Here is a 55867-nt window from a genome sequence, read left to right on the forward strand (position 1 = left end):
CGTTAAGTGCCGTCGCGCCAATGGTACTGCGTCAAAAGACGTGGGAGAGTAGGTCACCGCCAGACCTGGAAAGAAACGGATATCTCTCGAAAACGATAAAAAGCACCGCAAAAACCGCGATGCAAAATGGCGCGGGATAGAGCAGCCCGGTAGCTCGTCAGGCTCATAACCTGAAGGTCGCAGGTTCAAATCCTGCTCCCGCAACCAAATCTCCTACACTCTCCACAACCTCCTGTTCGCAGGAGGCGTTCTGCTGTCCGGACACCAGTCCGCATTCAGGCTCAAGGACAGAATCCCCGCAACGCGAAGCAATGCGCCGGGCCAATTCCGCCGCCGCCAGAAACCACGCGGTGATGCCAGCAGCCCTTGAGCCATCCCTCCGATCCTCCCAATATCCAGATCGCAAGGCGGAGGATGGGCATGGCGGAATGGGGAACACGTGGCGACGCACTTTATGATGGTGGGTTCCTGCCCATGTTTGTCGGGGGCAGATGGATACCGGCGCTTTCGGGCGCGGTGATCGAGGCACGCAATCCCGCGAATGGCAGGCTTCTTGCCACCGTGCCACGCGCCGACGGGGCCGATATCGATCAGGCGGTCGCCGCGGCCCGACGCGCTTTCGAAGGGCCGTGGTCGCGCTGGACCCCGTTCGAGCGCCAGGCTCTGCTGCTGCGCATTGCCGAGCGCTTCGAGGCCGAATGGGAAAGCCTGTGCCTGTCGGATACCCTGGACATGGGCATGCCGATCACCCGCACGCTGGCCAACAGCCGGCGCGTCCTGGGGATGCTGCGCTTTTATGCCGGACAGGCGGTCGCGCTGCACGGCGCCACAATTCCGAACTCGTTCCCCGGAGAGATCCTGTCCCAGACGGTAAAGGAACCGATCGGCGTGGTTGGCGCGATCATCCCTTGGAATGCCCCCATTGCGGGTTCGGTCTGGAAGATTGCACCCGCGCTTGCGACCGGCTGCACGGTGGTTCTGAAACCCTCGGAGGAAGCCTCGCTGACCGTGCTGATGATCGCCCGCCTGATGGCCGAGGCCGGATTGCCCGATGGCGTGCTGAACATCGTCACCGGAACCGGGGCCGAGGCGGGCGCGGCGCTGGCCGCCCATCCGGGTGTCGACAAGATCGTCTTCACCGGATCGACCGCGACCGGGCAGGCCATCGCCCGCGCGGCGACTGGAAATCTCAAGCATGTCTCGCTGGAACTGGGGGGCAAGTCGCCGGTCATCGTCTGCCGGGATGCCGATCTCGACAAGGCGGTTCCGGTCGCCGCCATGTCGGTCTTTGCCAATTCGGGCCAGATCTGCATCGCGGGGTCGCGGCTGTTCGTCGCGCGCGAGATTCATGACGAATTCCTGACCCGCCTGGCGGCATTTGCAGGGGCATTGAAGATCGGCGATGGGGTGCTCCCCGAAACCGAGCTGGGGCCGATCATCTCGAACCGCCAGGCCGAGCGTGTCGAGCATTTCCTGGGTGTGGGCCGGGACGAAGGCGCGCGGCTGGTGACCGGGGGCGCCCGCTTGCAGGGTGAAGGCTATCACGGCGGGAATTTCATTGCCCCGACCGTCTTTGGCGATGTTACCGACGAGATGACCATTGCGCGTCAGGAAATCTTTGGGCCTGTCATCTCGGCCCTGCCCTTCGATGACCTGGAAGAGGTCGTGCGGCGCGCAAATGATACCCCCTATGGCTTGGCCGCGGGGATCTTCACCAACCATCTTGGCACGGCGCATAAGCTGGCGCGGCGGATCAAGGCGGGGACGGTCTGGGTCAACATGTATCACGCCATCGACCCCGCCGTTCCCTTTGGTGGAGTCCGAATGTCAGGCTATGGCCGCGAGGGCGGGATCGAACACATGCAGGAATACCTGGACACCAAGGCGATCTGGATCAACACCGACTAGCGGTCGTGCCGCGGCCAGGTGGTGATCGGGCCGCGCCATTCCTCATAGGCGCGCGCCACCCGCATCACGCCCAGATCGTCGAAGCGGTGGCCGACGATCTGCAGTCCGATCGGGATCCCGGTCGAGGTCATACCACAATGGATCGAGGCAGCCGGTTGCTCGCCCATGTTCCAGGCCACCGTGAAGGCGATATGCTCGAAGGGTCGCGCCGGATCGTTGGTGGGCGAGGGCCAGTCGGCCGGATAGCTTTGCATCGGGTTGACCGGGGACAGGATGAAATCCAGCCCGTGCAGCGCCTCGTTTGCGGCACGGCGCATGGCAAAAGTCTGGTCGAATCCTTCAGCCACCGCGACCGGAGAGGCGCTGGCCCCGACCTCGGCCCATTCGCGGATATAGGGCAGGATCTTCTCGCGCGCCTCGGTGGGCAGCTTCAGCATCTGGCCCCAAAAGCGCGCGCGCCACGCGATGTCCAGCCCATCCAGCATCTCGCGCGTCAGCACGCCCGGAATCGGGATGATGATTGCGCCATTCGCCTCGAACTGCCGCGCGGCGGCGGCGATGGCGGCGGCGACCTCGGGATGGACCGGCAAGCCGCAGCCGGCATCGACCATCAGGCCGATCCTCATGCCTCGGACATCGGTGGGACCGGCATCCCAGTCGATCTCTTCGGGTTTGACAGCGGTGGCGTCGCGCCAGTCGGGGCGGGTCACGGTCCGCATCAGCAGCGCCGCATCATCCACCGTGGGGGTCATCGGCCCCACCACGCGCCCGGTGTAATAGGGATCGATCGGCACGCGACCCAGCGACGGCTTCAGCCCGAACAGGCCCGTCCACCCCGCCGGAAGCCGGATCGAGCCACCGATATCGGTTCCCAGGTGCAGCGGTCCGTAACCCGCCGCGCCAGCCGCAGATGATCCCGAGGACGAGCCGCCGGGGTTCTGGCTCAGATCCCACGGGTTCCGGCTGAGATGGTGGAACGAGGACAGGCCCGAGGTCAGCATCCCGTAATCGGGGCAGGTGGTCTTGGCGAACATGATCGCCCCATCCTCGCGAAGGCGCGCGGCCGATGGCGCGTCTTCGGCAGCCGGACTGTGCGGCGTCGCCGCGGTGCCCAGGGGCACATGATCCCCCTCCGTCGCGATCAGTTCCTTGACCGTGACGGGCATTCCGTCCAGCGGGCCCAGCGGCACCCCCTGCGCATAGCGCCTCTCTGACGCCCGCGCTTCGGAGAGCGACCGTTCGGGACGGAACAGCCACAGCGCCTGCACCCAAGGCTCGGACGCCTCGACCCTCGCGATCAATGCCTGCATATATTCCACCGGCGACAACTCGCGCGATCTGAACGCGTTCAGGATCTGGCGCGCGCCAAGGTCCAGGATCTGGGACATGTGGGTATTCTTCCTGCTGGTTTTTGCCCATGAACGGCCAGCGCCGGGCGAAATGGAAGTCGCCATGTTGTGCACACGCTGCTACGCTTTCCGTTGCACTGGGGCGCGCCATGGATCTGAACAGCATTGCGACTTTCAACGAACTTGTCCGGTCCGGCTCGATCCGGCAGGCGGCCGAGGGGTTGAACACGTCGCCCACCGCCGTCGTCCGTCAGCTCGACAAGCTGGAACATGCGTTCGGGACCGCACTGGTCGAACGCTCACCCAGGGGGATCCGGTTGACTGCGGCGGGCGAAGTTCTGGCCGAACGGGCGCGGTTGGTGGCGCGCGAGATGACTGCGGCGCGACGTCAGATCGACGATCTGCGCGGGCTCAAGCGCGGTTCGGTCTCGCTGCACCTGCCGGGGGTCGCGGCAAGTTCGATGCTGGCACCCGCGCTGGCCGAATTTTCGGCGCTGCATCCTCATATCCAGATCGAGATCACGGTGACTTCGGCCGCCGCGGCCTTCGAGGCGGCGGCGACGGGCGTATCAGAGATTGCGGTCGCGATGTTCATGCCACCCGATCCGCGGGTCGAGGTGCTGTTGCGACTTCCCATGCGGCATGAGCCGGTCATGGCTTCGACCCATCCGCTTGCCGCCTGCGAAATGGTCACGCTTGAGGATCTGCTTCACCATCCCTTGACCCTGCCGGACCGGGCCTTTGGCGTGCGCCGCGCCTTTGATGCCCGCGTGCGCGCGGCCGGGCTGGACGCGCCCGAGATCGCATTCACCACCTCATCGCTGGAACTTCAGAAGGAATTGGCCTGCCGTGGGGCGGCGGTGATGATCCTGCCCCGCCAGACCGTCGCGCGCGAAATTCTGGCCGGTCTGCTGGTCCTGAGGCCCTTTTGCGCCCGCGACCGGATCGAGACCAACCTGGAACTGTGCCGCCCGCTGGGCCATCACCAAAGCGCCGCGGCCCGCCAGCTTTCCGACTTCCTTGTCGATCACCTGCGCCGCCTGAAGCGGGACTGAAAGGCGTGCCCGCGCACGCTTCTTGACAGAATTGCGACTCTGTGTGAGCATTTGCCCATCGAATTGGCAAATGCCGATCCGCAGGGAGGAAGATCAGAATGAGCATGATGATGCGCGGCCTGCTGGGGGCATGCGCCCTTTCGGCCCTTGCCGTGCCCGCCACGGCCGAGACCCTGACCATCGCCACCGTGAACAACGGTGACATGATCCGCATGCAGAAGATGATCAAGCCCTTCACCGACGCGAATCCCGACATCCAGCTGGAATGGGTCACGCTGGAGGAGAACGTCCTGCGCCAGCGCGTGACGACCGACATCGCCACCAAGGGCGGGCAATATGACATCGTCACCGTCGGCAATTACGAAGTGCCGATCTGGGCCAAGCAGGGCTGGCTGATGCCCTTGGACGACATGGGCGCGGATTATGACGCCGATGACATTCTGCCGCCGATCCGCGACGGGCTGTCGCAGGACGGCAAGCTTTACGCGGCGCCTTTCTACGGCGAATCCGCGATGATCATGTATCGCAAGGACTTGTTCGAGAAAGCCGGTCTGACCATGCCAGAGCGTCCGACATGGGATTTCGTCTTCGACGCTGCGCGCAAGATCACCGACAAGCCGAACGAGGTCTATGGCATCTGCCTGCGCGGCAAGGCCGGCTGGGGCGAGAACATGGCCTTCATCACCTCGATGGCGGCCAGCTATGGCGCGCCGTGGTTCGACATGCAGTGGAAGCCGCAATTCGGGTCGGAGGCGTGGAAGAAGGCGCTGACCGACTACGTCACCATCATGACCGAGGCCGGACCGCCCGGCGCGTCCTCGAACGGCTTCAACGAAAACCTCGCGCTGTTCCAGACCGGCAAATGCGGCATGTGGATGGATGCGACGGTCGCCGCCAGTTTCGTGTCGAACCCCAAGGAATCGACGGTGGCCGACAAGGTCGGCTATGCGCTGGCACCCGAGGGTGAAAAGCCCGCGATGTGGCTTTGGGCCTGGACGCTGGCGATCCCTTCCTCGACCGATGCGCCTGATGCGGCCAAGAAGTTCGTCGCCTGGGCGACTTCCAAGGTCTATACCGAACAGGTTGCGGCAGCCGAAGGCTGGGCCAACGTGCCCCCCGGCACCCGGACCTCGCTTTACGAGAACCCGGAATACCAGAAGGCCGCGCCCTTCGCCAAACCGACGCTGGACAGCATCATGTCGGCCGATCTGAAGAACCCGACCACGGTCCAGGTTCCCTATATCGGCACGCAATGGGTCGGGATCCCCGAGTTCCAGGCGCTTGGCACCGCGGTCGGCCAGCAGTTCTCGGCAGCACTTGCCGGGCAGGCCAGTGTCGAGCAGGCGCTGCAAATGGCCCAGCAGATTTCCGAGCGTGAAATGGCGAAGGCAGGCTACCCGAAATAGCCTCCCCGGCTAGGCGGGGGCGGCGACGCCCCCGCATCCCATTCCCCCGCGACAGGGAGGCGCGGTCATGGCGACGAGACACCAGAAAACCCTTGCGCGCTTCATGGTTGCGCCTTCGGTCCTGCTGCTGCTGGGCTGGATGATCGTGCCACTGGCGATGACGCTGTGGTTCAGCTTTCAAAGCTACAACCTGCTCTCGCCCGGCATGGAGCAGTTCATCGGCTTCACCAACTACAAGTATTTCCTGTCCGACCCAGCCTTCTGGACGGCGATGGCGAATACGCTGATGATCGTGGGCGGCGTCCTTGCGATCACCGTGATCGGTGGCGTGGTGCTGGCCCTGCTGCTGGACCAGCCGATCATGGGGCAGGGGATCGTGCGGATCCTGATGATCGCTCCCTTCTTCATCATGCCGACCGTGTCCGCGCTGGTGTGGAAGAACATGTTCATGAATCCGGTGAACGGGCTTTTCGCGTGGATGGCCAAGGCCGTAGGCGCGCAGCCGATCGACTTTTTCGCGCAATACCCGCTGATGTCGATCATCCTGATCGTCGCCTGGCAATGGCTGCCCTTCGCGACGCTGATCCTGCTGACCGCGCTGCAATCTCTGGACAGCGAGCAGATGGAGGCGGCCGAGATGGACGGCGCCGGCGCATGGTCCAAGTTCACCCATCTGGTCCTGCCGCATCTGTCCCGCGCGATCACCGTGGTCATCCTGATCGAGACGATCTTCCTGCTTTCGGTCTTTGCCGAGATCCTGGTCACCACCAATGGCGGGCCGGGCTATGCCTCGACCAACCTCACCTATCTCGTCTATTCGCAGGCGCTTCTGCAATACGACGTGGGCGGTGCATCCGCCGGCGGCATCATCGCCGTCATTCTGGCCAATATCGTCGCGATCTTCCTGATGCGGATGATCGGAAAGACGCTGGAGTAGCGCCATGACCCGCCGAGTTTCCGAACGCCGCCGCTGGTCCTTCACCATCCTCGCGTGGCTGGTGGCGCTGGTGATCTTCTTCCCGATCCTGTGGACCATCCTGACCAGCTTCAAGTCGGAGGCCGACGCCATCGCCAGTCCACCGAAGTTCCTGTTCTTCGACTGGACGACCGAGAATTATGCCGAGGTTCAGGCGCGCTCGCCCTATTTCCGGCACTTCACCAATTCGGTCATCATCTCGATCGGATCGACGCTTCTGGGCCTGCTGATCGCGATTCCGGCGGCATGGTCCATGGCCTTCCAGCCCGGCAAGCGGACCAAGGATCTGCTGATGTGGATGCTGTCGACCAAGATGATGCCGGCGGCGGGCGTGCTGATCCCGATGTATCTGCTGTTCCGCTCCTCGGGGCTGCTCGACACGCGCTTCGGGATCACCTTCGTCCTGATGCTGATCAACCTGCCGATCATCATCTGGATGCTCTACACCTATTTCCGCGAGATCCCGTCCGAGATCCTTGAAGCCGCGCGCATGGACGGGGCCAGCCTGAAGAACGAGATCGTTCACGTCCTGACGCCGATGGCGGTGCCCGGCATCGCCTCGACCATGCTGCTGAACGTGATCCTGGCCTGGAACGAGGCCTTCTGGACGCTGAACCTGACGACCAGCAAGGCGGCGCCGCTGACGACTTTCATCGCCAGCTATTCCAGCCCCGAAGGGCTTTTCTACGCGAAACTTTCGGCGGCGAGCACGATGGCCATCGCCCCGATCCTGATCCTTGGCTGGTTCAGCCAGAAGCAACTCGTGCGCGGCTTGACCTTCGGCGCGGTGAAATAGGGGGAGAATGATGGGTAGCATCACCTTGAAGCAGGTCCGCAAGGTCTTTGGCGAGGTCGAGGTCATCCCCGGCGCCGATCTCGAAATCAACGACGGCGAATTCGTCGTCTTTGTCGGCCCCTCGGGTTGCGGCAAATCCACGCTTCTGCGGCTGATCGCGGGGCTGGAGGACGTGACCTCGGGGCAGGTCCTGATCGACGGGCAGGACATGACGCAGGCGGCGCCGGTCCGACGCAAGCTGGCGATGGTGTTTCAGTCCTATGCGCTTTACCCGCATATGTCGGTCCGGAAGAACATCGCATTTCCCCTGAAGATGGCGGGAATGGCCGCGGACGAACAGGCGCGGCGCGTCGCCCATGCCGCGGGCATCCTGAACCTGACCGACTACCTCGACCGCAAACCGGGGCAGCTGTCGGGCGGGCAGCGACAGCGCGTCGCCATCGGCCGTGCCATCGTGCGCGAACCGGTCGCCTTCCTGTTCGACGAGCCGCTGTCGAACCTTGACGCTGCCCTGCGGGTGAACATGCGGGTCGAAATCTCCGAACTGCACAAGAAGCTGGCGACGACGATGATCTATGTCACGCATGACCAGGTCGAGGCGATGACGATGGCCGACAAGATCGTCGTCCTGCGGGCGGGACGGGTCGAGCAGGTGGGCAGCCCGCTGGAACTTTACCGCAGCCCCGCCAACCGTTTCGTGGCCGGTTTCATCGGCAGCCCGAACATGAACTTCCTTGAGGGCGAGGTGGCGGCCCGGCATGGCGCCCATGCCATCGGCGTGCGTCCCGAGCATTTCCAGATGTCCACATCCGAGGGGCTGCTGCCCGGCACCGTCGGCGTGGCCGAGCATCTGGGCTCGGACACCTTCCTGCATGTCGATCTGGACAGTGGCGAGCATGTCGTCGCCCGCGCCGCCGGAGAGTTCCCGATCAGCCACGGCGACCGCATCTGGCTGACGCCGGTCGATGGACGGATCTATCGTTTCGATCAACAGGGGCTCGCGCTATGAGACTTTCTGGCAAGTCCGCCATCATTACCGGGGCCGCGCGCGGCATCGGACGCGCCTTTGCCAAGGCCTATATCCGCGAGGGCGCGACGGTCGCCATCGCCGACATCAACGAAGCCGCGGTGCGCCAGACCGCCGCCGAAATCGGCGCGCATCCCGTCGTCATGGACGTGACCCGGCAGGACAGCATCGATGCGGGCGTGGCCGAGGCGGTGCGGCTGATGGGTGGCATCGACATCCTGATCAACAATGCCGCGTTGTTCGATCTGGCCCCGATCACCGGCATCACGCGGCAAAGCTATGACACGCTGTTCGCGATCAATGTCGGCGGCACGCTGTTCGTGATGCAGGCGGTCGCGCGGCACATGATCGACACCGGTCGCCGCGGCAAGATCATCAACATGGCCTCACAGGCCGGAAGGCGGGGCGAGGCGCTGGTCGGGGTCTATTGCGCGACCAAGGCCGCCGTCATCAGCCTGACCCAGTCGGCCGGGCTGAACCTGATCCAGCATGGCATCAATGTGAACGCCATCGCGCCGGGTGTCGTCGATGGCGAGCACTGGGACGGGGTGGATGCGAAATTTGCAGAATACGAAGGCAAGCCGCGCGGCCAGAAAAAGGCCGAGGTTGGTGCCGCTGTGCCCTTCGGCCGCATGGGCACTGCCGCGGACCTGACCGGCATGGCGATTTTCCTGGCCACGCCCGAGGCCGATTACATCGTCGCACAGACCTACAACGTCGATGGCGGGAACTGGATGAGCTGACATGACCAGATTGAACCAAGCCAACCTGTCCCGCCTTCCCGTCGCCGCGCCCGGCTATGACCGTGGCGCGCTGTCGGGGGGCATCGTCCATTTCGGGCTGGGGAATTTCCACCGCGCGCATCAGGCTGTTTACCTGGACCGGTTGATGAACCTGGGCAAGGGCCATGACTTCGCCATCGTCGGCGCGGGCGTCATGCCCTCGGACGCGAAGATGCGCGAGGTGCTGGCCGCGCAGGATTGGCTTTACACGGTGGTCGAGCAATCCGCCGAGGCGTCCGAGGCGCGGGTGATCGGCGCGATGATCGACCATCTGCCCGCCGCCGATGCAGTCGCCATCGTCGCGAAGCTGGCAGACCCGGCAATCCGAATCGCCAGCCTGACCATCACCGAGGGCGGCTATTTCATCGACGCCACAACCGGTCATTTCGATCCTGCCCATCCCGCGATTGCCGATGATGGCAGGAACCCCGACACACCGAAGACGGTCTTCGGCATGTTGGTCGCGGGCCTCAAGGCGCGCCGCGATGCGGGCGTTCCGCCTTTTACCGTCATGTGCTGCGACAACATCCCCCATAACGGCGTTGTCACGCGCGAGGCGGTGGTCGAGACTGCGCGCCTGTCCGACCCCGCTCTGGCCGAATGGATTGCCGCGAACGTGGCCTTTCCGAACGGCATGGTCGACCGCATCACACCCGCGACCAGCGACCGCGAGCGCCGCATGATCCGCGAGGATTTCGGAGTCGAGGACGACAGTCCGGTCTTTGCCGAGGATTTCATCCAATGGGTGCTTGAGGACAACTTCCCCCAAGGCCGCCCCGCGCTGGAAGAGGTCGGCGTCGAGTTCGTCGAGGACGTGACCCCGTGGGAACTGATGAAGATCAGGATTCTGAACGGCGGGCATGCAGTCATCGCTTATCCCTCGGGGCTGATGGACATCCATTTCGTGCATGAAGGAATGGAAAACCCGCTGGTTCGCGCATTTCTTGACAAGATCGAGGCCGAGGAGATCATTCCTGTCGTGCCGCCGGTTCCGGGCTCCGACCTGCATGGCTATTACCAGAAAGTCGCCGAACGCTGCGCCAATCCCAAGATCGGCGACACCATCCGCCGGCTTTGCCTTGACGGGTCGAACCGACAGCCGAAATTCATCATCCCGACCATCAAGGACCGGCTGGCTCGGGGACTGACGGTCGAGGGGCTGGCACTGGAATCGGCGCTGTGGTGTCGTTACTGCGCGGCCACGACCGACAGCGGCGCGGTGATCCAGCCGAACGATCCGAACTGGGACCGCCTGACCGCTGCCGCCCGGGCAGCCCGGACTGATCCCGGAGCGTGGCTTGGCATGGCCGAGATATATGGCGCGACGGGGCTGGACCCTCAGTTTGCCGAACCGTTCGCGCGCTGGCTGGGGATGCTGTGGCGCGAGGGTACGGCAGCGACCCTGACTGCCTATCTCAGGGGATGACAGGTGGCGGGCGCGGTGATCTTCGACTGCGACGGCGTCTTGGTCGATTCCGAGCCGCTGGCCGTGATCGAACTGGTCTCGATGCTGGATGCAATCGGCGCGCCGGTCGATGCGGCGCGGATCTATGACGAATTCCTTGGCCGCTCGGTCCAGACCATCATCGACACGGTGTCGCGCGATCACGGCATCGATATCCGCCCGGCCTTGCCCGGATACGGTGACGCCCTTGCCCGACGCTTTCGGGCCGAGCTGCGCGCCGTGCCCGGTATGGCCGAGGTGATCGGCGGTATCGTCGGTCCGCGCGCCGTCGCCTCGTCCAGCGCGCCGGAACGGTTGGCTTTGTCGCTGGGGCTGACCGGGCTGGCGCCATTGTTCGGCGCGCATGTCTATTCCGCCGCGCAGGTGACGAACGGCAAGCCCGCACCCGACCTGTTCCTGCTGGCGGCGCGAGGCCTTGGGGTGCCGCCCGGTGACTGCGTCGTGGTCGAGGACAGCCCCGCGGGCATCCTTGCCGCGCAGGCGGCGGGAATGCGGGTCATCGGCTTTCTGGGCGGCAGCCATGCTGCCCCGGCGCGGCTGCGGGACCGGCTTGCCGAATTGCGGCCCGACGCGCTGATTGAACATGCGCGCGATTTGCCCAACACTCTGGCTCGACTGGGCTAGGGGGATTTCGTGCTGATTGCTGCCGTTGATGTGGGCTCGGCGCGGGCGCGCGCGGGATTGTTCACGACCGATGGGCGCCTGGTCGCACGGGCCAGCCGCGGTTTTGCGACGCTTTCGCCTGAATCCGGCCAGGCCGGGTTCGATTTTGCCGAGATCTGGCAGGCCGTCGCCGATGCCCTTGCCGAGGCGCGGCGGATGGCGGGCGCAAGCCCCGCGCAGGTGCAGGCGCTGGCCTTTGATGCGACCTGCTCGCTTGTGGTCGACGCGCCGGGATTCGCCCCTGACGTGATCGCCTGGCATGATCACCGCGCCGTGGCCGAGGCCGAGGAACTGGGCCGCCTGCCGCATGAGGTGGTGGTCCGGGCCGGTGGCTCGGTCTCGCCCGAGATGCAGACGCCGAAGCTGATGTGGCTGGCCCGCAGGCGTCCCGATGCCTGGCGGATGCTTCGCGGGGTGCGCGACCTTTGCGACCACCTTGCGTTTCGCGCGACCGGAACGCCCGCCCGGTCGCTGTGCGCGACGGCGGCGAAATGGCCCTATCTGCCCGATCGCGGCGGCTGGGCCGAGGATCTTTTGGCGGCGCTGGGGATCGCGGGCTTCCCGCATGACGATCCGGTCCTGCCGCCGGGCGCGGCCATCGGCCCCCTGTCCCGGCAGGGCGCGGCCGAACTGGGTCTGGACCGCGAATGCGTGGTCGCGGCCGGGTTGATCGACGCCTTTGCCGGTGCACTGGGTGCGGCCCCCGACATGCCCGCGTTGATCGCGGGAACATCGAACTGCGTGATGGCGGGCGGGGTCGCGGCGGCACCGGCGCTTTGGGGGCCCTATCCCGGCGCGATTATGCCCGCCGAGGCGGTCAGCGAGGGCGGCCAATCCGCGACCGGCGCGCTTTTGGAATCGATCCGGCGGCAATATTCCCAGCCAACGACGCATGACGAGATCGTGGCCCGCATTGCCGCCGCGCCAGAGCCGGGGCAGGGGATGCATGTCCTGCCTGATTTCAAGGGCAATCGGGCGCCCTTTGCCGATCCCCTGATGCGCGGCGTCGTCCACGGCTTGTCGCTGGAGCGCGGGGTCGCGGCGATGGATGCGCTTTACTGGCGTGCCGCGGTGGGGATCGCGCTGGGCACGCGGCAGGTCATCGGGCATATGCGCCTTTGCCCGCCACGCATCGCGATGGCTGGCGGGCAGGCGCGCGCGCCGCTTCTTCGCCAGCTCTACGCCGATGCGACCGGGGCCGAGATCCATTGGCAACCCGAGGATGCGGTCCTTCGCGGCACCGCCATTGCCGCCGCCGCCCCGCAGGCGGGCGGGCTTGCCGTCGCGCGGGCGCGCTTTGCCCGCGACGTCGAGATCACGCGCCCCGACCCGCAGGCCAGACTGCGCCGCGAACGGGACTGGAGCGTCTTTCTGCGGATGCAGGAACAGCGCGAGGAAATCACCAAACTTACCGCAGGGGATTGAGCATGTATCTGGGCATCGATCTGGGCACCTCCGGCGTCAAGGCGACGCTGATCGACGACAACCAGCAGGCCTTGGGGTCCGAGACTGCGGGCCTGACCGTCAGCCGACCGCATCCGAACTGGTCCGAGCAGGATCCCGCGGACTGGATCCTTGCGACCCGGCATGCGGTGGGCGCGCTTGCCCGGTCCCATGACCTGTCATCCGTTGGTGGCATCGGGCTTTCCGGGCAGATGCATGGCGCAGTGGCGCTGGATGCGGCGGGCGCGGTCCTGCGCCCCGCGATCCTGTGGAACGATACCCGCTCTCATGCCGAGGCGGCAGAGCTGGACGCGAAGCCCGAGATGCGCCGCCTGTCGGGCAATATCGTCTTTCCGGGCTTTACCGCACCCAAGCTGGTCTGGATGGCGCGGCACGAGCCCGATCTGTTTGCCCGCGTGGCCTGCGTCCTGCTGCCCAAGGATTATCTGCGGCTGTGGCTGACGGGCGAGCGGGTCAGCGAAATGTCGGACGCCTCGGGGACAAGCTGGCTGGATGTGGCCGGGCGCGACTGGTCCGGGGCGCTGCTGTCGGCCAGCGGCATGAGCCGGGCACAGATGCCCGCGCTGGTCGAGGGGTCCGAGGTCTCGGGGGTGCTTCGCCGCGAACTGGCCGCGGAATGGGGCATCACCGGGTCGGTCGTCGTCGCGGGCGGCGCCGGGGACAATGCCGCGACCGCCATCGGCGCGGGTACCGTGGCCAAGGGGCAGGGCTTTGTCAGCCTTGGCACGTCAGGCGTGGTCTTCGCCGCCTCGGACCACTTCCTGCCAGCACCGGAAACGGCGGTCCATGCCTTTTGCCACGCGCTTCCGGGACGCTGGCACCAGATGGGGGTGATCCTGTCGGCCTCGGCTGCGCTGGAATGGCTGGCCGGCGTTCTGGACACCAGCCCGGCCGAACTGACTTCGGATCTGGGACCGCTTCAGCCTCCGGGCAGCGCGATGTTCCTGCCCTATCTCTCGGGCGAGCGCACGCCGCACAATGACGCGCTGGCCAAGGGGCTGCTGGCGGGGCTGACGCCGCTAACCGACCGCGCCGCGCTGACCCGGGCCGTGCTGGAGGGCGTGACCTTTGCCCTTGCGGACAACCTGACCGCCCTGCGCGCAGCGGGGGCGGAACTGGACGGGCTTCTGGCGCTTGGCGGGGGTGCGCGGTCGGATTACTGGCTGCGGCTGATCGCCTCGGTCCTTGACCTGCCGGTGATGCTGCCGGTCGGGGGCGATTATGGCGCGGCCTTTGGCGCGGCGCGGCTGGGGATGATGGCCGCGACCGGGGCAGGCAGCGACGAGATCTGCGCCATGCCCGCGATTGCTGCCGAGATCCGGCCCGATCCCGCGCTGGTGCCCGCCTTTGCCGAAAGCCATGCCCGTTTCCGCGCGCTTTACCCCGCCAGCCGGGCCTAGCCCTCGCGCATCAGGCGTTCTGCGGTGGCGGCATCCGTGATCAATCCGCTGATCAGTCCGCCTCGCAACGCGCCCAGCAGGGCTGGCAGCTTTTCGGGGCCAAAAGCCGCGCCGATCACCAGGGTCGTGTCGCGCGGGGGGATCGGGGCCGAGGCAACGCGGTCATTGGTCAGGCCCTGGATCACCCTGCCGTCGCGGTCATAGGCCCAGCCGGTGATCTCGCCCACTGCGCCCGCGGCGATCATGCGGTCAAGGTCGGGGCGCGTCATGAAGCCGTCCAGCATCAGCGCGGCGCTGTCATTCATGGTCCCGATGCCGACGAAGGCCACGGCGGCCTGTGACGACATCTCGATCACGCGCTGGATGCCGGGTTGCCGCATCATGGCGTGACGCTCCTCCTCGGTCGGGACAAGCACGGACAGCGGCAGGGGAAAGCTGCGCGCCGTGACCAGTTCCGAAAGCGAGAAGAGCACGTTGTAATAGGCTGTCGACCCATCTGTCGCGATATTGCCGGTCAGCGACACGATGCGATGCTGCGGGCAGTCGATATGCGGAAGCCGCGCCACGCCGGCGCGCAGCGTCCGTCCGGTGCCGATGGCCAGCGTCAGGGGGTCTTCGCGCCGCAGCCAGCGTTCCATCGTGTCGGCAAGGTGATGGGCGACGCCGGCCTCGGGTGCATCGGCGGGTGCGATTTCGCAGAATTGCAGTCCCCAGCGGGCGCGCAATTCGCGTGCAAGCTCCATGCAGTCGGCAAAAGGGTGGTCGATGCGGATCTTCACCAGCCCTTCGGCCATGGCCTGCGCCACAAGCCGCTGTGCGGTCTGGCGCGAGACGCCCATGATCCCCGCGATCTCGTCCTGGGTCCGGCCCGCGACATGGGCAAGCCATGCGGCGCGTGCGGCCTGTTCCAGCTTGCGGCCCTGATCGGACATCCGCCCCCCAATGCGTTCATCTGGATCCGGTCTAGTCCGGCCCGGCCCACCCTGTCCAGCAGCGCCGATCTGGACCTATAGATGAACTGATTTTGGATCTATTGCGTCCCCGCCGCCAGGCGTAGTCTCGGCCCGTCAATGAAGCCCCCCTCCTATCGTCAGAGGCCCAAAATGAACGACCTCAGCCCGGTCATCGCCGCCGACAAGGCCCATGTCTGGCACCACCTCAGCCAGCACAAGCAATACGAAACCATCGACCCGCGCGTCTTTGTCGAAGGCAAGGGGATGCGGCTTTGGGACGCCACCGGGCGCGAGTTCCTGGACGGGGTCTCGGGCGGGGTCTGGACCGTGAACGTGGGGTATGGCCGCGAAAGCATCGCAAATGCCGTGCGCGACCAGCTGCTGAAGCTGAACTATTACGCGGGAGCCGCCGGGACCGTCCCGGGCGCGATCTTTGCCCAGCAGCTGATCGAGAAGATGCCGGGCATGAGCCGCGTCTATTATTCGAACTCCGGCTCGGAGGCGAACGAGAAGGTCTACAAGATGGTGCGCCAGATCGCGGCGCGCCATTACGGCGGGAAGAAATGGAAGATCCTGTATCGCGACCGCGACTATCACGGCACGACCATCGGCACGCTTGCGACCTCGGGGCAGGACCAGCGGGCGATGCAATACGGTCCCTATCCCGATGGGTTCGTGCGCGTCCCGCATTGCCTTGAATACCGCAAGCAATGGGATGTCGAGAATTACGGCGAGCGTGCAGCGGATGCCATCGAAGAGGTGATCCTGCGCGAAGGCCCCGACACCATCGGTGCCATCGTGCTGGAACCCGTGACCGCAGGCGGTGGCGTCATCACCCCGCCCGAGGGGTATTGGCAGCGCGTGCAGGAAATCTGCCGCAAATATGACATCCTGCTGCATATCGACGAGGTCGTCTGCGGCGTCGGCCGCACCGGCCTGTGGTTCGGCTATCAGCAATACGGGATCGAACCGGATTTCGTGACCATGGCCAAGGGCGTCGCCTCGGGCTATGCGGCGATTTCCTGCACGGTCACGACCGAGCGCGTCTTCGACATGTTCAAGGACGATGCCAGCGATCCGATGGGCTATTTCCGCGACATCTCGACCTTCGGCGGCTGCACCTCGGGTCCGGCGGCCGCGATCGAGAACATGCGCATCATCGAGGAAGAGGGCCTTCTCGACAATTGCACTCGCATGGGCGCGCGGCTGGTGGGCAACCTGAACGCGCTGATGGAGCGGCACCGGATCATCGGCGACGTGCGCGGCAAGGGGTTGTTCTGCGGCGCGGAACTGGTCGCCGACCGCGCGACCAAGGAACCCGCGGACGAAAAGAAGGTCCAGGCTGTCGTGGCAGATTGCATGGCGCAAGGCGTCATCATCGGGGCGACCAACCGCTCGGTTCCGGGCTTCAACAACACGCTGTGCCTGTCGCCCGCGCTGATCTCGACCGAAAGCGACATCGATGCGCTGACGGATGCGATCGACGGGGCGCTGACCCGGGTCTTTGGTTAAGGCAGGATGGCGGCCGACAGCCATGGCCGCCATGCAAATCCCGCCCGAGACATTCCTGATCGACCGCAAGTCGGTCTTGCCGCTGCAAGTTCAATTGCGGCGGCAGATCGTCCTGGCCGTCCATGAGCGCCGTCTTCAACCCGGCGAGCGGATGCCGTCAAGCCGCGCGCTTGCGACCCATCTGGGGGTCGGGCGGATCACCGTCACGCAAGCCTATGGTGATCTGGTTGCGACTGATTACCTGAGCGCGCGGGGCAGGTCGGGCTATTTCGTCTCGGACCGGGTCGAGGATCTGGCCGACGACCCGGACCCCGCGCCGCCTCTTGCGCGTTTCGACTGGGCCGCGCGGCTGGATGGCCGCAACCTTGCCGCGCGACGAAAGGACCGCCCGACCGACTGGCGCAGCTATCCCTTTCCCTTTCTTTACGGGCAGACCGACGACCGGCTGATCGATCTTGCCGCCTGGCGTGAATGCGCGGTGCGTGCGCTGGGCCGTCGCGATTTCGGCGCGCTGTCCCATGACCAGTATGACGGCGACGACCCGGAACTGGTCGATTTCATCATCCGCCACCTTCTGCCCCGGCGTGGCATCAAGGCCCGGCCCGAGGAAGTGCTGCTGACCATGGGGGCGCAGAATGCGCTGTGGCTGATCTGCGCGATCCTGCTTGGTCGCGGCGAGACGCTGGCGATGGAGGAACCGGGCTATCCCGGCCTGCACGAGATATTGGCAACGCTGCGCGCCAATCTTGTGCCGGTGCCGATCGATCAGGACGGCCTGCCGCCCGAGGCCGTGCCCGAGGGTGTCTCGGTCGTCTTTACCTCGCCCAGCCACCAGTGCCCGACCAACCGCACCATGCCCCGCGCCCGGCGCGAGGCGCTGCTGGGGATGGCGGCCGCGCGCGGCTTCGTGGTGATCGAGGACGACTACGAGTTCGAGATCTCGTTTTCCGGGGCGACCTCACCCGCGCTGAAGGCGATGGATCGCAGCGGCGCGGTCATCTATATCGGCTCTTTCTCGAAATCGGTCTTTCCGGGGCTGCGGCTGGGCTACATCGTCGCCGATCCGGCCTTTGTCGCCGAAGCGCGGGCGCTGCGGGGCATGATGCTGCGCCATCCGCCCGGCCATGTGCAGCGGACCATGGCCTATTTCCTGTCGCTGGGCCATTACGACCGGCAGTTGAAGCGAATGCGCGAAGCCTATGCCGAACGCCGGCAGGTCACGGCGGCCGCGCTTGACCGGCACGGTCTGGACAAGGGGACGCCGGGTGGGCGCGGTGGATCCAGTTTCTGGCTGCGAGTGCCGACGGGGCTGGACAGCGACGTGCTGGCACGCACGCTGAAGCCGCAGGGTGTGCTGATCGAGCCGGGGCGGCCCTTTTTTCGCGGGGGCGAAGCGGGGGCCGCGTTCTATCGTCTGGCCTATTCCTCGATCGCGGCGCAAGAGATCGACGAAGGCATCGCCCGCATCGCCCGCACCTGCCGTACGCTTGCCGCGGACTAGGCCAGTCGCGCGAAAGCCTGCAGCACGACCCGTTCGGACTGCCCGAGATAGTCGTCCAGCATCGCCGCGGCGCCTGCGGGATCTCCGCCTTCAAGCCGGACAAGAATATCGGCGTTGCGGTCTATATAGGGTTCATGCAGCAGTTCGGGACTGTCGAGCAGTCCAAAGGCAAGGCGCAGCTCGGCGCTGACCTGCGCGAAAAAGCCCATCAGCCGCGGGCTGTCGGTCAGCGCGACGATGGCGGCGTGAAATTCCATGTTCGCGCTGCCGATGCCGCGCCAGTCGCCCAGTTCGCGCAAGTTCTGCGCGCGTTCGACCGCCGCCCGCATCCGCGCCACTGCCGCGTGGCGGTGCCAGGCCTGGGCCAGCGCCGGAACCTCTATCAGGCGGCGGACACGATAGATGTCCAGAATCGAGGCCATCGACGGTTCTGCCACAAAGACGCCGCGATTGGGTTCATGGCGCAAAAGCCCCTCGCGCGTGAGCAGCCGGAACACCTCGCGCAGGGTATTGCGTGAAATGTCGAGATCGCCGGCAAGCCGGGCCTCGGACAGGCGCTGGCCGGGGATCAGCACGCCTCCGGTGACATGATCGCGGATCCGCGTCGCGATTTCTTCGGTCAGGCTGGGACTGGGTGCTGATGACATTGATGATCCGTCCAGAGTGCCGTGCATCATGTCCGAGGGGCGGGGCGCAGACAAGCGGAAGCGGGCCGGTCTCTGCCGCCTTAGGGGCAGTCTGTGCGATTCATGCCTACAAATTGCGCATATTGCCCGGCGCATCGGTAATAACTGTTCAACAATCTATACGATGATGTCAGATAATTATTGACGAAACCGCCTGTCAAATTCACAGTCCCGTCATCCAAAAATCAGAATCCCTCCAGCAGGAGCATTTAGATGAGCGCATCCGCTCCCACCGCCGCCAATGCCAGCCTTCGCGGCGGGTTCCTGGCGGCGATCTTCCTGATGGCCACTTCGGCCATCGGCCCCGGCTTCATCACCCAGACCGCGACCTTTACTCAGAAACTGGGCGCGGCCTTTGCCTTTGCCATCCTCGCTTCGATCGTCATCGACTTCGTGGTGCAGTTGAACATCTGGCGCATCACCGCGCTGACCCGCCGCAATGCGTCCGAGACGGCCAATGCCGCGATTCCCGGCGCGGGCTATCTGCTGGCCATCCTGATCCTGATCGGCGGCCTCGCCTTCAATATCGGCAACATCGCCGGGGCGGGTCTGGGCATGAACGCGATGTTCGGCCTTGATCCCAAGATCGGCGGCGCGATCTCGGCGCTGCTGGCCATCGGGGTCTTCCTGTCGAAACGCGCAGGGCTTCTGCTGGACCGGTCGCTGATCGGGCTGGGCATCCTGATGATCGTGATGACGCTTGTTGTCGCCATCACCTCGAACCCGCCGGTGGGCGATGCGTTGCGCCAGACGATCCTGCCCGACGTGATCGACTTCCCGACCATCACCACCATCGTCGGCGGCACCGTGGGCGGCTACATCACCTATTCCGGCGCGCATCGGTTGCTGGACAAGGGCCTTGTGGGCGAGGAAAACCTTGCCGCCGTCACCCGTGCTTCGCTGACCGGGATCTTCGTCACCGGGGTGATGCGCTTCGTCCTGTTCCTGGCGATCCTGGGCGTCGTCGCCTCGGGCGTGACGCTGGATCTGTCCAGCCAGGCCGCGAACCCGGCCGCGCAGGCCTTTGCCGCCGCGCTTGGCGACATGGGGATGCGGATCTTCGGCGTGGTCCTGTGGGCCGCGGCCATCACCTCGGTCATCGGGGCGGCCTATACCTCGGTCAGCTTCCTGAACGTGTTCTCGACCCTGACCGAGCGTAGCCGCAACATCGCGACGGTGATCTTCATCGCGATCTCGCTGGCGGTCTATATGGCGATCGGCACCGCGCCCGCAGCGATCCTGGTTTTTGTCGGCGGTTTCAACGGGCTGATCCTGCCCATCGGCCTGTCGATCTTTACCTATGTCGGCTTCGCCCGGCCCGACCTGATGGGCGGACATGTCTATAACCGGGCGCTGCTGACGCTTTCGGCGATCGTCTGTGCCCTGACCTGGTATATGGGTTTCAAGTCGATCGGCCCGATCTTCGCCTTCCTGGGCGCATGACGAATTGCGGCGGCGACCCTGCGGTCGCCGCCCCTTGGAATTTCGGAGGATAACATGACCCACAAGATCGACCTGAACAGCGACCTCGGCGAAGGCTATGGCGCCTGGAGCATGGGCGACGATGCGGCGATGCTGGGCATCGTCAGTTCGGCCAACGTGGCCTGCGGCTTTCACGCGGGCGATCCGCTGACGATCCTGGCCACGCTGCGCGATGCCGCCGCCAAGGGGGTCGCCGTGGGGGCGCATGTATCCTATCCCGACCGCGTGGGTTTTGGCCGTCGCCCGATGGATGTGACCTCGGCTGAACTGACCGCGGACGTGATCTATCAGATCGGCGCGCTTCAGGGGCTGGCGGCCTCGGTCGGGACGCGGGTCAGCTATGTCAAACCGCATGGCGCGCTTTACAACACCATCGCGAACGATGCCCGCCAGGCCGACGCGGTGATCGCCGGGATCAAGGCGATCGATCCGGCGCTGGTGCTGATGGGGCTGGCGGGTGCCCCGATCCTGGAACGCGCCCGCGCCGCGGGACTGACCACCGTGGCCGAGGCATTCGGTGATCGCGCCTATACCCCTCAGGGGCAACTCGTCTCGCGCCGCGAAGCGGGTGCGGTGCTGCATGACCCGGAGCTGGTGGCCGCACGCATGGTTCGGCTTGCGCGTGAGGGCGTGATCGAGGCCATCGATGGCTCGACCCTGACGCTTCACGCCGACAGCATCTGCGTCCACGGCGACAGCGCCGGCGCCGTCGACATGGCCCGCCGCATCCGCGAGGAGCTGGTCCGGGCCGGTGTCGCGATCGCGTCCTTCACGGAGGGTCTGTGATGCTGCGTCCCGATCTTGCCGCTGCCGCCGCCGCGCGTCTTGAGTGCCGCAAGGGGCTGGTCGCCCCGACCGCTGGCATGGCGCCCGGCTTTACCCAATGCAACATGATCTCGCTGCCGCGCGACTGGGCCTGGGATTTCCTGCTTTACGGGCAGCGGAACCCCAAACCCTGTCCCGTCCTTGACGTGACCGACCCCGGCAGCCATCGCACTGCGCTGGCCCCAAATGCGGACCTGCGCACCGATCTGCCGCTTTACCGGGTCTGGCGGGACGGCGTCCTGGCCGAGGAACTGGCCGACGCGACCGAGGTCTGGGCCGAGCATTCCGATCTGGTAACCTTCCTGATCGGCTGTTCCTTCACCTTCGAGACCCCGCTGATGCAGGCCGGGATCGAGGTGCGTCACGTCGCGCAGGGCTGCAACGTGCCGATGTACCTGACCAATCGCGACTGCCGCCCGGCGGGACGTCTGCACGGCAAGATGGTCGTTTCGATGCGTCCGGTGCCAGCCGACCGCGTGGCCGAGGCCGCGACGATCACCGGTCGCTTCCCCGCCGTACATGGCGCGCCCGTCCATATCGGCTCGCCCGAAACCCTGGGGATTGCCGATCTTGCGCGCCCCGATTTCGGCGATCCCGTCCAGATCCGAGACGGCGAGGTGCCGGTCTTCTGGGCCTGCGGCGTGACCCCTCAGGCCGCCGTCATGGCCTCGAAACCGCCCTTCGCCATCACCCATGCGCCGGGTCACATGTTCATCACCGACGTGCCGGATACGCAGTGGCAGATATGAGCATGAAATTCCTGCCCGTCGGACCGCGCACTTTCCTGGTCGAGCTGGCCGATCTGGACCAGACGCTGGCCCTGTTCGACGCGCTGCTGGCCGATCCCATCGACGGCGTGGCCGAAATCGTGCCCGCGGCCCGCACCCTGATGATCCGCACCGCGCCGAGCTTTGCCGCCGATGCGAAGCTTGCCGCGCAGGTTCTGGCGCGCCAGCCCGCGCCCGGCACGCGGCGCGAGGAAGGCCCGGTCGAGACGGTCGAGATTCCCGTGACCTATTCGGGCGAGGACCTGGACGATGTTGCCCGCCATATGGGCCTGACCGTCCCCGAGGTCATCGCCGCCCATCAGGCGACCACATGGCAAGTGGCTTTCTGCGGCTTTGCGCCCGGCTTCGCCTATATGACCTGCGACGATCCGCGTTTCGACCTGCCGCGCCGACCCGCGCCGCGCACCCGCATCCCGGCGGGCTCGGTCGCACTGGCGGGGCGGTTCTGCGGCATCTATCCGCAGGAAACCCCCGGTGGCTGGCAGCTGATCGGCACGACCAAGGTGCCGATGTGGGATCTGTCCCGCGACCCGCCCGCGCTGCTGCGTCCGGGCGTGCGCGCCCGCTTTGTCGAGGGTGCGGCTGATATCCACCCTTCGGCCGCGATTCCTGCACCAGTCACCGAACCCGCCCTGACGATCCTGTCCTCGGCCTTTCCGATCGTCTTTCAGGACGAGGGGCGGCCCGGGCAGGGCGGGCAAGGGGTTTCGGCCTCGGGCGCGCTGGACATGGGCGCGCTGCGGCGTGCGAACCGTGCTGTCGGCAACCCCTCGGGAACACCCGCTCTTGAGATCACGCTTGGCCCCGTTCGCTTGCGCGCCGACCAGCCGGTGACGCTGGCGCTGACCGGCGCGGCCACTGCCAGCGTCGCGGGGCTTGCACAACCCGCAGGCGTGGCCTTTGCCCTGGACTCCGGGGACGAGGTTACCATCCTGCCGCCCGAAGCCGGGATGCGCAGCTATCTGGCACTGCGCGGCGGTTTCGATGTCGCCCCGGTGCTGGGTTCGGCCGCGACCGATACGCTGGCCTTTGTCGGCCCCGACGCATTGAAACCGGGCGCAGCACTGGCCTGCGCGCAAAGTCCGGCCACCGCGGTGGCCGTGCCGCAGGACCAGCCTTCGCTGCCCAAGGCGGGCGATCTGGTCGAATTGCCGGTGACGCTTGGCCCCCGCGCGGATTGGTTCACGCCCGCGATGATCGCCCATTTCCTGACGCAGGAATGGATGGTCACCCCGCAAAGCTCGCGCGTTGGTATCCGGCTTGAGGGCGCACAGCCGATGACGCGCGAGGACGCGTTGGAGCTACCCTCGGAGGGCACCGAAACCGGCGCGATCCAGATACCCCATTCCGGTCAACCGGTCCTGTTCCTTGCCGACCACCCGCTGACCGGCGGCTATCCGGTGATCGCGACGTTGCTGCCGCAGGCGCTGGACCTTGCCGGCCAGATACCGCCCGGCGCGCGCATCCGCTTTACCGCCGCCCAAGATTTTGCCCTGATTACTCCTGCGAGGTCCGCATGACCCTTTTCGCCCCCGCCGATGCCGCCGAACAGCCGATCCGCCGCCTGCTGATCGCCAATCGCGGCGAAATCGCCGTCCGCATTATCCGCGCCTGCCGTGACGAAGGGATCGAGTCCATCGCCGTCTTCGCCGACAGCGACCGCGACGCGCTTTTTGTCCGCATGGCCGATCAGGCCCATGCGCTGGGGGGCGACCGGCCCGCCGACAGCTATCTGAACGCCGAAAAGATCATTGCCATTGCCCGCGAAGCTGGGGCGGACGCGGTCCATCCGGGCTACGGCTTCCTGTCCGAGCGCGCGGATTTCGCGCAGGCTGTTCAGGATGCCGGGTTGATCTGGGTCGGCCCCGATCCCCGTGTGATCGAGGCGCTTGGCGACAAGATCGAGGCGCGGCGCATCGCCGAGGCCGTGGGTGCGCCCCTTGTCGCGGGAACGCCCGGGCCCGTCGAGACCCCGGCCGATGCGTTGGCCTTTGCCAAGGCGCATGGCCTGCCCATCGCGATCAAGGCCGCTTTCGGCGGCGGCGGGCGCGGCCTGAAGGTCGCATGGCGGCTGGAAGAGGTCGAAGAACTTTTCGACAGCGCCACGCGCGAGGCGCTGACCGCCTTTGGCCGCGGCGAATGCTATGTCGAGCAATTCCTGGATCGCCCCCGCCATATCGAGGCGCAGGTGCTGGCCGACAAGCATGGCACCGTCAAGGTCATCGGCACCCGGGACTGCTCGCTTCAGCGCCGCAACCAGAAGCTGGTCGAGGAAGCCCCGGCTCCCTTCCTGTCCGACGAACAGCGCACCCGCATCCATGACGCTGCGCGCGCGATCTGCGCCCATGCCGGCTATTCCGGCGCGGGCACGGTCGAGTTCCTGTTGTCGGCGAACGGCACGATTTCCTTCCTTGAGGTCAATACGCGCCTGCAGGTCGAGCATCCCGTGACCGAGGAAACCACCGGCATCGATCTTGTGCGCGGCATGATTCGGGTCGCGCAAGGCGCCCGTCTGGCGGATGAAACGGTTCCAGCGCCCCGCGGCCATTCGATCGAGTTCCGCATCAATGCGGAAGATCCGGCCCGCGGGTTCCTGCCCACGCCGGGGCCGATTGAGGTCTTCGATGCGCCCTCGGGGCCGGGTGTCCGGGTCGACAGCGGCGTTGCCAGCGGCTCGGTCGTGCCGGGCAGCTTCGATTCCATGATGGCCAAGCTGATCGTGACCGGTGCGACCCGTGCCGAGGCGCTGGCCCGCGCGGCCCGCGCGCTGCGCGAGTTCCGTATCGAAGGCGTGGCCTCGGTCCTGCCATTCGACGCGCTGGTGCTGGAGCAGCCCGATTTCCGGGCCGAGGATGGCGAATTCCGCGTCCATACCCGCTGGATCGAGACCGACTTCGCCGAGACGCTGGCGGCCGCGATGGAACCTCATGCCCGGGTGACACCGGCCGCGCCCGCGAAGATGCTGCGCCTTGCGGTCGAGATCGACGGCAAGCGGCATGAACTGGGCCTGCCCGCGAACCTGCTTGCCGCACTGCCCACGGGCGGCGGATCCCTGGTCGATGACAGCACGCCCGAGGCCGACGACGCCACCGTCACCGCGCCCGTGGCTGGGACGCTGACCCTGTGGCAGGCCGAGGAAGGGGCCGAGGTCGAGGCCGGTCAGGTCATCGCGGTCATCGAAGCGATGAAGATGGAGACCCGGATCGAAGCTCATCGCGCGGGCAAGCTGTCGCGGCTGGTCGAGGCGGGTGCGACGCTGGGCTTTGGCGCGGCCGTCGCCAGGATCGCCTAGCCCGAGATAGCATAGGCCTCGCGCATGGCGCCATTCGTCGACGGGATCTGGCGCTTGCCGATCCAGCCGACATGGCGCGCCAGCGTGGCGCAGGCCTGCGTCACGTTGCCCCGGCGCAGGGCGGCAAGGATGGTCCGGTGATCGTGGTCCGTCTTTGCCTCCCAGTCCGAGCGCCAGGCGGCGAACAGGAAGCGGGCCGAGGCCGTGTGCAGGTCGTCAATCGAGGACAGCAGCCGCGGCATTTCGGACGGGGCCAGCAGCATCCGGTGAAAGCCGCGGTTCGCCGCCTCCCATTCGCGGACGCTGGCCGCATTGTCGACCCTGACGGCGGCATCCGTGGCGCGGTCAAGCAGCGTAGGCGTCAGGCGCGGGGCGGCGTGGCGCAGGGCAAGCGCCTCAAGCGCGGATCGCATCTCGGCGACTTCGCGCAGCTCGTCGATGGAAAAGGTGGTGACGCGCATTCCGCGCCGTGGTTCGCTGATCGCCAGCCCCTGCGCCTCAAGCCGCAGCAGGGCTTCGCGCACCGGGACATGGCTTGCGCCGAATTCTGCGGCAATATGATCCTGGCGCAGCTTCTCTCCGGGGGAAAGCTGGCCCTGGATGATCCGGTCGGCGAGGACGCGGGCGATGCGGGAGGTCAGGGTTTCGTCAGCCATGGATCATAGATAATTTCGATCGTCGGCGGCGTCGAGGGGGCGATTTGACATCCCGGCATCTGCGCGGGACAAGGCAACGCCTTGTTTCGGAATGCACGATGACCCTGACCGGACGACGAATCCTGACCTGCGCGCTCGCAGCGGCCGGTGGCGCGCTGTTCCTTGTGGCGGGATTGCCGCTGCCCCTGTTGCTGGGTCCGATGCTGGCCTGCCTGCTGGCCGCACTGTCGGGCGCGCCCCTTGCCGATACGGGGTGGCTGGGCACATTGATGCGCACGATCCTGGGGGTTGCGGTCGGGGCGTCGATCACGCCGGGGGTGCTGGCTGGCCTGCCGGACATTGCTGCCTCGCTGGCCTTCGTGCCGGTGTTCATCGGTGTCATCGCGCTGATCGGCTATCCGCTTCTGCGCCGGGCCTTCGGGTTCGACCACGCGACGGCATGGTATGGCGCGATGCCGGGTGGGTTGCAGGACATGCTGGTATTTGGCGAGGAGGCGGGCGGCGACATCCGCGCCCTGTCGCTGATCCACGCGACGCGGGTGCTGGTGATCGTCACCGTCGCGCCGCTGATCATGACGAGTTACTGGTCGGTCGACCTGTCGCAGCCCCCGGGCCAACCGCTTAGCTCGGTCGCCCCGCACGAGCTTGCGCTGATGGCGGCCTGCGGCGTGCTGGGCTGGAAGCTGGCCGAGCGGGCCAAATTGTTCGGGGCCTCGATCCTGGGGCCGATGATCCTGACTGCCGCCCTGTCGCTTTCGGGGTTCATCCAGCACCGCCCCCCGGCCGAGATGATCCAGGTCGCGCAATATTTCATCGGCATCGCCGTCGGGTCGAAATATGTCGGCATCACGCCGCGCGAATTGCGGCTGCATGTCACGGCAGGGCTGGTCTATTCGCTGGCGCTGGCGGCGATCAGCCTGGTCTTCATCGAGATCATCGTGCAGCTTCGACTGGCGCCGGGGCTGGGCGCCTTCCTGGCGTTCCTGCCGGGCGGGCAGGCCGAGATGATCGTGATCGCGATCATCGCAGGCGCCGACCTGGCCTATGTCGTCAGCCACCACCTGCTCAGGATCGTGCTGGTGATCTTGCTGGCGCCGGTCGTGGCACGGGTCTTTCGCCGCTAGATGTTCATCTGGCTGCCGATCTCGACCACGCGCCCGGCCGGGATGCGGAAATAGTCCGAGGCGGCGGCGGCATTGCGCGACAGCGTGATGAAGAGGTTCGCCTGCCAGCGCGGGATGCGGCTGCGGGTCGAGATGCGGATCCGGCGCCGGGACAGGATGAAGGAGGTCGCCATGATGTCGAATTTCCACCCCTGCCGGCGGCATTGCAGCAGCGCCTGCGGCACGTCGGGATCCTCGGTATAGCCATAGCGCAGCTCGATCCGGCGGAAGCGGTCGTTGAGCTCCTCGATCCGCACGCGCTGATCGGGCTGGATGCGGGGCACGTCGGCGGTGGCGATGGTCAGGATCACGTTCTGCTCATGCACCGACTTGAAGTGCTTCAGGCTGTGCAGAAGCGCGCCGGGCGTCAGGTCGGGGGTCGAGGTCAGGAAGACCGCCGTGCCGGGCACCGTGGCGATCGAGCTGGATTTCTCGATCTGCTCCAGCAGGGTTTCCAGCGGCAGCTCGGCCTCGCGGTCCTTGGCGGTCACTGCAGCGGTGCCACGCACCCAGCTGCCCATGATGACAAGAGATACGCCGGCGATTCCCAGCGGCACATAGCCGCCCTCGGCGATCTTCATGAGGTTCGCGCCCAGGAACACCAGGTCGAGCAGCAGGAAGGGCAGCATGATCGTGACCGACAGCCATAGCGGCAGTTTCCAATGCTTGTGCGCGACGATCATCGCCAGCGTCGCGGTGATGACCATCGTCCCGGTGACACTGATCCCATAGGCCGATGCAAGGCTGGAGGAAGAGCCAAAGATCAGCACCAGCGCCAACACCGAGATCATCAGCCATTGGTTGACGCCGGGCATGTAGATCTGGCCCTGGTGCTCGTCCGAGGTATGACGGATCTTCATGCGCGGCAGCAGTCGCAATTGCACCGCCTGCTGGGTCAGCGAATAGGCCCCGGTAATAACCGCCTGGCTGGCGATGATGGTGGCCAGCGTCGCCAGCAGCACCACGGGCAGCAGCGCCCAGTTCGGAAACATCAGGAAGAAGGGGTTGTCGATCGCGGCGGGGTTGGACAGCAGCAGCGCGCCCTGTCCGAAATAAGTCAGCAGCAAGGCGGGGAAGGCCACGAACAGCCACGCCATCTGGATCGGCTTGCGCCCGAAATGGCCCATATCGGCGTAAAGCGCCTCGGCCCCGGTCACGGCCAGGAAGACCGCGCCCAGCACGACCAGCCCAAGCTGGCCGTTGGTCGCGACGAAACGGACGGCATGGACCGGGTTCAGGGCCGCCAGCACCTCGGTATCCTGCACCAGCCAGTGACAGCCACCCGCCGCCATGACGAAGAACCAGATCAGCGTGACCGGGCCAAAAAAGCGCGCGACCGCGTCAGTGCCGCGGTTCTGAACCAGGAAAAGGCAGATGATGATGGCGATGGCCAGCGGTTCGATGAAGGGATCGACGCCGTCGGTCACAAGCTTCAGTCCTTCGATCGCAGACAGGACCGAAATCGCGGGCGTAATCGCGGCGTCGCCATAGAACAGCGAGGCCCCGATCATCCCGAGGATCAGGATCGCCATGTTCGGCCGCCCCATCGCGCGTTGCGCCAGCGCCAGCAATGACAGGGTCCCGCCCTCGCCCTCGTTGTCGGCGCGCATGAGGATCAGGACGTATTTGACCGTGACCACCAGCACCAGCGCCCAGACGATCAGCGACAGCACGCCCAGCACGTCTTCGCGGTTGACGCCCCCATGACTGGCGCCTGCGGCCAGCATCGCCTCGCGGAAGGCGTAAAGCGGCGAGGTCCCGATATCGCCATAGACCACCCCGATTGCCGCCAGCGACAGTGACAAAAGCCCGGCGCGCCGCGGCTCGGCATCGGAAATGTGAGTATCCAGAGTGGTCATTTCATGCTTCCTAGGTCGCGGCACGACTCGCCGCAGACCCGGGACATTGCCGCAGAGCAGCATAAAGGTTCGACCGCGATTTCACGCGGGTGTGTAAGTTTTTCATAAAGGCAATGGACAAGCATCGCGCCAACCCGCCAGAATCCCATTATGAACCAAATGGATACTTCCCAGCTGAAGAATGACCGCCGATGGATGACGGCGCCCAGCCTGAGCGGGCTTTTTGCGGCTGCGGCCATCCTGATCGTGGTCGCAATGATCGTCGGTTCCGCGCGCGACGTGCTGCCGGAATCGGTCGCTATCCTGTTGTTTTTGACCGCTGTTCTGATCTGCGCGGCGGGCTTCGGGTTCTGGGTCGGCATCGCCAGCGCCTTCGGTGCGCTGGCCGGGTTCAACTTCATGTTCGTCGAGCCGCATCTGACGTTGCGCATCGCGCAGCCGCAGGATGTCATCAAGCTTGCGGTCTTTCTGCTTGCGGCGGCCATTACCGGACTGATCTCGGGTCGCCTGCGTGAACAGGTGGACGCCGCCGAGGCGCGGGCCGCCGCGCTTGAGGCCTTGTCCCGCGTCTCGTCCGAACTCTCCGGCGCAACCACCGCCTCGGAGGTGACGCGGATCGCGGTCCGTCACCTGAACGATCTGGCGCAGGGGCCGGCGCTGGCGCTGGGGCCGGTCGATGGCCAGCTTCGCCTGCTGGCCGCCGCGCCCGAAGGCTATCTGCCCGACGCCAGCGAGCTTGAGGCCGCGGATGTCGCGCATCGCCGGGGTCGCCCCGAATTCGCCTCGGCCCAAGGGTGGAGCGGGTCGCGGCTGACCTTCTATCCGGTTGCCGGATCGGGCGGGCGCGGCGATGGTCTGGTTCTTGGACACAGGCGCATCCCGGCGGATCGGCGGGATCACGGCTGGCGCGACCTGGCGATCACCGTGATCGTGCGACAAAGCGCGCAGGCGTTGCAGCGTCTTGCCCTGACGCAGGAGGCCGAGGCCGAACGCCGCCGCGCCACCAGCGAAGAACTGCGCTCGGCGCTGCTTGCCTCGTTGTCCCATGACCTGCGCACGCCACTTGCGACGATCCTTGGCTCGGTCACGACGCTGCGCCAGCTTGGCGGCACCCTGTCGCCCGAGGCGCAGGACGACTTGCTGGCGGCGATCGAGGAAGAGGCCGAGCGTCTGGCCCGCTATGTCGAGAAGCTGCTGCAACTGACCCGGTTGCAGGCGGGGATGCAGATCCACACCACCTGGGTCGATGCAGGCGATGCCGCGCTGGCCGCGGTGAACCGGGCCAGACGGTCCTGGCCCAATGCGCGGATCGAGGCGGCGATCCCGGCACTGCCGATGATCCGGGCCGAAGCCGGGTTGCTGGAGCAGGCGATCTTCAACCTGATCGAGAACGCGGTGAAGTACGCGCCGGGTGTCATCCGCGTATCGGGTCGCGTGCAGCCTCCGCCGGCGGTTGGCGCTGAGGCGGACGGCGCTGAGGCGGATGGGGCCGCACCGGGCGGTTCGATCATCCTGTCGATTTCGGACCGCGGCCGCGGTTTGCCCGGACCCATCGGGGATTGGCTGTCCTCGGACAGCATGACGCGCGGCCCGCAGTTGATCGGGCTGGGCCTGCAGATCAGCAAGGGCATTGCGATGGCGCTCGGCGGCTCGATCTCGGCCAGCCATTCCCCGGTGGGTGGCGCGGTGCTGGACATCCGGCTGCCAGTTCCGCAGGACGGCGGATCGTGAACATGCGGCAGACCATCCTGATCGTCGATGACGAACCCCAGATCCAGCGCTTCCTGAGCCACGCGCTGACCGCTGCCGGCTATGACACCCGTCTGGCCACCAATGGCTCCGAGGCGCTGGCGAGCGTTTCCTCGCAGGAACCCGACCTGATGATCCTGGATCTCGGCCTGCCCGACATGAATGGCAAAGAGGTGATCGAGCGGCTGCGCCTGCGTTCGGACCTGCCGGTGATCGTTCTGTCCGCGCATGATCAGGAGATGGAAAAGATCATGGCGCTGGATCTGGGCGCAGATGATTTCATCGCCAAGCCCTTTGGCATTGGTGAGCTGCTGGCCCGGTTGCGGGTCAGCCTGCGCCCGCGCCGCGCCGCCCGGATCGAGGTCATCCGCCAGGACGGGCTGGTGATCGACCTGGACGCCCATCAGGTCAGCCGCGACGGCGAACAGCTTCGCCTGACCCCGAAAGAGTTCGATCTGCTGGCAGTGCTGGCCTCAAACGCGGGGCGGGTGATGACGCATCGCCGCCTGCTTCAGCAGGTCTGGGGCCCGGCGCATGTCGAGGACGTGCCCTATCTGCGTGTCTTCATCGGCCAGTTGCGCCAGAAGCTGGAAACGGACCCGGCACGGCCCGCGCTGATCCTGACCGAGCCCGGCGTCGGCTATCGCTGGGCACAACCCGAGGGAGGCAGGGCATGAGCATCGCGATCCTGTCCGCGACCGGCCATCGCCGGATGCCGTGGAAGAACGGCCGCGGCGTGACAACCGAGATTGCGGTCCACCCGCAGGGCGCTGGATTGGCCGATTTCGGCTGGCGCGTCAGCATGGCCGCCGTGGACGAGGATGGCGATTTCTCGATCTTTCCTGGCATCGATCGCAGCCTTGCGGTGCTGAGCGGGGACGGCATCGCGCTGAGTATCCATGATGAGCCGCCGCAGCTTCTGGGACCGGGCGGTGCGCCGCTGTCCTTTCCGGCGGATGTCCCGGTTTCGGCGCGGCTGCCGGGCCGTCCGATCACCGATCTGAACGTGATGACGCGGCGCGGCCATTTCTGGCACAGCCTCGCGCGGGTGGATCAGGCCGAGGATCTACCCGGCGCAGACTGGCGGCTGGTCCTCGCGACCGAGGCCACGCGCCTGCAGCTTGGCGCCGAGGCGCTGGCGCTGGGGCCGCTGGATGCGGTGTTGTGTCAGGGGCAGGACGCGCTGAGCCGGCTTTCCGCGACTGCGCCGGTCTGGCTGATCCGCATCGGCCAGATCTAGGACGCGCCGCGGTTTCCCAGGATCAGGTCGCGGCCGGCAAAGATGCCGCCGACGCATTCCATCTGGAAACGCTGCATGTCACGGGCGCGGATCCCGGCGATGACTTCGTCGGCTTCCTCGGGTTCGTCGCCCAGTTGCAGCAGCGCCTCGCGCCCCATGCTGAACGCACTTTCCAGCGTCTCGCGCAGCTGGAAATCGACCCCGGCATTGGCCAATTCCAGCGCATGTTCGCGGTCAAAGGCGCGCGCCATGATCGGGACCAAGGGGAATTCGTGCTTCACCAACTGGGTGATGCGGGTGACGGCGTTCTTGTCTCCGGCGACCGCGATGATCAGGCTGGCCTCGGCCGCGCCGGCGGCGTGAAGGACATCCAGCCTCGCGCCGTCGCCATACCAGATCTTGAAGCCGAATTCGTCGGCGTTGCGGATCGTCTCGGGATCCTTCTCGATGATCGAGATGGAATGGCCCCGCGCGATCAGCGGCTGGCTGATGATCTGGCCCATGCGGCCGAAACCGATCATCAGCACCCGCGCGCTGAGGCCGTCGGCCGCCTCGATCCCGTCCAGCGAAGGGATCTCGTCCGGGGTCATCCGGTCGTGCAGGATCATCATCAGCGGTGTCAGCGCCATCGACACGATGACGATAGCCGTCAGCACGGCGTTGTCCTGCGTCGAGATGATGCCGACCTGCATGGCGCTGGCATAAAGGACAAAGGCGAATTCGCCGCCCTGCGCCATCAGCACTGCGCGCTCCAGCGCCTCGCGGTGGTCGGCACGCCAAAGCCGGGCGACGCCATAGATGACCAGCATCTTCAGGATCATGTAGGCCGGGACGCAGATCGCGATCAGGGCCCAGTTCGAAACGATGGTCTGCAGGTCCAGCGCCATGCCGACGCCCAGGAAGAACAAGCCCAGCAGCAGCCCGCGAAAGGGTTCGATATCGGCTTCCAGCTGGTGGCGGAAGGTGCTTTCCGACAGCAGCACCCCCGCCAGGAACGCGCCCATCGCCATCGATAGTCCACCGGCCTGCATCAGCACGGCTGCCCCGAGCACGACCAGAAGCGCGGCGGCGGTCATCACTTCGCGCCCGCCGAACCGGGCGAGCAGGCCGAACATTGGGTTCAGCAGATAGCGTCCGGCCACGACCAGCGCCGCGATGCAGCCCAGTCCGATGGCGATGCTGACAAAGCGTTCGGCCAGCGTGACCTCGCCCCCGCCGGGGGCAAGGAAGGCGACAAGTGCCAGCAGCGGGACGATGGCCAGATCCTCAAGCAGCAGGATCGAGATGATGCGCCGCCCCTTGGGCAGCGACATCTGGTTCCGTTCGTCCAGCATCTGCATGACGATGGCAGTCGAGGTCAGCACGAAGCCCGCGCCCGACACGAAGCTTGAGGCGACCGGAAAGCCCAGAGCCAACCCGACGCAGGTCAGAAGGCCCACCGCCAGCAGCACCTGGGCCAGCCCAAGGCCGAAGATCTCGCCTCTCATCGCCCAAAGACGCGAGGGCTGCATCTCCAGCCCGATGATGAACAGGAACAGGACGACGCCCAGCTCCGCGACATGGATCACGGATTGCGGGTCGTGGAAGATGCCCAGCCCGAAGGGCCCGACGGCCAGCCCCGCCGCAAGATACCCCAGCACCGAGCCAAGGCCCAGCTTGCGAAACAGCGGGACCGCGATCACCGCCGCGGCAAGCAGGATGACCACGCTGTCAATGCTGGTTCCGGCCATATGGGCGGCCCCTGCCGCGGCTTCGGTCGCTGCCATCTGTGCCGTCCCTCTTTTTGTGTTGTTCGCGGCAGACTAGCGCAGGCAATGCGCCCCTGCATCCTGCGATTGTCGGAAATGCCGGCCCCGGGCGGGACCGGCGACGCGGTCAGCGCCAGCCAAGGGCCGGGGCGACATGTTCCAGGATCGAGCCGATGACATGGGCGTTGTATTCGACGCCCAGCTGGTTTGGCACGGTCAGCAACAGGGTGTCGGCCTCGGCAATGCCTTCGTCGCCACGCAATTCCTCGATCAGCCTGTCGGGCTCACCGGCATAGCCGCGGCCAAAGATCGCGCGCATGTTGTCAATCTGGCCGATCTGGTCGTCTTCCTTGCCGCCGCGCCCGAAATACATGCGGTCGCGGTCGTTCATGATCGGAAAGATCGACCGGCTGACCGAGACGCGGGGCGCGCGCTCATGCCCGATCTCGACCCAGGTCTCGCGATACAGCCGGATCTGCTCGGCCTGCTGGACGTGGAATGGCTTGCCGCTCTCATCCTCTTTCAGGGTCGAGCTTTGCAGGTTCATTCCCAGCGTCGCCGCCCATTTCGCGGTCGCGTTCGAAGCCGCGCCCCACCAGATCCGGTCGCGCAAGCCCGGCGAATGCGGCTCCAGCCGCAACAGGCCGGGTGGGTTCGGAAACATCGGGCGCGGGCTTGGCTTGGCGAAGCCGTGGCCCTGGATCACGTCCAGGAACACCTCGGCATGGCGGCGGGCCATGTCTGCATCGGTCTCACCCTCGGCCGGGGCATAGCCGAAATAGCGCCAGCCATCGATCACCTGCTCGGGCGAGCCGCGGCTGATCCCCAGTTGCAGCCGCCCTTGCGAGATCAGGTCGGCCGAACCGGCATCCTCGGCCATGTAAAGCGGGTTTTCATAGCGCATGTCGATGACGGCCGTGCCGATCTCGATCCGTTTCGTGCGCGCGCCGACGGCGGCCAGCAGCGGAAACGGGCTGCCAAGCTGGCGGGCAAAGTGGTGGACGCGGAAATAGGCGCCGTCCGCGCCAAGTTCCTCGGCCGCGACGGCAAGGTCGATGGATTGCAGCAGCACGTCCTGCGCGCTTTGGGTTTCCGAATGGCCATCGGGCGACCAATGGCCGAATGAGAGAAAGCCGATGTTTTTCATTCTATCCTCGGGGGGCTTGCGTGGCAGGGTCCTGCCACGGGGGATCCTTCAGCTCGGCCGCGACATGGTCGATGAAGCGGCGCAGCTTGGCGGGCATGGGGGCGACCGGCGGCCAGACCGCCACGATGGGCATTCGGCGCGTCGGAAAGCCGGTCAGGATACGTTCAAGCCGCCCATCCGCGACGGCCGAGGCGACGATGAAGCCGGGCAGCATGGCCAGCCCCAGCCCCTGAACCGCCATGTCGCGGATCGCCTCGCCATTGTTCAGCGAGATGCGCCCCTCGACCAGCGGCGCGACAAAGCGATCGCGGTCCTGGAACTGCCACAGCTGGCTGTTCGGCATGTGGCTGTAGCCGATCACCTGATGGTCGCGCAGATCCGCCAGACTTTCCGGGCGGCCGTGCGCGTCCAGATAGGCGGGACTGGCGCAGGCGACGCTTTCATCCTCGCACAGCTTGCGCTGCATCAGGGCCTTGTCGCGCAGCTTGCCCACGCGGATGCCGATGTCATAGCCTTCGCGGGCAAGGTCGCGGGTCCGGTCATCGTAATCAACCTTGATCTCAAGCTCGGGGTTCTGCGCGGCGAAACGCGCGATGATCGGCCCAAGATGCAGGATGCCAAAGCTCATCGGGGCCGAGATCGACAGGCTGCCGCGCAGGGGTGCGACGCCATCCATGTCCCAGGCGGTGCTTTCGGCGGCCGCGACCAGTTCGTTCAGGGCAGGGCGCAGACGCTCGGCCAGGTGCATCGCGGCCTCTGTCGGGGTGATACGCCCGGCATTGCGGCGAAACAGCGCGGCGCCCAGCGTCGCCTCAAGATCGGTAATCCGCTTGCTGACCACCGATTTCGACAGGTTCATGCGGGCGGCCGCCGCAGTCACGGTGCCAAGCTCCATGACGGTCAGGAAGGTTTCAAGGTCGTTCAGATCATAGCGCATGGCGGGAAGATAGCCGGTGGCCGCCGCCGCGCAAGCCCAAGACCGTTCGTCAGCGCAGAACGCAATGTTCGACACTGCCTCGGTGGCGGAAACGGCTGACCTGTCCGATATTGGCTGGCAGAGAAAAGGAGGCCCACCATGGAGCTCACCGGAATTCACCACCTGACGGCCATCACCGCCCAGGCCCGCGAGAACAAGCAGTTCTATACCGACGCGCTTGGCCTGCGTCTCGTCAAGAAGACGGTCAACCAGGATGACACCAGCGCCTATCACCTGTTCTATGCCGACGGGCTGGCACAGCCCGGCACCGACCTGACCTTCTTCGACTGGCCGGCTGCCCGCGAACGCCGCGGCACCCATTCGATCAGCCGCACGGGTCTTCGCATCGGCAAGGACAGCTTCGATTTCTGGGCGGGTCGGCTTGCCGATCGCGGTTTGACCGCGGGCAAGGTCATTGACCTTGACGGCCGCACCAGCCTTGATTTCGAAGACCCGGAAGGCCAGCGTTTCCGCCTGACCGAGGATGCACCCGGCGTCACCGCCGCGGCCTGGGAAAAAAGCCCGGTCGCCGCTCAGCACCAGATCCACGGGCTGGGACCGATCACCATTTCGGTTCCCGATCTTGCGCCGACCGAACTGGTGCTGACCCAGGTGCTGAACATGCGCAAGGTGCGCGAATATGCCAGCCCGGACGGGCAGGGCAGCGTGCATGTCTTTGAAATGGGCGCGGGCGGTCCCTCGGCGGAACTGCACGTCGCGGTCCAGCCTGACCTGCCCATCGCACGCCAAGGTGCCGGAGGGGTCCACCACGTCGCCTTCCGCGTGCCGAACAAGCCCGCTATCCACGACTGGGCGCAGCGCCTGAACGAACTGCGCATTTCCAGCTCGGGCGAGGTCGAGCGTTATTACTTCCGCTCGCTCTATTTCCGCGAGCCGGGCGGCAACCTGTTCGAGCTGGCTTCGGACGATCCGGGCTTTGCCGTAGATGAGCCGCTGGAAACGCTGGGCCAGTCCTTGTCGCTGCCGCCCTTCCTGGAGGGGCGCCGCGCCCAGATCGAAGCCGGACTGAAGCCGCTTGACTGATCTATCGGGGCCGCCGGTTCAACCGGCGGCCCCTTTCCGTTCGGCAGCAAGGTCGCGGGGATGGCCATGCAGCTGATCGATTTCCTGCGCCACCAGCTTTTGAAGGGTCCACAGGTTCCGGTCGCGAATCCCGAATTCCTGCAGATGCAGCACCGTGTTGAACAGGTATTCGGCGCAGGACCCGGCAGAGCCGCAGGCGCGTGCCAGGATATGCGCGACCTCGTGCAGCGGCAGCTTGCTCAGGATCCGCTCTCCGCTCGGCCCGGCCCAGAAGACCAACGCGCGCATCCGACCGCGCGCGGTGTGGACGGGGATCCAGCGCATCATGTCGATATTCTCGTGATAGCGGATCTCGCGCGTGACCATGCGCCGGATCTGCGCCAGCCGGTCGCCTTCGCGCACGCGATAGATCACGCCATCGCATCGCCCGCCGCGTTCCAGCGCCATCATCAGACCCAGCTGCTGGGGCGAGCCGCGCCAATGATGCATCTTGAGGCAGAACGACCGGTGCCAGCCATAGGCGCTGGCCCGGCAATGATCGACAGCGTCGAAATCGGGCTTCCAGATCAGCGAGCCATAGGCAAAGACCCAAAGCGGATCGCTGCCCAGATCCTCGTGATACTGGCGCGACAGCGCCTCGATCGCGCCTTCGTCCATCTGGCGCCAGCCCGGTTCGGGTCCAAGGTCGGGTTCGTCCCTGAGCGACAGGGCGACATGCTGGGCTGTCAGCGACATCGTCCGGGGGGCCGGCATGGGGGCGGGGGTCTTCATCGCTTGTCTTCCGTCTTCCTGACCTTCGCTTTCGGCATGTGTCGATCAGCTTCAGGGAACGCCATCCCGCCCGCGGCCGCAAGCCGGATGATGGCTTGGACCGCTCTGGCGGCGCCAGGTAAGCGGTTGAGGGCGCAGGCGACGCTTTGTGCGCCAGGTCGCTGACGCGCAAGGCAGGGGTAGTTCGGCCTTTCCACGAGGATCGTGACGATTGGGCCTTGTTTTTGCCATCGCTCCGCTGCTAGACCGCTCGGCGGAGACGTGGCCGAGTGGTCGAAGGCACACCCCTGCTAAGGGTGCAGACGGGGAACCGTCTCGAGGGTTCGAATCCCTTCGTCTCCGCCATTACCTCATGTAACTATCAGATTTTTCTAGATATTCCGAACAATGTTGTGTCGGGACCCACTTCCTTACCAACAACATTCTGGCGCTTGGCTGACCTCTCAGCACAGCTTTCGCTCATTAAGATTTTTTCTCATCCCACAGGATGAACAGTTCAGTCCTCCGTATGAGTGAGTTGGGCGGCAACTTCGGCGCCACTGTCTATTGGAGAAGACTATGACTACATCGCTCGAAGCCGAAAACCTGTTCCTCTCGGTGGTGCAGGTTGCGAAACGTTATGGCGTGTCCACTGACAGCATTTGGCGCTGGACGAAGCAGGGAAATTTCCCCGCTGCCGTCCGTGTGGGACCGAACTGCACCCGGTGGCGCTTGGCGGACCTGACTGAATACGATCAGCAGTTGCAGGCATGTTGTGTGATGAGCGCGTCGTGGGCCCTTGCGGCCTGATCGGTCGCGCCTGCTCCTCATAGATCTGGACCACTCAGCTGCAGCATCACGGCTGCCGGGTGGTCGGGGTCACATCGTCGTCCTGAAACCTATACCTCCACTTGTTGTGGCTTTCTTCCAAGAGTATATACAGACGAGCATACAAGGAGGCCGGGATGATCGAGACAAAGATCCGCAAGGTTGGCAACTCCGCCGTGATGACACTGACGACCGAGATGCTGACGCTGCTCGACGCCAAGGAAGGCGACACCCTCTATGTCGTCCGCACCGATGACGGTGGACTGAAGGTCATGGTCGAAGATCCGAACCTCAAGGCCGCACTGGCGGCCGCCGAGATCGTGATGGACGAGAACCGGGATCTGCTGCAGGCCCTCGCATGACCGACTGGATATGGGTGCCTCTAGGGGCGCTCACGGTGATCCATGACCGGCAGATCTCTCGACATGGCGGTGCTTCCGGCATGCGCGATCTGGCGCTGTTGGAGATGGGCTGCGCACGAGCGATGAACCTGGCAGCTTACGGATCACCGGACGTTTTCGACATCGCCGCCGCTTACGCGTTCGGGATAAGCAAGGCGCATGCCTTCGTCGATGGCAACAAGCGCACCGCGTTTGTCGCGAGCTTCACCTTCCTGCGGCTGAACGGGCTGAACCTGCGCCCGGAGTCGCGTGAGGGTGTTCGGATGATGGAGGACCTCGCCTCGGGCGCCGTTACCGAGACGAGCTTCGCCAGTTGGTTGCGTGCGTTGCTGGCGCAGCAGGAAGGCAAAGCAGGGAACGGCTGACCATTCCCTGCTCGACGCCTCATCCCGCATCCAAAAGCTCGCACAGCGCCTGCACGCGGGTCGGAGAGGGCTTCGGGTCACGTCCACCTGAGATCACCCTGATGAACTCGATCCAAGCCTTCTCGTTCGCGCTCAGCTGGTCCCACGGCCCCACCGGACCCATGGGGACAGTAAACAGGTCCTCACTCATTTTCCGAATATCCCCCTCAGAGTGGTGCGTGAGCGCGAGGTCAGCCGGGGATCAGAGTTCTGCGACGCGTCACGGATCTCGTCGAGCCAAGCGCGCTCGTTCTCAGTCGCGGGTGTGCCGAAGATCTCGGTGATCGCCTTCGCGGCGGTAGTGCCGACAGCCTGGTCGAGCGCCAGCCGCATCAGGTAAGCCGGATCAACCTCGAGCGCCTTCGCCAAGGACGGCACGCGATCCAGAGGGATCTTGTTCTTCCCGGTCTTGAGGAAGTTCATCATGTTCGGGTTGGCGAAGCCCGCTTCGCTGGCGATCTCTGCCTGCGTCTTGCGGTGGGAGAGGTCGCGGATGCGGTCAGCGACAAGTTTCGCTGCAGGGGTCAAAGCGTGCGGTGCGGTCATGATCGATCTCATCTGTTGTTGACTGAGACCGACCGTAGAGAGCGCTGCGCACAGCGTCGGGTGGGGACTTCACCGGGTGCGAAGTCTTAGAAAAAATGTGACTAGGTGATGGGGATGCAGCCAGTGCCCGAGATGTTGGGATGGCAGAACCCTCCGGGTCAATTGTCACAAAGCGGACGAAGCGGACGGTTGCAGGCGCAGCAACAAGGAAGGTTGTCCCTGCCAGACGATCGTTCAACCTAGCTGAGAGCTGTGATTCGCTGCGGTATACTCGGACGACCGGTTCATCGCCGTCAGCGACCAATCCGCATTGGGTATTGGAGCGGGTTTGGCGCGGCAGCCAAGACTGCCATAGTTCACGCCGCTGCCCGGCGTTGCGTCTCGACCGAGACGCCGCGCCAACATACCTTCCAGAACGACTTCACGCGTTCGCATCTGGGGCAGCGAACCCCTCGAGGGCGGCTACAGCGCCTGCAGCTAGCGGCTTGAAGGCAAACTGCGTCTCGCATTTGTCGTGTGCGCACACCGGCTTGCTAAGGCCGATCGGCCGCTGATATTTGGTGCGCCCACAGATGCATTCGAACTGCCCGCGGAACACCTTGAACTCGTTCCACCTGGTCTGTTCGTCCCCGATTGAACCGTCGCCATAAGGCGCATCCTGAAAATGGCTTCCGAAATTCTCGATATCGCCCTTGATGAGGCTATTGATGAAGCGATTGTTAACTCCCGGCACGTCGAAGGGCGTTAGCTTGAGTTTGTCAAGGAACGCACCAATCGCCGAAGCCAGTTCGGCGCGATCGTAGGAATAAGCCTTCTCGAGTTGCCGGATGCGGACATTGACGCCGAAGCCGCGCGCAATACCCAGCAGCCATTCTTCCTCGGCTTGGCGCATCTCGTTGGCAGCGGACTCTCCCTTGGCCCAGCGGTCGGCGATCATCTCATCGGTGACCTTGTGGTCGGCGAAGCGCGGCCCAAACGCCGGGTCCAGTCCGATGATGCGGGTAAACTGCCAGTCCTTTGGGGCTAGCTGGTCCTTCAGGTGATTGAAGAAACGCTCGTCATGGGTGACGAGGATGATCTGGCAGTCAGTAAACATCTTGGCGATCAACGCACCGATCGCGCGACGATGATCGGCATCGTAGGATGTGACGACATCGTCCAGTGCGATCACCGGTGCGGCACCGTTGAATTTCTTGATTGCCGCGAGGCGCAGCGCGAGCGCGACCGAATGGATCTGGGAGTCGCTAAGATATCCGCCCGGCGCGACGCTTGGACGGTTTTCCGCGAAATCGATCACCAGCTGCATACGCTGCTGGTTGGCGTCGTCCTGGCCGGGCAGTTCCAGCCGGATCGGTTTGGCGTTGGCGCCCTGGATCTCCTTATAGATGTCGTTCATCGGCGCCTGAAGCGTGTCGAGCAGCGACTGGACCTTTTCCCGAATCTTGCCCGAGACGAGCGTGGCTTGTGCGCCGAGCGCTTCGTGCAGCGCGGTTAGCTCTTCGACGGTGCGCGTTGCCAACGCCACCTCCTTCCGAAGCGTCAGCAGCCGGTCGATGCTGGCCTTGGCCTTGATCCAGGTATGCTGCCCCTGCTTCGCTTCGATGTCCGCGATGTCCTTGTCGAGACCTGCCAAACGGGCCTCCAGCTCGGCGACAATGGCGGCGGACTCAGGCGCAGCGGCGGCCGGCCATTCGGAAACGCCGGTCTGATAGAAGACGAGCGCGATCTTGAACCAGTCGCCATCATCGTCGGGCAGATGCTCGATCATCGCGGGGAGGCGCGCCACTAGCTGGTGATGCGCTTGGGTAGTGGCAGTTTCGGCGTCGTCCAGCGCAGTCTTTGCGTCGTTGTAGCTTTGAAGCTCCTCGAGATGGGTCTGCAGCAGATCGCGGATCGCGGGCACGCTTCCGGCAGCGGTGTCGCCGATCACTGTGGCGCATACCGGGCAAGCGTCAGGCGCGGTCGCGACGTCGGAAAACAGCTTCTCAGCTTCCTTCCACACCGATCGGAAAACGGTGCCGGACGCTTTGTCCCGCTCGTCGGCCTCAGTAGCCTGGGCATCAGCCTGATCGACCAGCGCCTTACCGAACGCCGCGATTGCGCCGGAAAATTCGACGTCACCACCATTCTCGGGGACGGTCTTCTGCCACAGGGCGACAATCGAACTGCGGATCTGTTTGAGGCCGGCGAGTCCGACCTGTTTTTCCTCCGTCTCGACACGATTGCTGACCTCGACATAGCCCTCGTCTTCAGCGACGAGTGTTTTGAGCGTCAACGTCGGATCGAGAGGCGCGATGACGCTTGCGTTGATAAAGGCGAGCACGGCCGCGTCCTCCCACGCCTGAACTGCCTGGCCAGTTTCAGACCGCAACAGTCTGTCAACGCGATCATGTTCGGTGGTGCTCTCTGCAGCGGCCCTCACATCACGGCGCAGGAGGCGGAGGTTCTTTTGCACTTCCACCAGTGGTGAAAGCTGGAGCCAGTCTGCTACCTCACTATAGCGATTCTCGGGGCTATGGGCTTCAACAAAGGTGCGCAGCGTATATCCGCGGATGATCGGTGGAACAACGAAACCGGCCTTCATTGCGGTCGCAGCCGCGTGAATTGGGCGCGAGTTGCCTACGGCGGCACGGCTGCCCTCGGCCGTCATTTTGCCAGTGATCGTCGTAAATCTAACCGCGGGCGCGATGCCGGCTGCCTGCGCGCCATGGTGCATGAGCGCTGGCGGTCCGGCTTGGTTGTTCTGGGTGCGCTGCCCGAGCCGTTCGAGCGTGCCATGTTCCGAGAAGAGGAATTCGAGCGCGTCGATGACGCTCGACTTACCCCAACCGTTCGGCGCGAAGATTGCCAAGCAGGGCTTCTTGCTGAAATCGAAGGTCTTGGGCTGAAGATAGGCGCGGAATCCTTCCAGCGTCAGCGAGTGGAAAAGCGTCGGATCAGCCATTGGGCTGCTCCTCAGCAGAAACCGCGCGCTTCGCCGCCAACGCGACGATTGCAGCCTTCGCATTGGTCACGGCATTGGCATGCGGCGTGGCGGTCAGCAGATGATCCGAGAGGATGCTGGCAAGATCGGCGTCCACGTCGACCGTCTCCCTAAGAGTCTTGGACACGACTGCCAAGAACGCGTTCGGCGTCTCCGCTGGTTCGACTTCTGGCAGAGCAAGCGCCGCGAGCATACCCGGCGCTTTCGTTGCGTCATTTTCCACTAGTCCCTCCCTCACCGACTTCTTTGCGCCAAATAGCGCAGTGACACACCAAATACTTTTTGCCGGTCCGCCGGTGATAGACCAAGCTCTCGTCTTTCGCCGCGTTGATCGCCTTCGCACCCGTCAAAGACTGCTAAGCGGGCGCAAATGCGGACGCTAAGGGAGGGACTTTCGAACGGCAACTATGGGCGGTGATTAATTCCGTGCGTGCGAACCACAGAGCTCAGCTGCACAGCGATCGAACGTCGGCGATGGACTCGAAGGCCGGGCGGAAATGCTGCATGGATTTCAGGACCAGCACGCGGCGCTCGGTCGGATCGATTCCTGCGACGCTCGACTTTTCACAAGGGATGGTTGATCACCATCGCGTCGCGCTCGGGGATCTCGATGTCCATCTTCAACGCGTGAACCAATCCACCAGCCTGCTCAGCGATGGCGTCTCCGATCCGCTTGCGCCCGGGTCCGCCCATCTCAGGGATCTTTGCGACGACGGCCGCCACCCGCACGCGCAAGCGCTTCAGGAGCCCCGGAGTGGCCCGTGGGAAGCCGAGCGCCACGATGAAGCGGGTCAGGTCGTCGGTGGTGATCTCATCGGCCATGCGGGCCGCTCCGACGTCGAACGACAGTTGGTGGGTCACCTGAAGGACTCGCCGCACTGGCACTTAACATCGGTTAACAAAATGCCCTAAAAATGTAACACGACCGTCCAGCTCGTGTTATGTTTTGGGCTGTTTTCGTCGGCTTAAGGGAACATTCGCGCCCAAAAACGTAACATCAGAGCCCCAAAATGTAACATCCGTGGACCGAAATGTTACGCCCAAACCCAGCAAACGCTGGGGCTTCTGGGACGACTTAACACGATCTTTACGTTTTCGAGCCACAAAATGCGTTTTCCACTACGAGAGACGGACCTCGGGATGGAGCCGAGCAAACGAAATTCGCAGATCCACAATCGAAACTCGGACCGACGCGGACGACGAAGGGGATGCCGAGGACGATTGAACCGAGGTTACCGACATTGTGTTGAGACCCGGACTTCAGCCGGATAGACACCGAAGTGGATGCCGCAGACGATTGGACCGAAGCAGCGAGGGCAGGTCCAAGCACCCGCAGAGGAGATCCTTTCATCCCGATCCGTCGCTCGTCTTCTTAGTAAGTATCCTCTAGTAATAGCTATATAGTATATACGAAAGACGGACTGGGATGAGCACCGTCCTCGGCTGTCAAGCGAAGCGCTCAGTTGCTCGTAGAGAGCTTTCCCGGTCTCCCGCTACCTCGCCACCAGAGAGCACCACGGACGCGCTCAGCGCGCGTCCTAGCGAGTCTCAGCTTCTGTCTGACCGCGCAGTGACTGAGACGCTGCACGCCCTGAGCAGCCCGTCTTCGGCCATCGCGCGGCATGGACCGCCGAAATAGGGAGTCCCAACAATTACGGCAGGGCGGAGGCTGTGGCAGGTCGGAAGGCGCAGGGCTTCGTAGAAAATCTACCAACGCCCTCCAGGTTTGGCTGATTTCGCATGGAAGCCGAGGAAGCTGTGTTGCTTTCTGGCAGATAGCATGTCCTTCGCATCGCTGCGATGCTTTGCTGAGGCTTGACTTGGCACAGGCTCCCGAGCAACAAGTCAATACTTGTTGAGGAGTTGAGTCGATGGATGAGCAGCAGGCGCTCATTGCCTTCACAGCCATGTCCCAGGAAACCCGGCTGCGTATCGTTCGGCTGCTGGTGCAGGCCGGGCCGGAGGGCATGGTAGCCGGAGCCATCGGCGAGGCCTTGGGCGCAACCACGTCGCGACTGTCGTTTCACCTCAGCCATCTCGAGCATGCCGGCTTGGTCCGGTCCACGAGAGACGGCCGTTTCATCATCTATACCGCGGTCTATTCATCGCTGGCCGAGCTGATCGCCTTTCTGATGAAGGACTGCTGCCAGAGCCATCCAGAGATCTGCGCGCCCGCTGGCACCGCTCTGAGCTGTGCCTGCGACCCCGACGCGATCGAAAGGACCTGAGCATGGACATCGTCATCTACCACACCCCGATTGCGGCACCTCGCGCAATGTGCTGGCGATGATCCGGAATGCGGGTGTCGAGCCGCATGTCGTCGAATACCTCAAATGTCCTCCGTCGCGCGCGATGCTGGAACAGCTCATCACCCGGATGGGGATTACGCCTCGCGAACTTTTGCGCGAGAAGGGCACACCCTACGCGGAGCTCGGCTTGGGCGATCCGTCCTTGTCCGATGCCGCGCTTGTCGATGCGATGATGGCGCATCCGATCCTGATCAACCGTCCTTGTCCGATGCCGCGCTTGTCGATGCGATGATGGCGCATCCGATCCTGATCAACCGTCCTATCGTCGTCAGCCCGAAAGGGGTGCGGCTCTGCCGTCCCTCGGAACTGGTGCTGGACCTGCTGCCGCCCCAACTGGCCGCCTTCAACAAGGAAGATGGCGAACAGGTCGTGGAGGCCCATGGCAATCGCGCTCACTCTGCCTGATCAAGGACACATTGCCATGACCGCCATCAGCCCGGCCAGCCGCCTATCCTTCCTCGACCGATACCTGACGCTCTGGATTTTCGCCGCCATGGCGCTTGGCATCCTGCTTGGCACGATCTTCACGGGCTTGCCGGACGCGCTCAACGCGATATCTGTCGGCTCAACCAACATCCCGATCGCGATCGGTCTGGTCCTGATGATGTATCCGCCGCTGGCCAAGGTCCGCTACGAGGAGCTGCATCAGGTCTTTGCCGACAAGCGGGTGCTGGTGCTGTCACTGGTCCAGAACTGGCTGATCGGGCCCGTTCTCATGTTCGCCTTGGCCGTGATCTTCCTGCGCGACCAGCCGGAATACATGACTGGCTTGATCCTGATCGGGCTAGCCCGCTGCATCGCCATGGTGCTGGTCTGGAACCAGCTTGCGCGGGGCGACAACCAGTATGTCGCGGGGTTGGTGGCGTTCAACTCGATCTTCCAGATCCTGTTCTTCTCAACCTATGCATGGCTGTTCCTGACCGTGCTGCCGCCACTGTTCGGGCTGGAAGGCAGCGTGATCGACGTGAGCTTCTGGACTGTTACCGAGGCGGTGCTGATCTATCTGGGCATTCCCTTTTCCGCCGGTTTCCTGACCAGGCGCCTGCTGATCTCGCGCAAGGGCGACGTGTGGTATAGCGAGGTGTTCCTGCCCCGGATCAGCCCGATCACCCTGCTGGCGCTGCTCTTTACCATCGTCGCCATGTTCAGTCTGAAAGGGGGCGATGTGCTGCGCCTGCCCCTGGATGCGGTCCGGATTGCCATTCCGCTGGTCTTGTATTTCGCCATCCAGTTCATGGTGAGCTTCGTCATGGGCCGGCTGATCGCCCGCGACTATCCCCGAACCACGGCCATCGCCTTCACCGCGGCGGGCAACAATTTCGAACTGGCGATCGCGGTGGCCATCGCCGCTTATGGCCTCGCCTCGCCGGTGGCATTCGCCGCCGTCATCGGCCCCTTGGTCGAGGTTCCGGTCCTGATCCTGCTGGTGAAGGTCGCCCTGCGCCTGGGCGACAGCTGGTTTCCGGAAGACGCCGCGTTGAAGGAGGCCCACGTATGATCCCCGACCTGCCGAACCTGTCACCCGGTGCTGACCGGATGCCGGAGCTACCAACCGTGCCCCGCTCCAACCATCCGCCGCGCATCCTGCTGCTTTACGGCTCGCTCAGGGAGCGCTCCTACAGCCGCTTCGCCACGCTGGAGGCGGAACGCCTGCTGCGCCATTTCGGCTGCGAGACGCGAGTCTTTCACGCCAATGGCCTGCCGCTGCCCGATGATACAGCAGCGGATCACCCAAAGGTGCAGGAGTTGCGCGATCTCTGCCTTTGGTCCGAAGGCCAAGTATGGACCAGCCCCGAGCGGCATGGCGCAATGACCGGCGTGATGAAGTCGCAGATCGACTGGATTCCGCTGGCCATGGGGGCGATCCGCCCAACGCAGGGTCGCACGTTGGCCGTGATGCAGGTCTCGGGCGGCTCACAATCGTTCAACGCCGTAAACCAGATGCGGGTGCTTGGTCGATGGATGCGCATGTTCACGATCCCCAACCAGTCTTCGGTCGCCAAGGCCTATGACGAGTTCGATGAGGCCGGGCGGATGCGCCCATCGAGCTACTACGACCGCATCGTCGATGTGATGGAGGAGCTGGTCCGCTTCACGCTCTTGACCCGCGATCTGTCCGACGTCCTGACCGACCGCTACAGCGAGCGCAAGGAGGCCGCGTCGAAACTCGAAGCAAGGGTGAATCTGAAAGCGGCGACTTGATGGCTGCTGTGATGGGTTGGCCGGATGTTAATGCGATCGTAGCGCAGGATCGTCAGCGCCTCGGGAGCGTTTACCATGCTCTCACAAATTCGCTCCTACCATGATTGACCGGGAATTGGGTCTGCATCTCATCGGGACGTCTTGCTGTAAATGTTCCGATACCGTAACATTTACAGACGCAAACCAGCGCGACCGTCTGTAATTGTTACGCCCTAAACCACGACATAAACATCCATGAACGACCTTACTGACCATCCCAAGACCGCCATAGGCTACATCAGAGTCTCAACCGAAATGCAGGCGCAGGACGACCGCGCGCTCGAACGTCAAGCAGACCTGATCCGCAAGTTCGCGGCCGCACGCCGCATCCGTCTTGATGCTATCTACGAGGATGTTGGCTCTGGTGCTGATGCCTACACCCTGAGCCGGCGGCCGGGTCTCCAGGATGCGTCTCGGCGTGTGGTGTCGGAAGAAGTTGCGTGTCTGATCGTCCCAGAACCTTCCCGGCTGTTTCGGAACGTTGCCGCTGCGGAGCAGTGGCTTCAGACCTATAATGTCCCTGTCCTCTCGGTCCGCGACGGCGGTGTTCTGACGGACCAACAGTTTCTCGATGCGGTTCGTCAGGGTGAGGAAGTGGCACAGCGGATCCGGGAAGGCACGTCTGCAGCCTTGGAGACGCATCGCGCTACTGGACGAGTCGTCGGCCCCTCTGGTGGCAAGCGCGCAGCCAACAAGGCTTCAGTGAAAGCGCGTGCGGCGCGCTCGGACGGCATCGTTGACATGATCGCGCACATTCTGCTCGAGGATCCGGCCTATAGAGACCTGTCGCACAGGGCGCTGGCGGACCTACTGAACCGAAGGAACGTGTTGTCTGGTTGGGAACGTCCCTGGACCCCGGCAGGGGTTCGTCGCGCGCGCTACGAGGCCGAGAAGCGCATAGCGGAGCGCCAAGCGCTCGACCTCGAAGATGACAGCACGCCCGTGGACGAGGAGGCCGTGATGCAGGCGTTGCCCACTTTTGGCATGTTCGGTAATGGCAACTAAGGATCCCAAGGCACGAAGTGCGCTCACCTTCAGTTCGTCAGCGATGTCGTGGGCACGGTAGACGTTCTACCGCTCGATCGGGTCAGAGGCGGACGTCGATCCCCAGACCTCACTAGAAAACGGGGAACGGCAGCGAAGCGGGACCGATCGGTGCGGCATGGCGTTCCCCGGCTACGTTGATGCGCCGTTGGCGATCAGCCATCGTTCAAGGGCTTCGAGCAGGTCCGGCTGGAGTTGGGTGCCACGCGACAGTGCCATGCCCAGAGATGCATCCAGCGCCTTGAAGCCCATTTCGCGCATTACCTGTCCTGGCTTCATCTTCCGGCGTGCGATGATGTCGCGGATGGCGGTGGCTTCAGCCGGGGTAAGCGTGCGGTTGGCGGGCGCTCTCACTGGCCTCGAAGCTTGTGCCTGTGCAGTTGGTGACGAGATGCTGGGCACGGCGGCAGAGCATCCGATCAGCGCCTTGAACGCATCCCGCTCGGCCTGGGACGCTTTCTGCCATGCAGCCGTCAGAACCTTCAGGCGGCTCGTTGGCTTGCGAAGTCCGGCAGCGATGATCGCCGCGGATGCGTTCTTGAACTTTCTTTTCTGGTAGTCGTCGAACACATCCGGACGCTCGGCCTTCATCCGATCGAGGTAGTAGGCATGGTCACGGCGTTGCTTCGGGTTTGTCATCGGTTGGTCCGCGTCGAAAGGAGAGAGTAGAATTTCTACTCCCAAATGGGCATGTTTTCGGCGGCAATGCGCCTACACTTGACTGCTATCTGGCTGAGCTGCCGCCCGTCGGGAGTTCGGGATGGCGGTTAGTTGTCAGCCAACGCTCTTCGACCGCGATCACCAATGCTGACATTTCCATCCCAAGCCCTGCACTGACAGCAGCCAAGGCGCTGAGCGAGGGCTGACGCTTTCCGGTCTCGAGGAACGAGACGAACCGCACCGATACCTGTGCCCGATCGGCCAACTCCTCCTGGGTCAGGCCGGCCCGCCCGCGCGCATCTCGCAGGACTTCCGCAAACGCGGCGACAAGGGGTTCGTTGCTCCGATCCATGCGGCGAGCCATCCCGCACGCCTTGACATCGCACCACGAACAGTTGTTCTAGTTAGCGGCCGAAAAGCTCAGGATGTGGAACGATTACAAAGAGAAACTCCTGCATCCCGACGCTCGTGAAACAGCGCAAAGCCACTCAGTCCGATGTCATGATCGCGAACAGTTCGCGAGCCATGCGCCGCGCGTGACCGTGCAACATCCCGTCCATTCGAGAAGACCTATTTCATGCCCTATGCATCCCGGACCATCGGCGCCGTCATCGACGACGTAAATCGAAGCTACTTTCTGCCCGCGATCCAGCGCCCGTATGTCTGGTCCTCGTCCCAGGTCATCGCGCTGTTCGACTCGCTGCTGAAGGGTTATCCGATCAGCAGTTTCATGTTCTGGGCGGTGGACGACCAGACCAAGGTCGAATTGCGTTGCTACCGGTTCATCGAGAACTACCGACCTGACGGCGCGAACGAGCCAGCAGGTGCCGAGGGAAGGCAAATCACTCTTGTTCTGGACGGCCAGCAGCGGCTGACCTCGCTGCTGATCGGTTTGCGCGGGACATTTTCCGAGAAAGCAAAGGGCGCGCGACATAGCAACGCTGCCGCCTGGTCGGCGAAGACGCTGTTCATCGACCTTCTCAAGGATCCCGATCCAAACAACATAGACGAGGATGATGGCAGCAGCCTGGGCGTCACTTATGGTCTCGCCTTCCACGATCGGCGGCCGTCCAACAGCAACCGCCACCACTGGTTCAAGATGGGCTCGATCCTAGACTACGAGTCCGAGGAGCGTCTGGAAGCGCTGATCGCCAAGGTGAAAACCGAGTTCCATCCTGGGGTCTCGGACTGGGAGCGCGGCATTGCCGAAGACACGCTGCGTCGGCTGCACCGGGTGGTCTGGCGCGACGAGGGCATCAACTTCTACACTGAGCACGACCAGTCGGCCGATCGTGTGCTCGACATCTTCGTCCGTGCGAACGACGGGGGCACCAAGCTGTCGAAAGCCGATCTGCTCATGTCGATGATCACCTCGAAATGGTCGAGCGGAACGGCACGCGAGGATATCGGCGGTCTCGTCGACAGGATCAACAAGGGCATCGGCACGCCCAACAAGATCACGCGGGATCTCGTGCTGAAGGCATGTCTCGTGGTCTGCGATTATGATGTGGTCTACAACGTTCGTAACTTCACCACCGAAGCCATCGCCGAGATCGAGCGCAACTGGGACCGAATCGGCCAGTCGATCGAGAACACCTTCCGGCTGCTGAACCGGCATGGCCTGACCGGTGACAATCTTGGGTCGTTGAACGCGGTCCTGCCCCTCGTCTACTATATCTACCACACACCGGGCTTTGACTTTCGCGGCTCGACCGAATTCGAGCGCGTCAACGCCTCCGCCATGCATTATTGGCTTCTGAACAGTCTTTTAGTCAGCGCTTTTGTCGGGCACTCGGACCAGACGATCACTACGGCACGCGCGACGGTTCGTGATCATCTTCGGGTGGCGCGCGATTTCCCGGCACAGAAGCTGTTCGATGCCATGGCGAAGGGCGGTCGTCTCTCACAGGTCGACGAGCGCACCATCGAGGAGTTGTTGGAAATGCAGTATGGCAAGCCGCGCACCTTCGTGGCCTTGTCTTTGCTCTACCAAGGTGTCGATTGGGGCGGCGCAAGCTGGCACGTCGATCACATCATCCCGCAGGCTGACGCCCAGAAGAATGTGTTGCGCGGCAGAAATCTGCCAGAACACCGTATCCAGGAGATCGTCGCGGCTTCGAACAGCCTTGGAAATCTTCAGCTTCTGCGCGGCGACGAAAACATCGAGAAGGGGGCTATACCGTTTCGGTCATGGATCACGGGACGCCGTGTCGATTTCTACGCGCAACACATGATCCCGGAACGGCAGGACCTGTGTGACGTCACCTCGCTGCCAGAGTTTGTCCGCGAACGCGAAAAACTAATCCGTGGCCGCATCCTCGAACTGCTCGGGCGGATGCCAGCATGACGACAGTGACGATGAACCGCGCGGATCTGAAGGCCGTCTGCCTGACAATGCTGGAGGCGGCCGCGATCGAACACCCAGCTGGCCATCAGGGCAAGCTGGCAGCACGCTACATTATCCGCACTACCAGCGGGGAGCGTGTTGGTCTGATGTTCGAGAAGGGCGAGCGGACCAAACCATATGTTTGGGTCGAGCGGCGCTTTGCGCGGGATCTGCTGGATCTCGACATAGAGTTCCGGCTCTCGCTCGCCTCATCGCTTTACCAAGAAGCAGAGACGGGCGGCAAACGCACCTACGGTCGTCACGCTGCCCTGAAGTCCATGCGTGACCTAGCCAACGCGGATCTGATCCGGTTCACGATCGACCGGCCCGAGCAGATGGGGATGATCCTGCAAACACTGATGGCGATTTGACTGGGGTTGGTCAGAGCAGCCCGCACTATAGGATGTTCTGACGCGTCCGGCTGACTCCATCAGTTCGCCATCCGATCGGGGCAACGGGGAACGGCAGCGTAGCGGGACCGACCGGCTGCAGATGGCACAGTCCCTGCCACAAGCCGCTGGCCCCAGCGCGCCACCACCGCTGGCATCAGTCCATAAGATAGGCGAGGGTCTGCTTGTATTGCTCCTTGGTGCGCGCCATCGCCTCGGCCGCAGACAAGCGCTTGCGGGGCGCGCCTGCGGGCACCAGCCTTCCATTGAGGTTCGCCGGGAGAACAGGCGCGCCGCTTTCGGCGAACGAACCAACGCTCTGGAAGCCGCCGCACACCTTCCCGTGCAAATACATCATCATTTCGGTCTCTCCACGGAATGGACGCCCTTCGGTTGGACCCCTCGATACCGATCAAGCCCCTCATCTGTCTACCGGAACATGCCCGCTTGCTCAGTGATCTCTTGGCCCGTGGCTCGCGCTGAACGACGGCCTCGGTATCTCCGGCTCACGCACTGGCACATAGCGAACTTCGTCGCACGTCCCACCCGACGATCGCGGTTCAGAGCAGTAATAATCAGGTGTAACAACCAAGAGTTCTGCATGACCAAGCTCGTTCTGGACGTCGAACGCATCAAATACGAAAGATGCAAGGCGATGCTCTTCAACCTCGCCGCCATCGGCTGCATCTCTCTCGGCGGCGCGGTCCTCTTCCTCTATAACCACGGATGGACCGGGGATCTGCTGCCTGTGGTCTACACGGTTGTGGGCTTCGCCCTCTTCGGCCTCAGGCACTACCTCAAGGGTCGGTGGCGCGAGGCGCTACGGTGGAGGCCTGATCACGAAGGTAGGTGATGCCTGTGTCGGGCATTCAAGTGGTCAGCAGCCTCGTGCTTGCGCCCCTCTCGCTGCATGGCTTACCTGCTGCCTGTATCCTCGGATCGCACCCGGCACGTGGCAGATTGTCGAGACGAAACATCGAACATATGGTCACCGTGAAGAAATTTTCACGGTGATCTTTATGACCTCCTCGCTCGATGACCTTCTCCACAGCTATCGCGAAGCTGCCGTCACCGAACGCGAGAAGGGCACCTATTACGAGCGGCTCTGCGCGGCCTTCCTGAATCATGACCCGGTGCAGGCCGAGCAGTATGAGCAGGTCTGGCCGTGGGCGGAATGGGCAGCAGCGAACGGCTGGGGTGCCAAGGACATCGGCATCGACCTAGTCGCCAAACTGCGTGGGCACGATGGCTTCGCCGCGATACAGTGCAAGTTCTACGCCGCCGACCACAAGATCGCGAAAGCCGATATCGACTCCTTCATTTCGGCGTCGGGGAAGGAGCCGTTCGCGCGCCGGATCATCATGGACTCGACCGAGGGCGAGTGGTCGGAGAACGCCGAGGCCATGATGGTCGGACAAATGATCCCGGTTCTGCGGATCGGACTGGTCGATATGCGGGCCTCGCCGATCCAGTGGGGCGTCTTCGCGGCCAAGCAGGAGGTGGTGCTCGAAGCCAAGAAGGAGTTGCGCCCGCACCAGCAGGACGCACTCGATGCCGTGCGCAAGGGTCTGGCGGAATATGCCCGCGGCAAGATCATCATGGCTTGTGGCACCGGCAAGACCTTCACCGCGCTGAAGATCGCCGAGAATCTTGTTGGTGCCGATGGCACTGTGCTCTTTCTGATCCCATCCCTAGCGCTGATGGCGCAGACGGTGCGCGAATGGACCAACGATACCGCGACGCCGCTCCGGTCCTTCGCGGTCTGCTCCGACAGCCAGGTAGGACGACGCCGTGTCGCCAAGGATGACGTGGCCGAGATCACCAGCCTCGATCTCGCCTTCCCGGCGACCACCAAGCCCGCGACGCTGGCAGCCGGTGTAGCTGACCATGCGCCGGGCAAGATGACGGTTGTCTTCGCCACCTACCAGTCGATCCAGACGGTCTCTGACGCGCAGCTCAAGCACGGGATGGGCCGGTTCGACCTGATCATCTGCGATGAGGCGCACCGCACCACCGGCGCGACCATCGACGGGCAGGAGGAGAGCAACTTCGTCAAGGTCCACAGCGACGCGGTCGTGGGCGGCGAGAAGCGGCTCTACATGACCGCGACGCCGAGGATCTATGGCGATGCCGCCAAATCCAAGGCGAACGATCTGGGCGTCACCCTCGCGACTATGGACAACGAGGAGCTGTTCGGCCCGACCCTGTTCTACCGCGGCTTCGGCTGGGCGGTTCAGGAAGGGTTGCTGACCGACTACAAGGTTGTCGTGCTCACGATGGATGAGGGGCTGGTCGCCCGCTCGGTGCAGCAGCGCATCGAAGACCCGACCAGCGGCCTCGTGCTCGACGACGCCACGCGCATCCTGGGCTGCTACAAGGCGCTGACCAAGATGGACATCCAGGCCGATCTGGGTGCCGATACGCAGCCCATGCGCCGGGCGCTGGCCTTCTGCCGCGACATCGCCTCCTCGAAGCTGGTGCGCGACGAGTTCTCGGACGTGGTCAGCGAATATCTCGGTTCCGATGAGGTGAAAGAGCGCGAGGTCGATCTCGCCCGGCACCAGCTCAACTGCGAGATCAAACATGTCGATGGCACCTTCAACGCCAAGACGCGTGGAGAGCTGCTGGACTGGCTCAAGGCCGAGACCGAGGATCAGACCTGCCGCATCCTGTCCAACGCCCGGTGCCTTTCCGAGGGGGTCGACGTGCCTGCTCTGGACGCGATCATGTTCCTGCATCCGCGCAAATCACAGATCGACGTGGTGCAGTCGGTGGGCCGCGTCATGCGCCGCGCGCCGGGCAAGCGCATGGGCTATGTGATCCTGCCGGTCGGTATCCCGGCCAACAAGACGCCCGAGGAGGCGCTGAACGACAACGAGAAGTATCGCGTCGTCTGGCAGATCCTGAACGCGCTGCGCGCCCATGACGAGCGGCTTGACGCCACCATCAACCAGATGTCGCTGGGGCAGGATGTCTCGGACAAGGTCGAGATCATCAGCCTCGATAGCAAGGAGCTGAAATCGGTCACCGCAACTGTGGAAAACCTGCCGTCGAAGACCGCCGCCAAAAAGGCGAATGTCGGCGGCAACGGGCACGACAAGCACGATGATGATTTCGTCATCGAGGATGACAAGGAACCCGAACAGGGCACACTGGTCCTCGACGACTTCAGCCGCGCCATCAAAGCGAAGATCGTCAAGAAATGCGGCGACCGCGAATATTGGGACCGCTGGGCGGCAAGCCTGCGCGAGATCGCCGTTGCTCACATCACTCGCCTCGAAGCCATCCTATCGGACCCTGACAGCCCCGCACGGCAGGCTTTCGACGCCTTCCTTGCCGAGATCCGCGACGACCTGAACAGCGGCATCACCGAGGCTGAGGCGGTAGAGATGCTGGCGCAACACATCATCACCCGTCCGGTCTTCGACGCGCTGTTCGAAGGTCACACCTTCACCGAAGAGAACCCGGTCTCGCGCGCTATCCAAGGCGTTCTCGACACGCTGGAAAGCGCGCATCTTGAAAAGGAAAGCCGCGACCTCGACGAGTTCTACCAGAGCGTTCGCAACAAGGCGCAGGGCATCACCGACCCTGCCGCCAAGCAGGAACTGGTCCGGCAGCTTTACGACAACTTTTTCGGCGTCGCCTTCAAGGGCACGCGCGACAAGCTCGGCATCGTCTATACCCCGATCGAGATCGTCGACTTCATCATCCGCTCGGTCAACGATGTGCTACAGGACGAGTTCGGCCAGACCCTCGGCTCGAAGGGCGTCCACATCATCGACCCCTTCACTGGCACGGGCACCTTCATCACGCGCCTGCTGCAATCCGGCCTGATCCAGCCTGACGAGCTTGAGCACAAGTTCCGCTACGAGTTGCACGCGAACGAGATCGTGCTGCTGGCCTATTACATCGCGGCGATCAACATCGAGTCCGTCTATCACGGCCTCAATGGCGGTGATTACACGCCCTTCAACGGCATCCTGCTGACCGACACTTTCGCCATGAGCGAGGGGC

General features: G+C 64.4%; 52 protein-coding genes, 2 tRNA genes and 1 pseudogene (1 of these 55 cut by a window edge). 37 read left to right on the forward strand and 18 right to left on the reverse strand.

Annotation, left to right across the window (positions count from 1 at the left end; genetic code table 11):
- Window positions 1-130 precede the first annotated feature (130 nt).
- A tRNA-Met gene (locus ACO2Q4_RS00005) sits at window positions 131-207 on the forward strand.
- A 213-nt stretch (window positions 208-420) separates the two neighbouring features.
- Entirely contained in the window at window positions 421-1908 is a 1488-nt protein-coding gene (locus tag ACO2Q4_RS00010) for an aldehyde dehydrogenase family protein (RefSeq protein WP_423316422.1), read from the forward strand.
- On the opposite strand, the gene ACO2Q4_RS00015 is transcribed toward ACO2Q4_RS00010, so the two are convergent.
- Entirely contained in the window at window positions 1905-3296 is a 1392-nt protein-coding gene (locus ACO2Q4_RS00015) for an amidase (protein WP_423316424.1), read from the reverse strand. The two genes, ACO2Q4_RS00010 and ACO2Q4_RS00015, sit on opposite strands and share 4 nt — an antisense overlap.
- Window positions 3297-3406: 110 nt before the next feature.
- Here ACO2Q4_RS00015 and ACO2Q4_RS00020 point away from each other — a divergent pair, with 110 nt between their 5' ends.
- From ACO2Q4_RS00020 to xylB, 10 genes are all read left to right on the forward strand, one after another.
- Complete coding sequence (locus tag ACO2Q4_RS00020; RefSeq protein WP_311761421.1) at window positions 3407-4312, forward strand: LysR family transcriptional regulator; 906 nt, start codon at window positions 3407-3409, stop codon at window positions 4310-4312.
- A gap of 98 nt (window positions 4313-4410) precedes the next feature.
- Complete coding sequence (locus tag ACO2Q4_RS00025) at window positions 4411-5718, forward strand: ABC transporter substrate-binding protein (protein ID WP_423316426.1); 1308 nt, start codon at window positions 4411-4413, stop codon at window positions 5716-5718.
- Window positions 5719-5785: 67 nt separating this feature from the next.
- Window positions 5786-6655 (forward strand): carbohydrate ABC transporter permease, encoded by an 870-nt coding sequence (locus ACO2Q4_RS00030; protein ID WP_311761423.1) that lies wholly within the window; start codon window positions 5786-5788, stop codon window positions 6653-6655.
- 4 nt (window positions 6656-6659) lie between these two features.
- Complete coding sequence (locus ACO2Q4_RS00035; RefSeq protein WP_311761424.1) at window positions 6660-7490, forward strand: carbohydrate ABC transporter permease; 831 nt, start codon at window positions 6660-6662, stop codon at window positions 7488-7490.
- 10 nt (window positions 7491-7500) lie between these two features.
- A complete protein-coding gene (locus ACO2Q4_RS00040; protein ID WP_311761425.1) occupies window positions 7501-8499 on the forward strand; it encodes an ABC transporter ATP-binding protein in 999 nt (332 codons plus the stop codon).
- Window positions 8496-9260, forward strand: a complete 765-nt coding sequence (locus ACO2Q4_RS00045; RefSeq protein WP_423316429.1) for an L-iditol 2-dehydrogenase — start codon at window positions 8496-8498, stop codon at window positions 9258-9260. Before ACO2Q4_RS00040 ends, ACO2Q4_RS00045 begins: the two co-directional genes overlap by 4 nt.
- 1 nt (window position 9261) lies before the next feature.
- Entirely contained in the window at window positions 9262-10725 is a 1464-nt protein-coding gene (locus ACO2Q4_RS00050; protein WP_423316431.1) for a mannitol dehydrogenase family protein, read from the forward strand.
- 3 nt (window positions 10726-10728) lie between these two features.
- Window positions 10729-11388, forward strand: a complete 660-nt coding sequence (locus ACO2Q4_RS00055) for an HAD family hydrolase (protein WP_423316433.1) — start codon at window positions 10729-10731, stop codon at window positions 11386-11388.
- 9 nt (window positions 11389-11397) lie between these two features.
- A complete protein-coding gene (locus ACO2Q4_RS00060) occupies window positions 11398-12852 on the forward strand; it encodes an FGGY-family carbohydrate kinase (protein WP_423316435.1) in 1455 nt (484 codons plus the stop codon).
- 2 nt (window positions 12853-12854) lie between these two features.
- Window positions 12855-14291, forward strand: a complete 1437-nt coding sequence (xylB, locus tag ACO2Q4_RS00065) for a xylulokinase (RefSeq protein ID WP_423316437.1) — start codon at window positions 12855-12857, stop codon at window positions 14289-14291.
- Here the strand turns inward: xylB and ACO2Q4_RS00070 are convergent.
- Entirely contained in the window at window positions 14288-15223 is a 936-nt protein-coding gene (locus ACO2Q4_RS00070) for a sugar-binding transcriptional regulator (protein ID WP_311761431.1), read from the reverse strand. The two genes, xylB and ACO2Q4_RS00070, sit on opposite strands and share 4 nt — an antisense overlap.
- A 171-nt stretch (window positions 15224-15394) precedes the next feature.
- Between ACO2Q4_RS00070 and tpa the strand changes: the two genes are divergently transcribed.
- Both tpa and ACO2Q4_RS00080 read left to right on the forward strand, forming a co-directional pair.
- Window positions 15395-16756 carry a hypotaurine--pyruvate aminotransferase Tpa gene (gene tpa, locus ACO2Q4_RS00075; protein ID WP_423316439.1) on the forward strand — a complete coding sequence of 454 codons (1362 nt, stop codon included), beginning with the start codon at window positions 15395-15397 and terminating at the stop codon, window positions 16754-16756.
- A 22-nt stretch (window positions 16757-16778) separates the two neighbouring features.
- Window positions 16779-18257, forward strand: a complete 1479-nt coding sequence (locus ACO2Q4_RS00080) for a PLP-dependent aminotransferase family protein (RefSeq protein ID WP_423316440.1) — start codon at window positions 16779-16781, stop codon at window positions 18255-18257.
- On the opposite strand, the gene ACO2Q4_RS00085 is transcribed toward ACO2Q4_RS00080, so the two are convergent.
- A complete protein-coding gene (locus ACO2Q4_RS00085) occupies window positions 18254-18904 on the reverse strand; it encodes a GntR family transcriptional regulator (RefSeq protein WP_311761434.1) in 651 nt (216 codons plus the stop codon). The two genes, ACO2Q4_RS00080 and ACO2Q4_RS00085, sit on opposite strands and share 4 nt — an antisense overlap.
- A gap of 252 nt (window positions 18905-19156) precedes the next feature.
- On the opposite strand from ACO2Q4_RS00085, the gene ACO2Q4_RS00090 reads away from it, so the two are divergent.
- The 5 genes from ACO2Q4_RS00090 to ACO2Q4_RS00110 are packed head-to-tail and all read left to right on the forward strand — an operon-like array spanning window position 19157 to window position 25330.
- Window positions 19157-20386 carry an NRAMP family divalent metal transporter gene (locus ACO2Q4_RS00090; RefSeq protein WP_311761435.1) on the forward strand — a complete coding sequence of 410 codons (1230 nt, stop codon included), beginning with the start codon at window positions 19157-19159 and terminating at the stop codon, window positions 20384-20386.
- A gap of 54 nt (window positions 20387-20440) precedes the next feature.
- Window positions 20441-21211 (forward strand): LamB/YcsF family protein, encoded by a 771-nt coding sequence (locus ACO2Q4_RS00095; protein ID WP_311761436.1) that lies wholly within the window; start codon window positions 20441-20443, stop codon window positions 21209-21211.
- On the forward strand, window positions 21208-21999 hold the full coding sequence (locus ACO2Q4_RS00100) for a putative hydro-lyase (RefSeq protein ID WP_395134659.1): 792 nt from the start codon (window positions 21208-21210) through the stop codon (window positions 21997-21999). Before ACO2Q4_RS00095 ends, ACO2Q4_RS00100 begins: the two co-directional genes overlap by 4 nt.
- Window positions 22000-22001: 2 nt before the next feature.
- A complete protein-coding gene (locus tag ACO2Q4_RS00105; RefSeq protein ID WP_423316443.1) occupies window positions 22002-23558 on the forward strand; it encodes a carboxyltransferase domain-containing protein in 1557 nt (518 codons plus the stop codon).
- Window positions 23555-25330, forward strand: a complete 1776-nt coding sequence (locus tag ACO2Q4_RS00110) for an acetyl/propionyl/methylcrotonyl-CoA carboxylase subunit alpha (protein ID WP_423316445.1) — start codon at window positions 23555-23557, stop codon at window positions 25328-25330. The genes ACO2Q4_RS00105 and ACO2Q4_RS00110 overlap by 4 nt, the downstream gene beginning before the upstream one ends.
- Here ACO2Q4_RS00110 and ACO2Q4_RS00115 read toward each other — a convergent pair.
- Window positions 25327-25986, reverse strand: coding sequence for a GntR family transcriptional regulator (locus ACO2Q4_RS00115; RefSeq protein ID WP_311761440.1), 660 nt, complete (start codon window positions 25984-25986; stop codon window positions 25327-25329). The genes ACO2Q4_RS00110 and ACO2Q4_RS00115 overlap by 4 nt on opposite strands.
- A gap of 98 nt (window positions 25987-26084) precedes the next feature.
- Between ACO2Q4_RS00115 and ACO2Q4_RS00120 the strand changes: the two genes are divergently transcribed.
- Complete coding sequence (locus tag ACO2Q4_RS00120; protein ID WP_423316448.1) at window positions 26085-27110, forward strand: AbrB family transcriptional regulator; 1026 nt, start codon at window positions 26085-26087, stop codon at window positions 27108-27110.
- Here the strand turns inward: ACO2Q4_RS00120 and ACO2Q4_RS00125 are convergent.
- Window positions 27107-29008 carry a potassium transporter Kup gene (locus ACO2Q4_RS00125; RefSeq protein ID WP_311761442.1) on the reverse strand — a complete coding sequence of 634 codons (1902 nt, stop codon included), beginning with the start codon at window positions 29006-29008 and terminating at the stop codon, window positions 27107-27109. The two genes, ACO2Q4_RS00120 and ACO2Q4_RS00125, sit on opposite strands and share 4 nt — an antisense overlap.
- Window positions 29009-29203: 195 nt before the next feature.
- Between ACO2Q4_RS00125 and ACO2Q4_RS00130 the strand changes: the two genes are divergently transcribed.
- The 3 genes from ACO2Q4_RS00130 to ACO2Q4_RS00140 are packed head-to-tail and all read left to right on the forward strand — an operon-like array spanning window position 29204 to window position 31997.
- Window positions 29204-30739, forward strand: coding sequence for a sensor histidine kinase (locus tag ACO2Q4_RS00130; protein WP_395134654.1), 1536 nt, complete (start codon window positions 29204-29206; stop codon window positions 30737-30739).
- Between the two features lie 2 nt (window positions 30740-30741).
- Entirely contained in the window at window positions 30742-31434 is a 693-nt protein-coding gene (locus tag ACO2Q4_RS00135) for a response regulator (protein WP_423316450.1), read from the forward strand.
- The gene (locus ACO2Q4_RS00140) at window positions 31431-31997 is read left to right on the forward strand and encodes a HutD/Ves family protein (protein ID WP_311761445.1); all 567 of its coding nucleotides are present in this window, start codon (window positions 31431-31433) and stop codon (window positions 31995-31997) included. The genes ACO2Q4_RS00135 and ACO2Q4_RS00140 overlap by 4 nt, the downstream gene beginning before the upstream one ends.
- On the opposite strand, the gene ACO2Q4_RS00145 is transcribed toward ACO2Q4_RS00140, so the two are convergent.
- From ACO2Q4_RS00145 to ACO2Q4_RS00155, 3 genes are all read right to left on the reverse strand, one after another.
- A complete protein-coding gene (locus ACO2Q4_RS00145; RefSeq protein ID WP_423316453.1) occupies window positions 31994-33763 on the reverse strand; it encodes a monovalent cation:proton antiporter-2 (CPA2) family protein in 1770 nt (589 codons plus the stop codon). The two genes, ACO2Q4_RS00140 and ACO2Q4_RS00145, sit on opposite strands and share 4 nt — an antisense overlap.
- A 109-nt stretch (window positions 33764-33872) precedes the next feature.
- The gene (locus ACO2Q4_RS00150; protein ID WP_423316455.1) at window positions 33873-34892 is read right to left on the reverse strand and encodes an LLM class flavin-dependent oxidoreductase; all 1020 of its coding nucleotides are present in this window, start codon (window positions 34890-34892) and stop codon (window positions 33873-33875) included.
- A gap of 1 nt (window position 34893) precedes the next feature.
- Complete coding sequence (locus tag ACO2Q4_RS00155; protein ID WP_423316457.1) at window positions 34894-35904, reverse strand: LysR family transcriptional regulator; 1011 nt, start codon at window positions 35902-35904, stop codon at window positions 34894-34896.
- A gap of 63 nt (window positions 35905-35967) precedes the next feature.
- Between ACO2Q4_RS00155 and ACO2Q4_RS00160 the strand changes: the two genes are divergently transcribed.
- On the forward strand, window positions 35968-36912 hold the full coding sequence (locus ACO2Q4_RS00160; RefSeq protein WP_423316459.1) for a ring-cleaving dioxygenase: 945 nt from the start codon (window positions 35968-35970) through the stop codon (window positions 36910-36912).
- A gap of 18 nt (window positions 36913-36930) precedes the next feature.
- Here ACO2Q4_RS00160 and ACO2Q4_RS00165 read toward each other — a convergent pair whose 3' ends face one another.
- Window positions 36931-37683: a gamma-glutamylcyclotransferase gene (locus ACO2Q4_RS00165; RefSeq protein ID WP_395134643.1), complete on the reverse strand. Its 753-nt coding sequence runs from the start codon at window positions 37681-37683 to the stop codon at window positions 36931-36933.
- Window positions 37684-37938: 255 nt separating this feature from the next.
- Here ACO2Q4_RS00165 and ACO2Q4_RS00170 point away from each other — a divergent pair.
- The 4 genes from ACO2Q4_RS00170 (at window position 37939) to ACO2Q4_RS00185 (ending at window position 39256) form a co-directional block, all read left to right on the forward strand.
- A tRNA-Ser gene (locus ACO2Q4_RS00170) sits at window positions 37939-38028 on the forward strand.
- 213 nt (window positions 38029-38241) lie between these two features.
- Window positions 38242-38472, forward strand: coding sequence for a helix-turn-helix transcriptional regulator (locus tag ACO2Q4_RS00175; RefSeq protein WP_423316461.1), 231 nt, complete (start codon window positions 38242-38244; stop codon window positions 38470-38472).
- Window positions 38473-38627: 155 nt separating this feature from the next.
- Window positions 38628-38852, forward strand: a complete 225-nt coding sequence (locus tag ACO2Q4_RS00180) for an AbrB/MazE/SpoVT family DNA-binding domain-containing protein (protein WP_423316463.1) — start codon at window positions 38628-38630, stop codon at window positions 38850-38852.
- Window positions 38849-39256: a type II toxin-antitoxin system death-on-curing family toxin gene (locus ACO2Q4_RS00185; protein ID WP_423316465.1), complete on the forward strand. Its 408-nt coding sequence runs from the start codon at window positions 38849-38851 to the stop codon at window positions 39254-39256. Before ACO2Q4_RS00180 ends, ACO2Q4_RS00185 begins: the two co-directional genes overlap by 4 nt.
- 19 nt (window positions 39257-39275) lie before the next feature.
- On the opposite strand, the gene ACO2Q4_RS00190 is transcribed toward ACO2Q4_RS00185, so the two are convergent.
- The 6 genes from ACO2Q4_RS00190 to ACO2Q4_RS00215 all read right to left on the reverse strand — a co-directional run bounded on the left by ACO2Q4_RS00190 (window position 39276) and on the right by ACO2Q4_RS00215 (window position 43646).
- Entirely contained in the window at window positions 39276-39446 is a 171-nt protein-coding gene (locus tag ACO2Q4_RS00190; protein ID WP_423316467.1) for a hypothetical protein, read from the reverse strand.
- Window positions 39443-39841, reverse strand: a complete 399-nt coding sequence (locus ACO2Q4_RS00195; protein ID WP_423316469.1) for a helix-turn-helix domain-containing protein — start codon at window positions 39839-39841, stop codon at window positions 39443-39445. The genes ACO2Q4_RS00190 and ACO2Q4_RS00195 overlap by 4 nt, the downstream gene beginning before the upstream one ends.
- A 421-nt stretch (window positions 39842-40262) precedes the next feature.
- On the reverse strand, window positions 40263-42785 hold the full coding sequence (locus ACO2Q4_RS00200; protein WP_423316471.1) for an AAA family ATPase: 2523 nt from the start codon (window positions 42783-42785) through the stop codon (window positions 40263-40265).
- Window positions 42778-43047, reverse strand: a complete 270-nt coding sequence (locus ACO2Q4_RS00205) for a hypothetical protein (protein ID WP_423316473.1) — start codon at window positions 43045-43047, stop codon at window positions 42778-42780. The genes ACO2Q4_RS00200 and ACO2Q4_RS00205 overlap by 8 nt, the downstream gene beginning before the upstream one ends.
- Window positions 43048-43270: 223 nt before the next feature.
- Entirely contained in the window at window positions 43271-43399 is a 129-nt protein-coding gene (locus ACO2Q4_RS00210) for an MlrC C-terminal domain-containing protein (RefSeq protein WP_423317296.1), read from the reverse strand.
- Entirely contained in the window at window positions 43389-43646 is a 258-nt protein-coding gene (locus ACO2Q4_RS00215) for a hypothetical protein (protein WP_423316475.1), read from the reverse strand. The genes ACO2Q4_RS00210 and ACO2Q4_RS00215 overlap by 11 nt, the downstream gene beginning before the upstream one ends.
- Window positions 43647-44695: 1049 nt before the next feature.
- Here ACO2Q4_RS00215 and ACO2Q4_RS00220 point away from each other — a divergent pair.
- From ACO2Q4_RS00220 to ACO2Q4_RS00240, 5 genes and pseudogenes are all read left to right on the forward strand, one after another.
- Window positions 44696-45052 carry an ArsR/SmtB family transcription factor gene (locus tag ACO2Q4_RS00220; RefSeq protein ID WP_423316477.1) on the forward strand — a complete coding sequence of 119 codons (357 nt, stop codon included), beginning with the start codon at window positions 44696-44698 and terminating at the stop codon, window positions 45050-45052.
- Window positions 45053-45054: 2 nt separating this feature from the next.
- Window positions 45055-45538, forward strand: a pseudogene (gene arsC, locus ACO2Q4_RS00225) (arsenate reductase (glutaredoxin)).
- Window positions 45539-45554: 16 nt separating this feature from the next.
- Window positions 45555-46631 (forward strand): ACR3 family arsenite efflux transporter, encoded by a 1077-nt coding sequence (arsB, locus tag ACO2Q4_RS00230; RefSeq protein ID WP_423316479.1) that lies wholly within the window; start codon window positions 45555-45557, stop codon window positions 46629-46631.
- On the forward strand, window positions 46628-47335 hold the full coding sequence (gene arsH, locus ACO2Q4_RS00235) for an arsenical resistance protein ArsH (protein ID WP_423316481.1): 708 nt from the start codon (window positions 46628-46630) through the stop codon (window positions 47333-47335). Before arsB ends, arsH begins: the two co-directional genes overlap by 4 nt.
- A gap of 234 nt (window positions 47336-47569) precedes the next feature.
- The gene (locus ACO2Q4_RS00240) at window positions 47570-48379 is read left to right on the forward strand and encodes a recombinase family protein (protein WP_423316483.1); all 810 of its coding nucleotides are present in this window, start codon (window positions 47570-47572) and stop codon (window positions 48377-48379) included.
- Window positions 48380-48550: 171 nt separating this feature from the next.
- Here ACO2Q4_RS00240 and ACO2Q4_RS00245 read toward each other — a convergent pair whose 3' ends face one another.
- Both ACO2Q4_RS00245 and ACO2Q4_RS00250 read right to left on the reverse strand, forming a co-directional pair.
- Window positions 48551-49057, reverse strand: coding sequence for a hypothetical protein (locus ACO2Q4_RS00245; protein ID WP_423316485.1), 507 nt, complete (start codon window positions 49055-49057; stop codon window positions 48551-48553).
- 85 nt (window positions 49058-49142) lie between these two features.
- Complete coding sequence (locus ACO2Q4_RS00250; protein ID WP_423316487.1) at window positions 49143-49442, reverse strand: helix-turn-helix domain-containing protein; 300 nt, start codon at window positions 49440-49442, stop codon at window positions 49143-49145.
- 213 nt (window positions 49443-49655) lie between these two features.
- Between ACO2Q4_RS00250 and ACO2Q4_RS00255 the strand changes: the two genes are divergently transcribed.
- Both ACO2Q4_RS00255 and ACO2Q4_RS00260 read left to right on the forward strand, forming a co-directional pair.
- On the forward strand, window positions 49656-51425 hold the full coding sequence (locus ACO2Q4_RS00255) for a DUF262 domain-containing protein (RefSeq protein ID WP_423316489.1): 1770 nt from the start codon (window positions 49656-49658) through the stop codon (window positions 51423-51425).
- On the forward strand, window positions 51422-51835 hold the full coding sequence (locus tag ACO2Q4_RS00260) for a hypothetical protein (protein ID WP_423316491.1): 414 nt from the start codon (window positions 51422-51424) through the stop codon (window positions 51833-51835). Before ACO2Q4_RS00255 ends, ACO2Q4_RS00260 begins: the two co-directional genes overlap by 4 nt.
- 175 nt (window positions 51836-52010) lie before the next feature.
- On the opposite strand, the gene ACO2Q4_RS00265 is transcribed toward ACO2Q4_RS00260, so the two are convergent.
- Window positions 52011-52214 carry a hypothetical protein gene (locus tag ACO2Q4_RS00265; protein ID WP_423316493.1) on the reverse strand — a complete coding sequence of 68 codons (204 nt, stop codon included), beginning with the start codon at window positions 52212-52214 and terminating at the stop codon, window positions 52011-52013.
- Between the two features lie 240 nt (window positions 52215-52454).
- Between ACO2Q4_RS00265 and ACO2Q4_RS00270 the strand changes: the two genes are divergently transcribed.
- Both ACO2Q4_RS00270 and ACO2Q4_RS00275 read left to right on the forward strand, forming a co-directional pair.
- Window positions 52455-52706 carry a hypothetical protein gene (locus tag ACO2Q4_RS00270; RefSeq protein ID WP_423316495.1) on the forward strand — a complete coding sequence of 84 codons (252 nt, stop codon included), beginning with the start codon at window positions 52455-52457 and terminating at the stop codon, window positions 52704-52706.
- Window positions 52707-52872: 166 nt separating this feature from the next.
- Window positions 52873-55867, forward strand: the 5' portion of a protein-coding gene (locus ACO2Q4_RS00275; protein ID WP_423316496.1) for a DEAD/DEAH box helicase. The gene runs 1889 nt beyond the window's last position; 2995 of the gene's 4884 nt are visible here — the first part of the coding sequence; the start codon lies at window positions 52873-52875; the stop codon falls past the right edge of the window.

It is taken from the genome of Paracoccus sp. KR1-242, assembly GCF_049446195.1.
GTDB classification, from domain to species: domain Bacteria; phylum Pseudomonadota; class Alphaproteobacteria; order Rhodobacterales; family Rhodobacteraceae; genus Paracoccus; species Paracoccus broussonetiae.

Bases quoted from the DNA above. Each gene is read 5' to 3' on its own strand.
- ACO2Q4_RS00010 (WP_423316422.1), top strand. From the start codon at position 421: ATGGCGGAATGGGGAACACGTGGCGACGCACTTTATGATGGTGGGTTC.
- ACO2Q4_RS00015 (WP_423316424.1), bottom strand. From the start codon at position 3,296: ATGTCCCAGATCCTGGACCTTGGCGCGCGCCAGATCCTGAACGCGTTC.
- ACO2Q4_RS00020 (WP_311761421.1), top strand. From the start codon at position 3,407: ATGGATCTGAACAGCATTGCGACTTTCAACGAACTTGTCCGGTCCGGC.
- ACO2Q4_RS00025 (WP_423316426.1), top strand. From the start codon at position 4,411: ATGAGCATGATGATGCGCGGCCTGCTGGGGGCATGCGCCCTTTCGGCC.
- ACO2Q4_RS00030 (WP_311761423.1), top strand. From the start codon at position 5,786: ATGGCGACGAGACACCAGAAAACCCTTGCGCGCTTCATGGTTGCGCCT.
- ACO2Q4_RS00035 (WP_311761424.1), top strand. From the start codon at position 6,660: ATGACCCGCCGAGTTTCCGAACGCCGCCGCTGGTCCTTCACCATCCTC.
- ACO2Q4_RS00040 (WP_311761425.1), top strand. From the start codon at position 7,501: ATGGGTAGCATCACCTTGAAGCAGGTCCGCAAGGTCTTTGGCGAGGTC.
- ACO2Q4_RS00045 (WP_423316429.1), top strand. From the start codon at position 8,496: ATGAGACTTTCTGGCAAGTCCGCCATCATTACCGGGGCCGCGCGCGGC.
- ACO2Q4_RS00050 (WP_423316431.1), top strand. From the start codon at position 9,262: ATGACCAGATTGAACCAAGCCAACCTGTCCCGCCTTCCCGTCGCCGCG.
- xylB (WP_423316437.1), top strand. From the start codon at position 12,855: ATGTATCTGGGCATCGATCTGGGCACCTCCGGCGTCAAGGCGACGCTG.
- ACO2Q4_RS00070 (WP_311761431.1), bottom strand. From the start codon at position 15,223: ATGTCCGATCAGGGCCGCAAGCTGGAACAGGCCGCACGCGCCGCATGG.
- tpa (WP_423316439.1), top strand. From the start codon at position 15,395: ATGAACGACCTCAGCCCGGTCATCGCCGCCGACAAGGCCCATGTCTGG.
- ACO2Q4_RS00080 (WP_423316440.1), top strand. From the start codon at position 16,779: ATGGCCGCCATGCAAATCCCGCCCGAGACATTCCTGATCGACCGCAAG.
- ACO2Q4_RS00085 (WP_311761434.1), bottom strand. From the start codon at position 18,904: ATGTCATCAGCACCCAGTCCCAGCCTGACCGAAGAAATCGCGACGCGG.
- ACO2Q4_RS00090 (WP_311761435.1), top strand. From the start codon at position 19,157: ATGAGCGCATCCGCTCCCACCGCCGCCAATGCCAGCCTTCGCGGCGGG.
- ACO2Q4_RS00095 (WP_311761436.1), top strand. From the start codon at position 20,441: ATGACCCACAAGATCGACCTGAACAGCGACCTCGGCGAAGGCTATGGC.
- ACO2Q4_RS00105 (WP_423316443.1), top strand. From the start codon at position 22,002: ATGAAATTCCTGCCCGTCGGACCGCGCACTTTCCTGGTCGAGCTGGCC.
- ACO2Q4_RS00110 (WP_423316445.1), top strand. From the start codon at position 23,555: ATGACCCTTTTCGCCCCCGCCGATGCCGCCGAACAGCCGATCCGCCGC.
- ACO2Q4_RS00115 (WP_311761440.1), bottom strand. From the start codon at position 25,986: ATGGCTGACGAAACCCTGACCTCCCGCATCGCCCGCGTCCTCGCCGAC.
- ACO2Q4_RS00120 (WP_423316448.1), top strand. From the start codon at position 26,085: ATGACCCTGACCGGACGACGAATCCTGACCTGCGCGCTCGCAGCGGCC.
- ACO2Q4_RS00125 (WP_311761442.1), bottom strand. From the start codon at position 29,008: ATGACCACTCTGGATACTCACATTTCCGATGCCGAGCCGCGGCGCGCC.
- ACO2Q4_RS00130 (WP_395134654.1), top strand. From the start codon at position 29,204: ATGACGGCGCCCAGCCTGAGCGGGCTTTTTGCGGCTGCGGCCATCCTG.
- ACO2Q4_RS00135 (WP_423316450.1), top strand. From the start codon at position 30,742: ATGCGGCAGACCATCCTGATCGTCGATGACGAACCCCAGATCCAGCGC.
- ACO2Q4_RS00140 (WP_311761445.1), top strand. From the start codon at position 31,431: ATGAGCATCGCGATCCTGTCCGCGACCGGCCATCGCCGGATGCCGTGG.
- ACO2Q4_RS00145 (WP_423316453.1), bottom strand. From the start codon at position 33,763: ATGGCAGCGACCGAAGCCGCGGCAGGGGCCGCCCATATGGCCGGAACC.
- ACO2Q4_RS00150 (WP_423316455.1), bottom strand. From the start codon at position 34,892: ATGAAAAACATCGGCTTTCTCTCATTCGGCCATTGGTCGCCCGATGGC.
- ACO2Q4_RS00160 (WP_423316459.1), top strand. From the start codon at position 35,968: ATGGAGCTCACCGGAATTCACCACCTGACGGCCATCACCGCCCAGGCC.
- ACO2Q4_RS00165 (WP_395134643.1), bottom strand. From the start codon at position 37,683: ATGAAGACCCCCGCCCCCATGCCGGCCCCCCGGACGATGTCGCTGACA.
- ACO2Q4_RS00175 (WP_423316461.1), top strand. From the start codon at position 38,242: ATGACTACATCGCTCGAAGCCGAAAACCTGTTCCTCTCGGTGGTGCAG.
- ACO2Q4_RS00180 (WP_423316463.1), top strand. From the start codon at position 38,628: ATGATCGAGACAAAGATCCGCAAGGTTGGCAACTCCGCCGTGATGACA.
- ACO2Q4_RS00185 (WP_423316465.1), top strand. From the start codon at position 38,849: ATGACCGACTGGATATGGGTGCCTCTAGGGGCGCTCACGGTGATCCAT.
- ACO2Q4_RS00190 (WP_423316467.1), bottom strand. From the start codon at position 39,446: ATGAGTGAGGACCTGTTTACTGTCCCCATGGGTCCGGTGGGGCCGTGG.
- ACO2Q4_RS00195 (WP_423316469.1), bottom strand. From the start codon at position 39,841: ATGACCGCACCGCACGCTTTGACCCCTGCAGCGAAACTTGTCGCTGAC.
- ACO2Q4_RS00200 (WP_423316471.1), bottom strand. From the start codon at position 42,785: ATGGCTGATCCGACGCTTTTCCACTCGCTGACGCTGGAAGGATTCCGC.
- ACO2Q4_RS00215 (WP_423316475.1), bottom strand. From the start codon at position 43,646: ATGGCCGATGAGATCACCACCGACGACCTGACCCGCTTCATCGTGGCG.
- ACO2Q4_RS00220 (WP_423316477.1), top strand. From the start codon at position 44,696: ATGGATGAGCAGCAGGCGCTCATTGCCTTCACAGCCATGTCCCAGGAA.
- arsB (WP_423316479.1), top strand. From the start codon at position 45,555: ATGACCGCCATCAGCCCGGCCAGCCGCCTATCCTTCCTCGACCGATAC.
- arsH (WP_423316481.1), top strand. From the start codon at position 46,628: ATGATCCCCGACCTGCCGAACCTGTCACCCGGTGCTGACCGGATGCCG.
- ACO2Q4_RS00240 (WP_423316483.1), top strand. From the start codon at position 47,570: ATGAACGACCTTACTGACCATCCCAAGACCGCCATAGGCTACATCAGA.
- ACO2Q4_RS00245 (WP_423316485.1), bottom strand. From the start codon at position 49,057: ATGACAAACCCGAAGCAACGCCGTGACCATGCCTACTACCTCGATCGG.
- ACO2Q4_RS00250 (WP_423316487.1), bottom strand. From the start codon at position 49,442: ATGGCTCGCCGCATGGATCGGAGCAACGAACCCCTTGTCGCCGCGTTT.
- ACO2Q4_RS00255 (WP_423316489.1), top strand. From the start codon at position 49,656: ATGCCCTATGCATCCCGGACCATCGGCGCCGTCATCGACGACGTAAAT.
- ACO2Q4_RS00260 (WP_423316491.1), top strand. From the start codon at position 51,422: ATGACGACAGTGACGATGAACCGCGCGGATCTGAAGGCCGTCTGCCTG.
- ACO2Q4_RS00265 (WP_423316493.1), bottom strand. From the start codon at position 52,214: ATGATGATGTATTTGCACGGGAAGGTGTGCGGCGGCTTCCAGAGCGTT.
- ACO2Q4_RS00270 (WP_423316495.1), top strand. From the start codon at position 52,455: ATGACCAAGCTCGTTCTGGACGTCGAACGCATCAAATACGAAAGATGC.